The organism is Paenibacillus solisilvae, assembly GCF_042656405.1.
Classification (GTDB): domain Bacteria; phylum Bacillota; class Bacilli; order Paenibacillales; family Paenibacillaceae; genus Paenibacillus_Z; species Paenibacillus_Z solisilvae.
On sequence record NZ_JBHSOW010000007.1, the window covers coordinates 1 to 57,671 of the forward strand.

At 52.2% G+C, this 57,671-nt stretch carries 59 protein-coding genes and 1 riboswitch (1 of these 60 running past the window's edge); of the genes, 5 read left to right on the top strand and 54 right to left on the bottom strand.

Annotated features, from left to right (window positions below; all coding sequences use genetic code 11):
• Positions 1–136: 136 nt before the first annotated feature.
• From ACFPYJ_RS01085 to upp, 37 genes are all read right to left on the bottom strand, one after another.
• Positions 137–862: a peptidoglycan DD-metalloendopeptidase family protein gene (locus ACFPYJ_RS01085; protein WP_379186186.1), complete on the bottom strand. Its 726-nt coding sequence runs from the start codon at positions 860–862 to the stop codon at positions 137–139.
• A 124-nt stretch (positions 863–986) separates the two neighbouring features.
• Positions 987–2,141, bottom strand: coding sequence for a stage II sporulation protein D (gene spoIID / locus ACFPYJ_RS01090; protein ID WP_379186187.1), 1,155 nt, complete (start codon positions 2,139–2,141; stop codon positions 987–989).
• Between the two features lie 244 nt (positions 2,142–2,385).
• Positions 2,386–3,804 (bottom strand): UDP-N-acetylglucosamine 1-carboxyvinyltransferase, encoded by a 1,419-nt coding sequence (gene murA / locus ACFPYJ_RS01095; RefSeq protein WP_379186188.1) that lies wholly within the window; start codon positions 3,802–3,804, stop codon positions 2,386–2,388.
• 213 nt (positions 3,805–4,017) lie between these two features.
• Positions 4,018–4,272, bottom strand: coding sequence for a DUF1146 domain-containing protein (locus tag ACFPYJ_RS01100; protein WP_379186189.1), 255 nt, complete (start codon positions 4,270–4,272; stop codon positions 4,018–4,020).
• Between the two features lie 56 nt (positions 4,273–4,328).
• Positions 4,329–7,421: a S8 family serine peptidase gene (locus ACFPYJ_RS01105; protein ID WP_379186190.1), complete on the bottom strand. Its 3,093-nt coding sequence runs from the start codon at positions 7,419–7,421 to the stop codon at positions 4,329–4,331.
• 264 nt (positions 7,422–7,685) lie between these two features.
• A complete protein-coding gene (locus ACFPYJ_RS01110; protein WP_379186191.1) occupies positions 7,686–9,272 on the bottom strand; it encodes an NADH-quinone oxidoreductase subunit N in 1,587 nt (528 codons plus the stop codon).
• 3 nt (positions 9,273–9,275) lie between these two features.
• A complete protein-coding gene (locus tag ACFPYJ_RS01115; protein WP_379186192.1) occupies positions 9,276–10,913 on the bottom strand; it encodes a complex I subunit 4 family protein in 1,638 nt (545 codons plus the stop codon).
• The gene (gene nuoL / locus ACFPYJ_RS01120) at positions 10,913–12,778 is read right to left on the bottom strand and encodes an NADH-quinone oxidoreductase subunit L (protein ID WP_379186325.1); all 1,866 of its coding nucleotides are present in this window, start codon (positions 12,776–12,778) and stop codon (positions 10,913–10,915) included. The genes ACFPYJ_RS01115 and nuoL overlap by 1 nt, the downstream gene beginning before the upstream one ends.
• Before the next feature lie 12 nt (positions 12,779–12,790).
• Positions 12,791–13,093 (bottom strand): NADH-quinone oxidoreductase subunit NuoK, encoded by a 303-nt coding sequence (gene nuoK, locus ACFPYJ_RS01125; protein ID WP_379186193.1) that lies wholly within the window; start codon positions 13,091–13,093, stop codon positions 12,791–12,793.
• Position 13,094: 1 nt separating this feature from the next.
• Positions 13,095–13,613: an NADH-quinone oxidoreductase subunit J gene (locus tag ACFPYJ_RS01130; protein ID WP_379186194.1), complete on the bottom strand. Its 519-nt coding sequence runs from the start codon at positions 13,611–13,613 to the stop codon at positions 13,095–13,097.
• 3 nt (positions 13,614–13,616) lie between these two features.
• Positions 13,617–14,072: an NADH-quinone oxidoreductase subunit NuoI gene (gene nuoI / locus ACFPYJ_RS01135; protein WP_379186195.1), complete on the bottom strand. Its 456-nt coding sequence runs from the start codon at positions 14,070–14,072 to the stop codon at positions 13,617–13,619.
• Between the two features lie 14 nt (positions 14,073–14,086).
• Complete coding sequence (gene nuoH, locus ACFPYJ_RS01140) at positions 14,087–15,100, bottom strand: NADH-quinone oxidoreductase subunit NuoH (RefSeq protein ID WP_379186196.1); 1,014 nt, start codon at positions 15,098–15,100, stop codon at positions 14,087–14,089.
• Complete coding sequence (locus tag ACFPYJ_RS01145) at positions 15,100–16,200, bottom strand: NADH-quinone oxidoreductase subunit D (RefSeq protein ID WP_379186197.1); 1,101 nt, start codon at positions 16,198–16,200, stop codon at positions 15,100–15,102. The genes nuoH and ACFPYJ_RS01145 overlap by 1 nt, the downstream gene beginning before the upstream one ends.
• 6 nt (positions 16,201–16,206) lie before the next feature.
• Positions 16,207–17,241: an NADH-quinone oxidoreductase subunit C gene (locus ACFPYJ_RS01150; RefSeq protein ID WP_379186198.1), complete on the bottom strand. Its 1,035-nt coding sequence runs from the start codon at positions 17,239–17,241 to the stop codon at positions 16,207–16,209.
• Positions 17,238–17,756 carry a NuoB/complex I 20 kDa subunit family protein gene (locus ACFPYJ_RS01155; RefSeq protein WP_379186199.1) on the bottom strand — a complete coding sequence of 173 codons (519 nt, stop codon included), beginning with the start codon at positions 17,754–17,756 and terminating at the stop codon, positions 17,238–17,240. The genes ACFPYJ_RS01150 and ACFPYJ_RS01155 overlap by 4 nt, the downstream gene beginning before the upstream one ends.
• The gene (locus tag ACFPYJ_RS01160) at positions 17,741–18,112 is read right to left on the bottom strand and encodes an NADH-quinone oxidoreductase subunit A (RefSeq protein WP_379186200.1); all 372 of its coding nucleotides are present in this window, start codon (positions 18,110–18,112) and stop codon (positions 17,741–17,743) included. Before ACFPYJ_RS01160 ends, ACFPYJ_RS01155 begins: the two co-directional genes overlap by 16 nt.
• Before the next feature lie 177 nt (positions 18,113–18,289).
• Positions 18,290–19,099, bottom strand: coding sequence for a GerAB/ArcD/ProY family transporter (locus ACFPYJ_RS01165; protein WP_379186201.1), 810 nt, complete (start codon positions 19,097–19,099; stop codon positions 18,290–18,292).
• Positions 19,047–19,304, bottom strand: a complete 258-nt coding sequence (locus tag ACFPYJ_RS01170) for a hypothetical protein (RefSeq protein ID WP_379186202.1) — start codon at positions 19,302–19,304, stop codon at positions 19,047–19,049. The genes ACFPYJ_RS01165 and ACFPYJ_RS01170 overlap by 53 nt, the downstream gene beginning before the upstream one ends.
• Before the next feature lie 140 nt (positions 19,305–19,444).
• A complete protein-coding gene (locus ACFPYJ_RS01175; protein WP_379186203.1) occupies positions 19,445–20,479 on the bottom strand; it encodes an FTR1 family iron permease in 1,035 nt (344 codons plus the stop codon).
• 120 nt (positions 20,480–20,599) lie between these two features.
• Positions 20,600–22,087 carry a stalk domain-containing protein gene (locus tag ACFPYJ_RS01180; RefSeq protein WP_379186204.1) on the bottom strand — a complete coding sequence of 496 codons (1,488 nt, stop codon included), beginning with the start codon at positions 22,085–22,087 and terminating at the stop codon, positions 20,600–20,602.
• Positions 22,088–22,136: 49 nt separating this feature from the next.
• The gene (locus tag ACFPYJ_RS01185) at positions 22,137–23,276 is read right to left on the bottom strand and encodes a prolipoprotein diacylglyceryl transferase (protein WP_379186205.1); all 1,140 of its coding nucleotides are present in this window, start codon (positions 23,274–23,276) and stop codon (positions 22,137–22,139) included.
• A gap of 144 nt (positions 23,277–23,420) precedes the next feature.
• On the bottom strand, positions 23,421–25,025 hold the full coding sequence (locus tag ACFPYJ_RS01190; protein WP_379186206.1) for an ArnT family glycosyltransferase: 1,605 nt from the start codon (positions 25,023–25,025) through the stop codon (positions 23,421–23,423).
• Positions 25,026–25,147: 122 nt separating this feature from the next.
• Positions 25,148–25,915, bottom strand: a complete 768-nt coding sequence (locus ACFPYJ_RS01195; RefSeq protein ID WP_379186207.1) for a glycosyltransferase family 2 protein — start codon at positions 25,913–25,915, stop codon at positions 25,148–25,150.
• Between the two features lie 50 nt (positions 25,916–25,965).
• Entirely contained in the window at positions 25,966–27,489 is a 1,524-nt protein-coding gene (locus tag ACFPYJ_RS01200; RefSeq protein ID WP_379186208.1) for an alkaline phosphatase family protein, read from the bottom strand.
• The gene (locus ACFPYJ_RS01205; protein WP_379186209.1) at positions 27,486–28,502 is read right to left on the bottom strand and encodes a lysylphosphatidylglycerol synthase transmembrane domain-containing protein; all 1,017 of its coding nucleotides are present in this window, start codon (positions 28,500–28,502) and stop codon (positions 27,486–27,488) included. The genes ACFPYJ_RS01200 and ACFPYJ_RS01205 overlap by 4 nt, the downstream gene beginning before the upstream one ends.
• Positions 28,503–28,873: 371 nt before the next feature.
• Positions 28,874–29,272, bottom strand: coding sequence for a F0F1 ATP synthase subunit epsilon (locus tag ACFPYJ_RS01210; protein WP_379186210.1), 399 nt, complete (start codon positions 29,270–29,272; stop codon positions 28,874–28,876).
• 114 nt (positions 29,273–29,386) lie between these two features.
• The gene (atpD, locus tag ACFPYJ_RS01215; RefSeq protein WP_379186211.1) at positions 29,387–30,805 is read right to left on the bottom strand and encodes a F0F1 ATP synthase subunit beta; all 1,419 of its coding nucleotides are present in this window, start codon (positions 30,803–30,805) and stop codon (positions 29,387–29,389) included.
• Positions 30,806–30,844: 39 nt separating this feature from the next.
• Positions 30,845–31,705: an ATP synthase F1 subunit gamma gene (atpG, locus tag ACFPYJ_RS01220; protein ID WP_379186212.1), complete on the bottom strand. Its 861-nt coding sequence runs from the start codon at positions 31,703–31,705 to the stop codon at positions 30,845–30,847.
• Between the two features lie 121 nt (positions 31,706–31,826).
• On the bottom strand, positions 31,827–33,341 hold the full coding sequence (atpA, locus tag ACFPYJ_RS01225) for a F0F1 ATP synthase subunit alpha (protein ID WP_379186213.1): 1,515 nt from the start codon (positions 33,339–33,341) through the stop codon (positions 31,827–31,829).
• Positions 33,342–33,357: 16 nt separating this feature from the next.
• The gene (locus ACFPYJ_RS01230; protein WP_379186214.1) at positions 33,358–33,906 is read right to left on the bottom strand and encodes a F0F1 ATP synthase subunit delta; all 549 of its coding nucleotides are present in this window, start codon (positions 33,904–33,906) and stop codon (positions 33,358–33,360) included.
• The gene (gene atpF, locus ACFPYJ_RS01235; RefSeq protein ID WP_379186215.1) at positions 33,903–34,385 is read right to left on the bottom strand and encodes a F0F1 ATP synthase subunit B; all 483 of its coding nucleotides are present in this window, start codon (positions 34,383–34,385) and stop codon (positions 33,903–33,905) included. Before atpF ends, ACFPYJ_RS01230 begins: the two co-directional genes overlap by 4 nt.
• Positions 34,386–34,489: 104 nt before the next feature.
• Complete coding sequence (atpE, locus tag ACFPYJ_RS01240) at positions 34,490–34,714, bottom strand: F0F1 ATP synthase subunit C (protein ID WP_379186216.1); 225 nt, start codon at positions 34,712–34,714, stop codon at positions 34,490–34,492.
• 76 nt (positions 34,715–34,790) lie between these two features.
• On the bottom strand, positions 34,791–35,546 hold the full coding sequence (gene atpB / locus ACFPYJ_RS01245; RefSeq protein WP_379186217.1) for a F0F1 ATP synthase subunit A: 756 nt from the start codon (positions 35,544–35,546) through the stop codon (positions 34,791–34,793).
• Positions 35,546–35,956, bottom strand: a complete 411-nt coding sequence (locus tag ACFPYJ_RS01250; protein WP_379186218.1) for an ATP synthase subunit I — start codon at positions 35,954–35,956, stop codon at positions 35,546–35,548. Before ACFPYJ_RS01250 ends, atpB begins: the two co-directional genes overlap by 1 nt.
• On the bottom strand, positions 35,956–36,228 hold the full coding sequence (locus ACFPYJ_RS01255; RefSeq protein WP_379186219.1) for an AtpZ/AtpI family protein: 273 nt from the start codon (positions 36,226–36,228) through the stop codon (positions 35,956–35,958). The genes ACFPYJ_RS01250 and ACFPYJ_RS01255 overlap by 1 nt, the downstream gene beginning before the upstream one ends.
• Positions 36,229–36,418: 190 nt before the next feature.
• Positions 36,419–37,567: a non-hydrolyzing UDP-N-acetylglucosamine 2-epimerase gene (wecB, locus tag ACFPYJ_RS01260; RefSeq protein WP_379186220.1), complete on the bottom strand. Its 1,149-nt coding sequence runs from the start codon at positions 37,565–37,567 to the stop codon at positions 36,419–36,421.
• A 50-nt stretch (positions 37,568–37,617) separates the two neighbouring features.
• Positions 37,618–38,247, bottom strand: a complete 630-nt coding sequence (gene upp / locus ACFPYJ_RS01265; RefSeq protein ID WP_379186221.1) for a uracil phosphoribosyltransferase — start codon at positions 38,245–38,247, stop codon at positions 37,618–37,620.
• Between the two features lie 347 nt (positions 38,248–38,594).
• On the opposite strand from upp, the gene ACFPYJ_RS01270 reads away from it, so the two are divergent.
• Complete coding sequence (locus tag ACFPYJ_RS01270; RefSeq protein WP_379186222.1) at positions 38,595–39,419, top strand: M15 family metallopeptidase; 825 nt, start codon at positions 38,595–38,597, stop codon at positions 39,417–39,419.
• 89 nt (positions 39,420–39,508) lie between these two features.
• Here ACFPYJ_RS01270 and ACFPYJ_RS01275 read toward each other — a convergent pair whose 3' ends face one another.
• The 8 genes from ACFPYJ_RS01275 to ACFPYJ_RS01310 all read right to left on the bottom strand — a co-directional run bounded on the left by ACFPYJ_RS01275 (position 39,509) and on the right by ACFPYJ_RS01310 (position 46,805).
• Entirely contained in the window at positions 39,509–40,153 is a 645-nt protein-coding gene (locus ACFPYJ_RS01275) for a TetR/AcrR family transcriptional regulator (RefSeq protein WP_379186223.1), read from the bottom strand.
• Positions 40,154–40,393: 240 nt separating this feature from the next.
• Entirely contained in the window at positions 40,394–41,473 is a 1,080-nt protein-coding gene (locus ACFPYJ_RS01280) for a glycine-rich domain-containing protein (protein ID WP_379186224.1), read from the bottom strand.
• 166 nt (positions 41,474–41,639) lie between these two features.
• Complete coding sequence (locus ACFPYJ_RS01285; protein WP_379186225.1) at positions 41,640–42,887, bottom strand: serine hydroxymethyltransferase; 1,248 nt, start codon at positions 42,885–42,887, stop codon at positions 41,640–41,642.
• A gap of 50 nt (positions 42,888–42,937) precedes the next feature.
• Positions 42,938–43,525: a TIGR01440 family protein gene (locus ACFPYJ_RS01290; protein ID WP_379186226.1), complete on the bottom strand. Its 588-nt coding sequence runs from the start codon at positions 43,523–43,525 to the stop codon at positions 42,938–42,940.
• Positions 43,526–43,544: 19 nt separating this feature from the next.
• Positions 43,545–44,003: a ribose 5-phosphate isomerase B gene (rpiB, locus tag ACFPYJ_RS01295; RefSeq protein ID WP_379186227.1), complete on the bottom strand. Its 459-nt coding sequence runs from the start codon at positions 44,001–44,003 to the stop codon at positions 43,545–43,547.
• Between the two features lie 111 nt (positions 44,004–44,114).
• Positions 44,115–44,197, bottom strand: a riboswitch (ZMP/ZTP riboswitch).
• A 131-nt stretch (positions 44,198–44,328) separates the two neighbouring features.
• A complete protein-coding gene (locus tag ACFPYJ_RS01300) occupies positions 44,329–44,904 on the bottom strand; it encodes a low molecular weight protein arginine phosphatase (protein WP_379186228.1) in 576 nt (191 codons plus the stop codon).
• Positions 44,905–44,949: 45 nt separating this feature from the next.
• Positions 44,950–45,510 (bottom strand): manganese efflux pump MntP, encoded by a 561-nt coding sequence (locus ACFPYJ_RS01305; protein WP_379186326.1) that lies wholly within the window; start codon positions 45,508–45,510, stop codon positions 44,950–44,952.
• 122 nt (positions 45,511–45,632) lie between these two features.
• Positions 45,633–46,805, bottom strand: coding sequence for an L-threonylcarbamoyladenylate synthase (locus ACFPYJ_RS01310; RefSeq protein ID WP_379186229.1), 1,173 nt, complete (start codon positions 46,803–46,805; stop codon positions 45,633–45,635).
• Positions 46,806–46,967: 162 nt separating this feature from the next.
• On the opposite strand from ACFPYJ_RS01310, the gene ACFPYJ_RS01315 reads away from it, so the two are divergent.
• A complete protein-coding gene (locus ACFPYJ_RS01315; protein WP_379186230.1) occupies positions 46,968–47,297 on the top strand; it encodes an MFS transporter in 330 nt (109 codons plus the stop codon).
• A 204-nt stretch (positions 47,298–47,501) separates the two neighbouring features.
• Here ACFPYJ_RS01315 and spoIIR read toward each other — a convergent pair whose 3' ends face one another.
• Complete coding sequence (gene spoIIR, locus ACFPYJ_RS01320) at positions 47,502–48,242, bottom strand: stage II sporulation protein R (protein ID WP_379186231.1); 741 nt, start codon at positions 48,240–48,242, stop codon at positions 47,502–47,504.
• A 251-nt stretch (positions 48,243–48,493) separates the two neighbouring features.
• Here spoIIR and ACFPYJ_RS01325 point away from each other — a divergent pair, with 251 nt between their 5' ends.
• On the top strand, positions 48,494–48,670 hold the full coding sequence (locus ACFPYJ_RS01325; protein ID WP_379186232.1) for a hypothetical protein: 177 nt from the start codon (positions 48,494–48,496) through the stop codon (positions 48,668–48,670).
• On the opposite strand, the gene ACFPYJ_RS01330 is transcribed toward ACFPYJ_RS01325, so the two are convergent.
• From ACFPYJ_RS01330 to ychF, 4 genes are all read right to left on the bottom strand, one after another.
• A complete protein-coding gene (locus ACFPYJ_RS01330) occupies positions 48,671–49,108 on the bottom strand; it encodes a hypothetical protein (RefSeq protein ID WP_379186233.1) in 438 nt (145 codons plus the stop codon).
• A gap of 128 nt (positions 49,109–49,236) precedes the next feature.
• Positions 49,237–50,307 carry a N5-glutamine methyltransferase family protein gene (locus ACFPYJ_RS01335; RefSeq protein ID WP_379186327.1) on the bottom strand — a complete coding sequence of 357 codons (1,071 nt, stop codon included), beginning with the start codon at positions 50,305–50,307 and terminating at the stop codon, positions 49,237–49,239.
• Positions 50,308–50,512: 205 nt separating this feature from the next.
• Positions 50,513–51,586: a peptide chain release factor 1 gene (gene prfA / locus ACFPYJ_RS01340; RefSeq protein ID WP_379186234.1), complete on the bottom strand. Its 1,074-nt coding sequence runs from the start codon at positions 51,584–51,586 to the stop codon at positions 50,513–50,515.
• Between the two features lie 229 nt (positions 51,587–51,815).
• On the bottom strand, positions 51,816–52,916 hold the full coding sequence (gene ychF / locus ACFPYJ_RS01345) for a redox-regulated ATPase YchF (protein ID WP_379186235.1): 1,101 nt from the start codon (positions 52,914–52,916) through the stop codon (positions 51,816–51,818).
• Between the two features lie 197 nt (positions 52,917–53,113).
• Between ychF and ACFPYJ_RS01350 the strand changes: the two genes are divergently transcribed.
• A complete protein-coding gene (locus tag ACFPYJ_RS01350; protein ID WP_379186236.1) occupies positions 53,114–53,260 on the top strand; it encodes a hypothetical protein in 147 nt (48 codons plus the stop codon).
• Between the two features lie 97 nt (positions 53,261–53,357).
• On the opposite strand, the gene ACFPYJ_RS01355 is transcribed toward ACFPYJ_RS01350, so the two are convergent.
• The 4 genes from ACFPYJ_RS01355 to ACFPYJ_RS01370 form a co-directional block, all read right to left on the bottom strand.
• Complete coding sequence (locus ACFPYJ_RS01355; RefSeq protein WP_379186237.1) at positions 53,358–54,059, bottom strand: copper homeostasis protein CutC; 702 nt, start codon at positions 54,057–54,059, stop codon at positions 53,358–53,360.
• A gap of 105 nt (positions 54,060–54,164) precedes the next feature.
• Positions 54,165–55,394, bottom strand: coding sequence for a molybdopterin-dependent oxidoreductase (locus ACFPYJ_RS01360; protein ID WP_379186238.1), 1,230 nt, complete (start codon positions 55,392–55,394; stop codon positions 54,165–54,167).
• A 79-nt stretch (positions 55,395–55,473) separates the two neighbouring features.
• On the bottom strand, positions 55,474–56,571 hold the full coding sequence (locus ACFPYJ_RS01365) for a sensor histidine kinase (protein WP_379186239.1): 1,098 nt from the start codon (positions 56,569–56,571) through the stop codon (positions 55,474–55,476).
• Entirely contained in the window at positions 56,568–57,335 is a 768-nt protein-coding gene (locus ACFPYJ_RS01370) for a response regulator transcription factor (protein WP_379186240.1), read from the bottom strand. The genes ACFPYJ_RS01365 and ACFPYJ_RS01370 overlap by 4 nt, the downstream gene beginning before the upstream one ends.
• 332 nt (positions 57,336–57,667) lie before the next feature.
• On the opposite strand from ACFPYJ_RS01370, the gene fsa reads away from it, so the two are divergent.
• Positions 57,668–57,671 carry the 5' end (the start) of a fructose-6-phosphate aldolase gene (gene fsa, locus ACFPYJ_RS01375; RefSeq protein WP_379186241.1) on the top strand. 665 nt of this gene lie beyond the right edge of the window, so the window shows 4 of its 669 coding nt (coding positions 1–4); it begins with the start codon at positions 57,668–57,670; the stop codon falls past the right edge of the window.

Below are 57,671 nucleotides of genomic sequence, written 5' to 3' on the forward strand. Positions count from 1 at the left end.
ATTAACGCGGTGTCGTATTAAATTATTTGAACATAAACAAGGCTGTCGAGACTTTCTCGACAGCCTGAAGGCAAAAGGCAGGGTTTCCCCTGCCTTTTGCCTTATTTGCATCCGATAGCTCAAACTGATCAAAATGTTATTGCTCGATCAAAGTACTTGGATTCATTGGTTTGCCGTCTTTACGGACTTCAAAGTGAAGATGAACTCCCAGATCTTTGCCAAGCTCGCTTCTTCCAGCTTGAGCAATGATTGTTCCTTGCTTGACTTCGTCACCGACTTTAACTTTAACGCCGCTCAAGCTTTGGTAGACGGTAACGATTCCGTCCGAATGCTTAATCTCAATATAGCTGCCGTTCAGAGGATGGGTGCCTGCTAACGATACGATACCGCTTAGAGCAGCCGTAACGTCAAAAGGTTTATCATCCGCTTTGGCAAGATCGATGCCTTGATTAGCATAAAATTTGTTGCCGTCCTGAATCAATCCTGCTTGACGTTCTTCATTGGTGCCATTAGCATCGTAATACGAAGAAACAACTTCGAGCTGAGTGCGGTCGGCCGGCCATTGGATCGTCTCGTTGGACGAGATCACTGCAACAGCTTCATCGTCTGGCGGTGTTGCTTCAGCCGTTGCATCCGTCGTACCTTGGCTAACCTCGGATTCGGTGTTTGCTGGTTTCGTAGATGTCTCATCCGCTCCCTGGTAGAGCCACATTAAGGTTACGATGATTGCTGCCGCGGCCATGAATGCTGCTGGTGCTGCCCACTTCTTCGACAACAGCTTTCTCCAAGCAGAAGGTTTTACGGCAGTTCCTCCCATTGTATTTTTGGGAGTGTCTAACTTTGGTTTGTTTTGATCATTCATATTCGATCACCTCACTAGCCATTGTTGCCACAACCTAGCAGTTTATACGTGAGGGATTAACATTTTTTGAGATTATAAGATAACTAGGCTGCGAGGAAGGCAGTAGAGGGTCAAAGAAGAGAAGCTAGTCTAGCAATCCGGCAGCCTGCTGCACCTTTGTTCCCGTATAGTAATGGGTGACGATTTGTTCCGCGCTTTGTCCCTCCTGAGCCATACCGTTCGCTCCCCACTGACTCATTCCGACTCCGTGTCCATAACCATAAGTGGTAATTGTGATCTCATCCCCTTTAATGCTCCATGTGAACTGAGAGGATGCAAGACCCAGCTTTTCTCTAATCTCTCTTCCGCTGAACATGTCTTTTCCGATAGCCACGGTCTTAATTCGTCTTCCTTCTGTCGTATCTATTATACGCATCTGCCGAGCCGCATTCTCCTTAACACCCAGCTTACTGCTAAATGTGCTTAGCTTCATCGCAGTCGTTTCCTGGTAACGGGGAGAAATCTCTTTGTCCCATGGGCTCGTCACACTGCGCAGATAGGGAAGATCAACCTCCCAATAATCGGATGCATTCTCCGTATAACCATTGCTGGTGGAGAAAAATGCAGCCTCTATCGGCTCGCCCTCGTAAGTAATGATTTGACCCTTTGTCTGCTCTACCGCTTCATTGAGCTTCTTCAGATTCTCTTCTTTGGCCTGACCGCTCCAACGGTCCAGAAGGGCGCCTAATGGTATGTATACCTGATTCTGCACCGTGTTCACGACTTCCGCTCCCTGAGCTTCGCTTGGCATGTCACTGCGGTCTGCCGACTGCAACCGCCTGTAGATATACGTACGGGCAGCTATCGCCTGCGCCTTCAGCGCCTCGAGCTCAAAATCGATTGGCATTTCCCCTGCAATAACACCCCGAACATACAGCTCAATCGGCATTTTCTCGACACGCTTCTCCTCTGCAAGATATACACGTACCCACAGCCGGTCATACTCGCTTAACCTTTCCTCGTGTGTCTCCTTAGAAGCTTCTTGAGAAGCTTTCTTATCATTTCGATCAACCGATTGCCGCTCCGTCTTCTCAGGGATCTTCTGCACCGGCGACGATTCTACCAAATCAAAGCCGGTCTGGCCGTTCTCCTCTTTCACTTCCGGATTTCGGTCCAGCATATGCATGGTGCCGCGTACAAGAATGACCATGAGCAGGCCGCTAATAAAGCCGATGAGCCATAACCTTGTCCAAACTCTACTTCCGCGAGGGCGCCTAGTCCTCCATTTTACCCGCTTCATCCCATACTCCTTCCAGTTCTCCTATTCTTATTTCTCTCAGTTCCTATTTTGTTACATTCTATGAACCGGAATAGTAGGATAGTACCCTCACGAAGAAGAAGGATGGAATGGATGAATGAAAAGGGAAAAGGGACATCAAATCATTCCCGGCCCTTGCAAGAACAGACGCGGATCCCCGCCAAAAAAGAAATGAACGATCAAAAAACCCTACTGCATCAGCAGTAGGGTTATCTTATTCAGCCTGTTACGCCCAAGTTGGTTGAGCCTTAATACGGCTAACCTCTTTTTCGCGTTTGAACTCATTTGACTTCTCCGCAGCCGGTTCTGCTGCAACTGCGTCCAGCACGGATGCGAACACAGGTTCAAAAACTTCTGCCTTAACAACGACTGGCGCCGGTTGTTCCGCCAGATCCACTCTAATGATGGTGGCACCGAGTGCGGCTAATTTACCTGTAATATCGACGTATCCGCGATCGACATGATGAATACCGGTAATTTCGGTTTCGCCGTCTGCACAAAGTGCTGCACATACAAGCGCTGCTCCTGCCCGAAGGTCAGTCGCCATAACTTTGGCCCCGGTTAAAGGAACGCCGCCGCTGATGACAGCCGAACGTCCATCGACTTTGATTTGAGCGCTCATTTTTTGGAATTCTTCTACATGCATGAAACGGTTCTCAAATACGGTCTCCGTCACGATGCTTGTGCCTTCCGAAACCATAAGCAAAGCCATCATTTGGGATTGCATATCTGTCGGAAATCCAGGGTACGGTAAAGTTTTGACATCCACCGCCTTGAGCTTCCTTGGAGCACGGACATGAAGTCCGTTATCGGTTTCTGTAATCTCTACACCCATCTCCTGCATTTTCGAGATAACAGGAGCCAAGTGATCTGCAATAGCGCCTTCGATATGAACATCACCGCCGGTCATTGCCGCGGCGATCATATAAGTACCCGCTTCAACGCGGTCAGGTATTACGGTATGTGCAACACCATTCAAATGCTCTACGCCCTCGATACGAATAAGCCCTGTACCGGCTCCGCGCACTTTTCCGCCCATTGCGTTCAAGAGGTTGGCAAGATCGACGATTTCCGGCTCCTTCGCCGCATTCTCAATCGTTGTTGTACCTTGAGCAAGGGATGCTGCCATCATAATATTCTCTGTTGCGCCGACGCTAGCCACATCCAGATAAATTTTGGCGCCCTTCAAGCGGCCTGCTGTACGGGCTTCAATAAAGCCTTGGCCCAGTACAATCTCAGCACCCATAGCTTCAAAGCCTTTGAGATGCTGGTCAATCGGACGTGTTCCGATTGCGCAGCCGCCTGGCAGTGATATTCTTGCTCTGCCCAATCGGGCAAGCAGCGGTCCCATGACGAGGAACGAAGCACGCATTTTGCGGACTAATTCATAAGGAGCTTCAAATGACGTAAGCTGCTGCGCGGAGATGCGCATCGTCTCATTCTCATATGTTAACTTGCCGCCAAGGGCAGCAAGCACTTTTTGAATCGTTATGACATCGTCTAGAAAGGGAACATCTTGGATTACACATTCACCTTTATTTGCAAGTAACGTGGCCGCGAGAATTGGTAATACGGCATTCTTAGCACCGCTTACTCGAACGTTCCCTGATAGTCGCTGGCCGCCGCGGACGATTATTTTGCTCATCTTTAGGTTTCCCTCCGCGCGCAGTAGATTCTTTTACCTATTTCTGAAATTTCTGGTTCCATGCTTTTACCCAACCTACATCTTACCATCCGCTTACACAAATCGACAAGCGTTATTTTCTCCCTGTCGAATACAGGCATTTCATACTATTCGCAGCCGTTTTCGTTTTTCGTACCGTCATGTATTACCCATTGTTGACATGTTTCGATTTAGTTATTCGACAAGTCCTCTAAGCAGGTTTGACCATTCCCAATAGTCAACGACAAACCCGGCAAACAGATGTCCGAGCACGACTGCCAGCATCACCTGCAGGAGCCTTGCCTGCAAGCTTCTGGACCTTCGCATAAAGAGATCCAGCTTCAGTTCCTGCAGGACGTACCAGGCAAGCGTGATGCTTAGCAGCTCAATAACGATGGAAACGAGAGCGTGCTGTCCGGCAGTCGTCGCGACGATATGATCCATATTCATTGTTCATGTTCTCCTTCGAACGGCTTTTTCGGGCAAATAATAAAGCGTACAGCCTATCATGTCTTATTCAATACCCGCAGCAGTACGGATGCAAACTCTGCCCGGCTGGCTCTCTGCTCCGGCTTGAACAGCGCACCGGTGTAGCCGCTGATCAGTTTTTCTTGTTTCATCCGGTCAATCGCGGCAGCCGACCAGCGAATGCTGTCCACATCGCGAAACGGGGGTGAGGACGGCCATACGGCAGGCAGTTTCAATACTCGCGCTAAAATGACGGACATTTCTTCACGGGTAATATACCGTCCCGGTCCAAAGCTCCCATCTGAATAACCGGCAATCCATCCCATGCTCACTGCTTTGACAATGGACCCGCGCGCCCAATGGTTCTGCGGAACGTCTTTGAACGGCACGGCAGCGGACAGTTCTTGCGGATTAAGAGCTCTTGCCAGCATGGAGACGGCCTCCGCACGGGTGATGCTCCGCTCCGGATTAAAGCGGAAGCTTCCGCTGCCGGCAATAATATGACGTTTGTTCAGCTCGACAATTGAAGCCTCCGCCCAGCTTCCGTCAATATCGCGAAAACCTGCCACCACGGCATCCGTACTCACACGAAGCCCGTAGTACTGCTTATCAAAGCTGCTGCTTGCACTTACTTTGATATAATAAACGCCAGCATCCAGCTGCTTTTCCTGTGTCATTACGGATTGATTGGCAGTCGTTTGCATGTTGAAGAGCAGCTTCTGTTTTTTATCGGTAATTTCTGCCTTCATCGTAATGCCTGCAGGTATTCCTTTAATTGTTATCCGTACAAAGCTGGTGGTTGTCAACCGTAATTGGTACCAGTCCAAATCTCCCGGCGTCCCAATAACCCCATTGTAATCGGAGCCTTGACGAATTCCCGTCGCTTCATAGGACTTGTTATTCGGTTCGTTGGGGTCCGTATATTTGGTTTTGAATTCAAGCTTCAACGTATACTGCGCTGCTGCAGCGCTTGCTTGCGCTGACATCGCATTGTGTACGCGGAAATAATAAGTGCCCGGTGAAACATTGATAATTTGGGAGGCTTCACTCTCTCCTTCCCCGTTATCATCGATTTCCTGAAGCGCTTCCTCGGCCCGCTGTATGCCAAGCGCGAGATCCACCCGCACGGAATCTGCAGAAACGGATAACTTAAGCGTACCGCCCGTTTCAAAATGTACGGCATACCAATCCCGGTCCCCTGTCTGATGGAAGTTGCCTACAACAGACTGCGAACGCGGTGCAAGAGTGAAGGCTTGATAAGATTTGTCGTTTTTCTCATAAGCATCAGGGGCAATTTCGAAGGTGGAGGTAAGCAAGTATGGGAGCGTTTGTTTAAGCTGTTGGTTAAAGAACTGCAGCTCAAAATAATTCCTACCCTTCTTGACGTTCCATTCCACCGTTTGGTTGCCGAGTTTGGCATCTTTTGTGCTTTGCAGCGCTTCACCCGAATAATGCGTCATTTGAACGGCTGGCAGCGGCTCTCCGGCAGCAATAATGCCCTGGAATTGAATCGAAATGACACCGTCATAGGGAGCATCAATGATAAACCAGTCTTTATCCTTACCCCCCGTGAGCTCCGCTGAAATCTTCGTGTGCAGAGGAAACTTCTTAGCGTTGTCGCGGCTGTTGTCAGGCTCATAATTGTCCGTCTTCAGCGCTGCTGTAACCGCCTTGTCGATCTGCAGAAGGCCATAGCCGCTGGCATTATCGACGCCCGCATTACCGATATCCTTTGCCGTCTGACGAAGCATAGCACGGATTTGGTACGGCTTAAATTCCGGATGCACCGCCCAGACAAGCGCCGCTGCGGCTGCCGCTTGAGGCGCTGCCATTGACGTTCCTTCCTCATGCTTGTATCCGCCCCCGACTGCCGTCGTATATACATTCCACGGTGCAGCAACATCAATTTCAGAACCGGGATTGGAGCGGGGCTCCGGGTTGCCTTTCGTATTGGCCCCGGCCACAGCCAAGACTGTCGGGTAGGCAGCAGGGTATTTGACTTCCGCCTTGGTTCCTAGAGCAGCGCCGTCATTGCCGCTTGCAGCGACCAGCAGCACCCCTTTACTTTCGGCATACTGCGCAATGTCGCTTAGATAAGGGGAGTACCGGTACAAACCAACAGAGAGGACAACGATTCGGGCACCGCTCTTAACCGCGTACAAAATCGCTTCCCCAAGGCGTTCTTCGTCTCCGTAGCCGTCTTTGTCCAGTGCTTTAATCGGCATGATCTTGGCATGCCACAGAATTCCGGAGACACCCTCTTTGTTATTCCCTTCGCCTGCCAGTACCCCGGCCACCGCCGTGCCGTGGCCGTTATCGTCCTCAGGCGGTTTGCCCGGATTAACGAGATTTGTGCCTCCCACCAAATTATTCTTCAGATCGGGGTGATCCATATCCACCCCAGTATCTACGAGCGCAATCGTCAGGTTCGTCTGGTCGTGGACGGTTGCCCACGCTTCCTTGGCCCGGATGAGATTCAGATGCAGCTGCTTCGGGAGCTCCGGATCATCCGTCTTCACTGCGGCACCGAGCAGCGTGATCGTGCTGCTCGGCTGCACGTATTCGACGCCCGGCGTCTGGCGCAGCCGCCGGAGCCATTCGCCCTGGTCCGCCCCGGGATCTTCGGGGCGGACCACGTCAAGCGCGGCCGCCGGCATCGCTTGACGGCGAAGCACGCGCGTTCCGGGCAGAGGCTTCGCCTGCCCGGGGTCGCGCCACTTGAGGAGCCAGGTATGCGGCTCCTCAAGTGCGCCTCCAGCGGCGCCGGCCGGCTGCGCCGCTGGAGCGCCGCTCGCCGCCGGAGCGCCGCTCAGCGAGGGCGCACTGCTCGCCGCAGGCGCTGGCGGCGCGGCCGCATGAGCAGTCCCTGCGGCGGCGGATCCCGCCAGTGCAGGGCCGCACCAGAGCAGAAGCGCTGCAAGTGTCCCGTGCAGCGCGAGGTGCAAAGCACGCATTGGCGTTCGGATCAACCGGGCCAGCGGGGTACCCCCTGCCTCAGTGGACGTCATGAAGCAGGCTAGACCTTTTTCACAGCCTAACGATTGTTCATTGCTCTGCCTGCTCAACGACTCCGTTGTATCCGTTCGTTTACAGTTGTTCGAGTTGAATTCCAAGTAGGATGGGTTCATCATATTCTGCCTTTAACCTGCAAATTGTTAGTATGAAACGATTCGCTCTCATTATATCTTATTCCTTTTCCAAATTTGTTCAATTTATGATAAAAGTTCGTATGTACTGCACTCTCCGCTGATCCTCACACGATATGTATGCCGCTGGTGCCGAATATAGATTTAAAGTTTCAATGAACCATAACATACCTGACAATCCAGCACAAACAGGGCCGCATCCACCTGCTGTGGCGCGGCCCTAATCTTCTCTAAATTCAACTTGCACCCTCAACCGCCGGGCTGGCTGCCAATGAACAAATCATTAATAATTGTGAAATGGTCATTCACCCAGCTCATCATCGGCCCTGGCAGGATACCGATCGCTACCGTTGCGATGGCGCAGATCCAGATAACAAGACCGGTAGGGACTGGCACATGGACAGTCTCCTCTGACGTTGAGCGCATAAACATCTGCCGGATAAAGCCAAAATAGAAGTAATAAGAGACTACGCTGCTCGCAACCATCACCGCAATAATCCAGTAGGTCTGCGTCTGCGCAGCTCCGAGCAGGATGAACAGCTTCCCGAAGAATCCGCCCGTCACCGGTAATCCGGCAAGTGATAATACGAAGACAATCATGGCTGCTGCCGTCCACGGCGCCCGATAATATAATCCGGCAAAGCCGCTGATCTCATCGTGACCGGCGGCCGCGCTGATGACCGTAACGACCGCTAGGGCACCGATTGTCATAAGCAGATATACCGCCAGGTAAAAAATAAATTCCCCGAAGTTGGACACATGCATCCCGTTCAGAGATAAGCTCACAGGAACGAGTAAGTAGCCTGCATTGGCAACACCGGAGAGCGCCAAGAGCCGCTTCACATTCTTCTGCCGCAGGGCAGCCGCCGATCCGATAACCATTGCAGCAGCCGCCATAATGAGCATCGCTAGAAAGACGTCATCTGCCAGCGGCGCTTCCGGCGTAGTAGCATGGAAGACGACGTTGTAGATCAGACGGAATACGATCGCAAATGCAGCGCCTTTGGATACAACCGCAAGAAAGGCGGTAATCGGCGTCGGTGCGCCTTGATAGACATCAGGTGCCCATACGTGAAACGGCGCGGCGGCGATTTTGATGCCAAGGCCCGCAAGCAGGAAGAAGAAAGCCACATAGAGCAGCTCTTTATAATCACCGGCATGCTGCTGGATGCTTTGAGCCATAGCTCCTAAGTTCGTTGCTCCTGTTATTCCATACAGATAAGACATCCCGAACAAGATCAGCGCCGAGGAGATTCCGCCTGTCACTACATACTTGAAGGCGGCCTCAGCCGACTGCACGGCATGCTTGCGTATGCCGACAAGCACATAGGTCGTAATGCTGAGCAGCTCCAGACCGATATAGAGCGTCAGCATATCGCCTGAGGAAGCCATGATCATGGCGCCGACAACTGCGGGCAAGAGCAGATAATAGTACTCGCCTTTGTCTGCAATATCCTCTCTCTTCACCGACCCAAGACTCATGAGAACAATAAGAGCGGTCGCTGTGAGGAACACGATTTTGAATAAGCTTGCATAGTTATCAATCCGGTAACTGTCCGCTAATAGTCGGATGACGCCGCTGACAACTTGCCCGTTCGCATTCGTTGTCGCTGATGCGGCGCTGTTAATATCGAGCAGCCGCCATACGACACACCCGAGCGAGGTAAGCAGTCCGCCTAACGTCAGCCACCCGATAAAGGAACGGGTTACGCGCCTTGGAAGCAGCAGATCAATGACCGCTAGCCCAACCATAAACACAATTAAAATCCATTCCGGGGCGAGATAGGCCGCGTCGCTCCAAGAAAGCGACTGAAGCGGTTGTTGTACAACGTCCATGCGCTACCTCCCCACCTTCTCGTTAATTTGCTCCAGCAGTGCATCGAAGCCATGCTTCATCGGCTCCGTCAATACCGATGGGTATATGCCGATCAGCAGGATGAATGCAAGCAGGGTAATCATTGGAACCGCCTCTATTAACCTTGCATCGCGAAGCGCGGCATACCGTTCGGACATCGGACCAAAGGTAATCCCAAGTATGCTCCGCAGCACATAGACGGCCGTGAGAATGACGCCCAGCACCGCAACTGCGGTAATGATCCGCATCGAGTCGAACAGCCCGAGCAGCGATAAGAATTCACCGACGAATCCGGATAAACCGGGCAGTCCAAGCGAAGCCATCCCCGCCGTCAGCAGAATGCCGCTGATGAATGGCAGGCTCCTCGCCAATCCTCCAAGATCGCTAAGCTGCGTCGAGCCCGTACGCTCATATATGCTCCCTACGATGAGGAACAGCAGCGCGGAGATAAGCCCATGCGACACGAGCTGGATCATCGCTCCCTGCAGTCCGATTTCATTGAACGAGGCAATGCCAAGCAGCACAATGCCCATATGGCTAATCGACGAATAAGCTAATACGAGCTTGAATTCCTTCTGAACGAGCGCCAGAACAGCGCCGTAAAGAATATTCACCACGCCGAGAATGGCGAGTACGGCCGCCCAGTCCTTGGCCTCGCCCGGGAACATGAACACGCCGAAGCGCAATAAGCCGTAAGCGCCCATCTTAAGCAGGACACCCGAGTGAATCATAACCACCGAAGGCGGTGCTTCCGCATGCACCTTAAGCATCCACGTATGGAAGGGGAAAACCGGTAGCTTGATGCCAAAAGCAAGGAGCAGCAGCAGAAAGATCGACCAGCGCATCGTCTTGGACAAATAGAACGGATTGCCTTCCCCTTCCTGCGAATTTGCAGGCGGCGCTGCATTCACGTAGGATGCCGGATCCGTCAGATTCTGCTGAATGACCTCGTAGCTTCCGCTGTAGGATAAATGAGTTTCCTGTTTATCCGGCACTTGATCCGCGCGAAAGCCGGCAGTGGACACCAGCATGACGAAAGCAATCAGCATGATCGCCGAGCCTATTCCGTTATAGAGCAGGAACTTATTCGCCGCTCTCTCCCGGTTCATAAAGCCCCATATTCCAATCAGGAAGAACATCGGGATAAGCGTAAGCTCGAAGAATACGAAGAACAGGAATACATCTCTAGCCAGAAACACGCCGAGCATACCTACTTCCAGCAGTAAGAACCAGATATAGAAGGACTTCCAGCGTTTCTTCACGTTGACTGAAGCGAGCGCCGCCATTACACCGACAATCGTCGTCAGCAGCAGCAAGGGCAGCGATAAGCCGTCTATGCCCAAGTGATACTGAAACTTGAAAGAGTAAGAAGATACGGCGCCGACAACTTCCTTATTCAGAGAAGCATCGACCCATGTCGACAGCTCTTCATAAGTTTTGCCGCCCTTGGTACTGTCATAATCCGCATAGAGCCATAGAGACAGCAGCAGCGGAATCAAGGTTGCTATAATAGCCGTCGTTTTCAGCCATCTGCTGCGCTGCTTCGGCAGAAACAGCAGAACAAGCAGGCCAAGCAGCGGCGAGAAGATAATGCAGGATAGAATCGGGAGATCGGATAACATTACCAGAACCTCCTTAGGGCAACGATCGCGATAAGAATGAGGAGCCCGAACAAAGTAATTAAGCCATAGGTTTGAACTTGGCCGTTTTGCAGGCGGGTGCCGCCCTTGCCAAGCAGCACAACGGAGCCTGATACCAGACGTACGGCACCGTCCACGACATAGCGGTCAAATGCGTGCAGGGCCAGGCCGAAACCTCGCAGCGGCTTCACAATCACATACTCATAACACTCGTCGATATAATATTTACGCTCCAGCAGCCTGACAAGCCATGGCATACGCGCGGAGACCGCATCCCGGGCAATCGTCCCTTTTACGAATACGAGCCAGCCCAAGTAGATTCCGAGAATACCGACAGCCGCTGAAATGACCATCACGAGGCCGCCCCCGCCATTCTCCACCTCAGCGCCGTCTGTCAGCCAGAAGCCCAGCGTATCGTTCCACGGGGTTTGAATAAAGCCCGCACCTATTGCCAGAACAGCAAGCACGATAAGCGGAATCGTCATCGACGATGGCGACTCATGCGCAGGCTCTCCTGCCTTCGGCTTGCCTGTGAATACGAGGAAGAACAAGCGGGACATATAGAAGGCTGTGAAGAAAGCAGCGACAATGCCCGCAACGAACAGCGCCGGCTTCTCATGCATAGCTGTGTTCAAGATCGCATCCTTGGACCAAAATCCGGAGAACGGCGGAATTCCGGACAGCGCCAATGCGCCAATGCCGAAGGTCCACGCGGTTATTTTCATCTTTGATCCAAGGCCGCCCATTTCATTAATGTTCTGAGTATGTACCGCATGAATGACACTGCCCGCGCCAAGGAACAGAAGCGCCTTGAAGAAAGCATGCGTCAGCAGATGGAAGATGCCTCCTGTCAGGGAGCCAAGTCCCAGGGCCATCATCATGTAGCCCAGCTGACTGACGGTCGAGTATGCGAGTATACGCTTAATATCATTTTGCGCCACTCCGATGGTTGCTGCGAATATCGCGGTAAAAGCTCCGACATAGGCGACCGTATCCAGCGCTGCCTGCGAAGCTTGAAAGATATCGAAGGTGCGTGCAACAAGATAGATTCCGGCAGCAACCATCGTTGCCGCATGAATCAGCGCACTGATTGGCGTCGGCCCTTCCATTGCATCGGGCAGCCAGACATGCAGCGGAAACTGACCGGATTTGCCTACCGCTCCAACGAAAATCAACAGCGCAATCAATGTCGTAACACCTGCTGTAATCGCTCCGCTTTGGCCGTCGAACACATTCTGGATATGCACAAAATCGAGCGCATGATCGGGCATATACCAATAAAGCAGCAGGATGCCGAGCAGCAGCCCTGCGTCCCCGATCCGCGTAACGATGAAGGCTTTCTTAGCAGCAGCCTTAGCCTCCGGCTTCGCATACCAGAACCCGACAAGCAGGAACGAGCATACACCGACAAGCTCCCAGAAGATATAGAGCGTCAGCATATTATCTGCGAGAACAAGTCCGAGCATAGAGAATGTAAAGAGGGCAACATAACTGTAGAAGACGGTTATTCGCTCATCCTCTTTCATATAACCGGCAGAGTAGACATTCACAAGGAAGGCGACAATCGTAACAATCACCAGCATCAAGGCCGTTAAATTGGTAACCTCAAAGCCTGCGTTAATGTGAAAACTGCCGATCTCGAGCCACTTGAAGCTGTATTGATAATAGCTGGCCCCGTCCCGCATATGTTCAATCAGGACGAGAATGGAAAGCACGAGCGCGCCCAGCGATCCAATTATGCCGAGCAGCGCGCCCAGCGCGCGCTGCGACCGGCCGAAGGCAAGCAGAAGCAGGAACGCAGCCAGCGGGAACATCGGAATTAGCCAGGCCTTTTGCGAGAACATCATATCCACTTGGCGTTACCTCCTCATCTCGTCGAATTCATCGACGTTGACGGTTCCACGCGCCCGGAACAAGGCGATTAACACAGCAATTCCCACTGCCGCTTCCGCCGCTGCAACCGCTATGCTGAAGAGCGTAAACATTTGTCCGCTCAGCGACGGAACAACGCCGTATTTGGAGAAAGCAACAAGGTTGAGGTTAACCGCATTGAGCATCAGCTCAATCGACAGCAGCACGATGACTGCATTTTTTTTCACCAGTGCTCCATAAAGCCCGATGCAAAATAATATCGCCGCCATCGTTAAATAGGATGATAACATGCTAATCTGCCTCCTTTTTCGCAAGCACAATAGCACCGATAAAAGCAACAGTCAGCAGAACAGAAACGAGCTCGAACGGCACCACGTAGCCGGTAAAAAGGAGCTTCCCGATTTCCATCGTATTATCTGCACCAGCATCAAACGGCTGCTGCGGCTGCGGAAAATCCGTTTGACGGATCGCATAGAACAGAATGCCAAACAGCGCCAAAGCACCGATCGCGGTCAGAGTTTCCTGCAGCGGTCTGGCGCTCTCTTCCCCATTGCTTTGGTGTTTGGTCATCATAATGCCGAAGATCATCAGAATCGATATCGCTCCCGCGTAGATCAGCACCTGCACGAATGCCAGAAACTCCGCATCCAGCAGGACGAACATGCCGGCAACGCCGATAAAGACGGCGGCTAAGGAAACAACCATATGCACGACCTTCGTAAAGCTGACCATAAGCACCGCACCGCTGATGATGAGTACGGCGAAGACGAAAAACGCGACAAACTCGCCGGTAACGTTCACATTAAACATAGGTTATTTGGCTCCTCCCTTTGCCGCAGCAGGAGCTCCAATATTGTTATTGTCCTGACGTACATTTTTATTGTTGTTATCCAGCCATTCCCGATCTTTAAACAGTTCATCGCGGCTGTAGGCCGCCAGCTCGAAGTTGTTCGTCATGACAATCGCCTCCGTCGGACAAACCTCCGTGCACAGGTCGCACAGAATGCAAATTTCGAAGTTGATATCGTACGTGTCGATGACTTTACCCTTCTTATTTGGATCGGGATTCGCTTTCCCCGTCAAGGTAATACACTCCGTTGGGCAAACCCGGACACACTGGTTGCAAACGATACATTTGTCCGGCTCGAAATGCTGGATGCCGCGAAACCGGTCGGGCATCACGAACGGCACATCGGGATAGGAAGTGGTAACTTTTTTTGCGGTCATCGCTTTGAACGTGACACCTAATCCTTTGAAGAGACCTTTCATTCGTTCTCCCTCCGTTACCCTTTAATAAACAGCTCCATATAAACAGCCGTCAAAAACACATTCAAGATCGCGAGCGGCAGCAGCACCTTCCAGCCGAGCCCCATCAATTGATCAATCCGGATCCGCGGCAGCGTCGCCCGAATCCAGAACAGGAAGAACACAATGAACGAGAACTTCAGCAGGAACCAGATAATGCCCGGGACAAAATCAAGGAAAGGCGCCGGCGCATGCCATCCGCCTAGGAACAGCACCGTAGTCAGCGCAGCGATTGCATAGACATAGACGTATTCCGTCAGCATGAAGAAGGCGAAGCGGAAGCCGCTGTACTCCACATGATAGCCCGCAACGAGCTCGGACTCCGCTTCCGGCAGGTCGAAAGGCGTCCGGTTAAGCTCAGATACCGCCGCAATGACGAAGATCACAAAGCCGATGATTTGCGGCAGGAAGTTCCACTGCCAGAACCAGTCGCCCTGCGCCTGTGCGATCGTACGCAGATTCAAGCTTCCTGTCAGCATAACGACGCCGACGACCGAGATGACGAGCGGCACTTCATAGCTGATCATCTGAGCCGCTGAACGCATACCGCCCAGCAGCGCGTACTTATTATTCGAAGCCCAGCCGCCCAGAACAATCGCAATCGTCGAAATGCCGGACAGGGCCACATAGTAGAGCAATCCAACATTGATATCCGCAAAATAAAGGTTCTGTGTATAAGGAATGACTGCCAATACCGCAAAGGCAGGCACATAAGCAAGCGCCGGCGCCAGAATGAACAGCGCCCGGTCCGCTTTGCGCGGGATGGTATCCTCCTTCATCAGCAGCTTCATAATATCCGCTACCGTCTGCAGCAGTCCCATCGGGCCTACCCGGTTCGGGCCGATCCGGAACTGCATCCAGCCAATGACCTTGCGCTCGAAGAAAATCGCATAGCTCACAAAGCCGAGCACAAGGGCCAGCAGGATGACGCCCCAAAGGAAAAAGATCAGGGCATTCCCCCATGTCAGCGTTTCATCAAGCCATGAACCCATTAACAGTCTACCTCCCCGACGACAATATCAATGCCGCCCAGAATTGTAATGAGGTTGGTCATCGTCTCGCCGACTAACAGCTTGGGCAGAATTTGCAGATTCACAAAGGACGGACGACGGAATTTCAGACGGTAGGGCTCTGCCTTCCCTTTGGAGACGATATGGCAGCCGATTTCGCCGCGGGGCGATTCAATGCGGACATACACTTCACCGGCCGGCGGTCTAATGACACGCGGCACTTTGCCCATGACATCGCCGGGCGGCGGGAACTGTTCCACCGCTTGCTTCAGGATGCGCAGGCTTTGACGCACCTCTTCCAGCCGGATCAGGTAACGGTCATAGCAGTCGCCGTTCTTACCGAGCGGAACGTCAAACTCAAACTGGCTGTATAAGCTGTAAGGCTCTGCTTTGCGCAAGTCCCAATCTACGCCTGTGCAGCGAAGATTCGCGCCGGAGAGGCCGTATTCGATTGCGGTTTGCGCATCGTATTTGCCAACACCCCGGATCCGGGCGAGGAAAATTTCGTTCCCGCTCACGAGATCGTTATATTCATCCAGCTTCTTCTCCATATAAGGGATGAAGTCGCGTACTTTATCGATCCAGCCGTCCGGGGCATCCCATTTCACGCCGCCTACACGCATGTAGTTGTAAGTGAGTCTGGCCCCGCAGAGCTCATTAAACAGGTCAATGATGATTTCCCGGTCGCGAAATGCAAACAGGAATGGGCTCATCGCACCGATATCCAGCAGGTAGGTTCCCCACCAGACCAGATGGCTCGCTACACGCTGCAGCTCCATCACGATCAGCCGCATAAACTCGGCGCGAATCGGTATTTCGAGCCCCATCATCGTCTCAACGGCATGACAGAGCACATAGTTGGTCGTCATCGCCGATACGTAATCCATTCGATCCGTGTAAGGAATGATCTGCGTGTAATTCAAATCTTCAGCCAGCTTCTCGGTACCTCTGTGAAGGTAACCCATAACCGGCGTCGCCTCCGTAATCACTTCGCCGTCCAGCTTGACGACAATACGGAAGACGCCATGCGTACTGGGATGCTGCGGTCCTACATTAAGCAAAAGTTCTTCGGTACGAATCACGGCTGGTCACACCTCCGGATCTAGCGGTTCATAGTCTTTACGCAGCGGATGGCCTACCCAATCGTCAGGCATCATGATACGGCGCAGGTCAGGATGACCGGTAAAATCAATGCCGAGCAGATCATAGATTTCGCGCTCATTCCAATTGGCCGTCGCCCAAACCGGGGCGGCAGATGCTACCTGGGGATTCTCGCGGTCTGCTTTGATCTTAACGGCATATTCCTTCTTGGTGGAGATGGATATAAGATGGTACACCACTTCCAGATACGTCTCGTAATCGACCCCGGATACATTGCGCAGAAAATCGCTGTCCAGCACGGGATGCGAGCGGAACAGCTTCGCTACCTCTGTCCAATGCTCATTCTTGATTATAAAAGTCGGCATATGGCCGTTCATTTCGTTTATGTAGGATTCTTCCACTGCAGCTTCGGATACGAGCGTCTGAATAAGCTGAAGGGCTTCATCCAGCTGCGGCTGTTTCGGTGACGGCGGTTTAGGCTCTTCCGGAGCCGCCGCACCTTCTGCAGCCTTGGCGGCAGCGCGTGCCGCGCGCGCTTCCTCGGCTGCCTTCAGCTTCGCTTCGCGTTCGGGATTAACCGCGCCTCCCGCATCCGGAGCAGGTTCGCCGGCGCCTGATGAAGGGTCGCTGGCAACGGCGCTAATCTTGGCAGCCGCTCTTGCCGCCCGGGCTTCAGCGGCCGCCTTCAGCTTCGCTTCCCGCTCTGGGTCGGCAGCCCGTGAGGGTGCTGGCGTTTCACCGCCAAGCGCCTCTGCAGCCGGCACGGGCTTGCTTCCCGCTTCCGGCGGAGAAGATTCGCCTGCAGCCTCAGCTGGAGCCTGCACCGGGTTTGCTGCCTTGGAAGCGGGCTCATTTGCGGCCTGGGCCGGTGCTGCAGCAGCAGGCGGGCCTGCTGCTTCTGATACCGGTTCCCCTGCTGCTGCTTCGTCCGGAGCTGCTGCAGATGTTTCCTGCCCTTGAGGGTCAGGCTTCAGCTGCTCCTCCGGCTGCCTGCTGTCCTTTTTGTCCTGCTCGTCGCTCATCGGCTGGTCACCCGCTTCCCGGTCTTCGCCTCGTAACGGATCTTCTCCTGCAGCTTGTTAATCCCGTAGATAAGCGCCGCCGGATTCGGAGGACAGCCAGGAATATAAACATCGACCGGAACGATCTGATCCACGCCCTTCATCACGGCATAGGACTTAATGTAAGGTCCGCCTGCAGTGGCGCAGGAGCCCATCGCAATAACCCACTTTGGCTCCGGCATCTGATCGTAGAGTCGTCGAAGCAGCGGACCCATCTTCTTCGTTACGGTGCCGGCCACGATCATGACATCCGACTGGCGCGGCGATGTACGGAATATAACGCCGAACCGGTCGAGGTCATAATGCGACGCGCCTGTCCCCATCATCTCGATAGCGCAGCAGGCGAGCCCGAAGGTCAGCGGCCACAGGGAGTTGCTGCGCGCCCAAGCCTTTAATTGATCGAGCGTGCCCATAAATACATTGCGTTCTAATTCTTGCCGCTCTTCAGGAGTGATTGATTCTAAATTGAATTCCATTTCAGCACCTTCTTCTTCCAAGCGTAGAGTAGCCCAATGAGTAAAAGTCCAGTGAAGATCGCCATTTCAACCAGCACAAATAGGCCGAATTGCTTGTATGCGACGGCCCATGGATATAGGAAAACGGTTTCTACATCGAAAATGACGAACATGAGCGCAAACAGATAGTAGCGCACATTAAAACGGACCTGTCCCTCCCCTACCGGTTCATTTCCGCTTTCGTAAGTCGTTTTCTTCTCTTCGGTTGGCTTGCTGGGTCGTAATAATCGGCCGACGGATAGAGCGACCACTGGGAGCAGGATGCCGAGAATAATGAAGATCGCCACAATTACGTAATTGTTGATATACCTCTCCACACAATCGCCTCCGTGCGAATGAATCTAACAACGGGCGGAAATAGGGGTCACCCGCTTGGTCAAATTTTCCTCACAATTATAACAAACCCTACCTCATGCGTCTATGTCTGACTTGAAGACGCTTCCTCCGGCGGCTGCCCGGCCTGCTCCTTATCCGCTTGCTCAGCCTGCATCTCGTTAACGGGAGCCGCCCTTGGGAACGCTATTGTCCGATATACCCCGAACCGCAGCCACCAGCAATAGGATCAGCGGCAGCACCAGGCCTTGAAAGACGCTGAAAACCGGCCATACCTTCGATGCAAAGTTGGTCAGTTGTGCCGAGTTCCGAAATACGATAAACGACATCGGAATGACGATGCTTGCCATCGGGAGCACCATGGGACGATAGGTGGAGAACCTGAGCAGCTGGGCTGAAGCGACGTTAACCACATAGAAGCACAGAATCATTTTGGAGAAAATCGTGCTGATCCAAATCACCGCTACGGAAATCTCCACCCGCTCCAGCACGTCGCCTACCGAGATCTGCTTCTCCATATCATAGACGGCAAAAGGGCTGTGCATGGTGAGCTCCGCTCCCAGCACCGTGAGCAGCATAACCGCGATAAATAACCCCATAAGCCCGATGGCTGCAGAAGAAATCCACATGGCGCGTTTCAGCTTCTTGCGGTCTTCCGGCCGCACCAGCGGAAATAACATCATCAAATACGAATACTCTGCCAGCGGAAACCCTGAGATCGGAAACAGTCCTTTAACCGGCTGCCACCAGCCGTCTGCCAAGATGGGCTTCATGTTCGAAAAATCCATTTTATTGATCAGCAGGATAAAGATCAGCCCAATGACAAGCGATATCCGTACAAACAGCAGCTCGCCGGTCCAGCCAATGACTTCGATGCCAAGCATCACCCCATATACAATGACCAGCATGAAAGTGACGTTAATGAACCAGCGCGGCGTCTCGGGAAGGACCAAAGGGAACCTCCCCGCCAATCGCCATCCTCCTGATCATCAAATCTGCGCTTTCTCCATTTCTTCTTGGATGAAAGCCATTTTGTTCCAAGCTATCCGATATCGGCATCAGCTCATAGGGCTTCATATGGGCTTTAGCTGCTCGGTCAAGAATGGTCTGCCTTTTCTTAACCTTCTTACTGATTCCGCCCCCTGCAGCCTGGCCTTTCAAATAATCGCCGAACATCAGGATCCACCTTTCCGCCGGTGGTTCTTTTTTCTGGTTAGAATGTCTCATTACTGGTAAAAGTATGCACAGCAGGAAAATTAAAAAGGCTTCCTGCCGTTAAACGGCAGAAAGCCTTCGCTATTGATTTCATCCTGCATCTATGACATGCGGGCCGATACCGGCTGCTCATCATCTGATCGCGCAGAGCTGATATTGATCATCTTATCATTATCTGCTGCACCGGGAGCCCCATCGCCTGTACCGCCTGCACCCGGACCTCGTACATCATTGGCCCTTGACCGGAGAGCGGCAAGTTTCTTCTGCCTGGCCAGCAGGACAAATACAAACGCGTAATACATCCAATACCCGACAAACTCTTCAAGGGAAGGATCTTGGGTGTAGCCAAGAAACGCCTTGAAGAAAATACCGACTTGCCCGTTTATTACAGGGTGATTCCCGGTATCGCGAATATAGTTGGTCTCATCGATCGGATGCTCGGGCATAAGCCATGTCAAGTCATACATCGATCCGATTTCACCGCCAGCTGTCTTGTAAACACTGCCGATTACCTTCAAATCCTGCATAACTCCGACCGCCTGAACGAACAGTCCGGCTGCAATCATAATCAAGAAGATGCTCGTTACCTTAAAGAAAGTACCGATCTGCACCTTCTTACTCCCTTTGAACACAACAATCCCGAGCACGGCAGCAGCCGCAATGCCCAGAAGAGCTCCCCAGCTCTGCAGCGCCTGCGAGATATCCCCCTGCGAGATCGCCGCGAAGAAGAACATGGTTTCCACGCCTTCGCGCAGCGTAACGAGAAACGAGTGAACAATCATATTGATCGCCCCGCCCGCTGTAAGAATGAGCGCCACTTTGCTCTGCAGCTTGTCTCTCATCTCCCGATTCTGCTTACTCATGAATAAAATCATATGGGTAAGCAGTCCGGCTGAAACGAGTAAAATCCCGATGCGCAAATAATCCTTGCTGCCCATCGTCGCATAGCCGTCGAGCACAACCTGGAACAATAAGGCTACTCCGAGGCTCGCCGCAATGGCAAGTGCAACCCCGACCCACACAAATTTATTCCATTTGGATTGTCCGATCCGGTTCAAATACGAAATAATAATCCCGACGATTAAAATCGCTTCGAACGCTTCGCGAAACATGATGAGGAAAGCTTGCAAATTCATTGTGTACGCTCACTCCTTCAGCTTGATAAAAACGCGCCAGCCCGCCCTGAAACAGGGCGGACTTGAGCGGGGATCTAGATGAATGCTGTTCGCCCGGCCTGGGCGATCAAAGCAATCATCTTATTTAATAACAATAACTTGACCATTGTAGTAGTAAGCGTGGTTGCCGGAGAGCTCGGCAATTGCGCGAAGCGGCAGGAACGTCGCTTTGTCTTTTACGACTACCGGTTGATCAAGCTTGAAGTCTTTGATCACTTCGCCGTTCTTCACGACTGTATTTGCTCCGATCGCAAGCTCAAGCGTAATTCCGTCTTTGGATACAACTGCCGTTTTTGTTGCTGCCACATAGTTCACTGTATATCCGAGAAGCTCCAAGTAACGTGTAGGTACAAGGGTCCGGAATGTGGATTTTTGAACAAACGCTGCAGCTGCAACGGTTTGATTCGCTCCGTTTACTGTCACTGCTTTCGTACCTGGCTTGAACGTAATTCCGTCCAGTTGGACAAGGTATTCTGCCATCTTATTCGTAAGCAGCTTGATTGCAGCTGTATCACCAGCAGCAGATGCTGTAAGAATTTGCGGGTTCAATGCTTGCGCTTCTTTATAGTTTTCACCAAGGAAAGGCTCATTGGCTGCGAAGAAGCCTACGAGCTCTCCTCCTGTAGCTGCCGCGCCGGCAAGATCTTTTTTCCCGATCTTCTCCGTTACTTCAATGCTGTATGCACTTACTTTAGCGACGAAGCAGCGCGTAATCGCACGCTTGATTGCAGCGGCATTAATCTTCTTCACATCGCCCGAAGCGAATGCTTTGTTCACAATATCGGCATCAACCGCATCGCCGCCGCGCAGGTAGCCATACACGGATTGGTAAGTGAAGTAACCTGCGATAACCGCAGCAGGCTGCTCAGCCGCCGGCAAAGCGGAGATTTTCTGTGCGTAGCTTAGAGCAGCCAATGCGAACACTTTAATTAACGTTTTGTCAATCAATTGACGGTGAACGTTGAACTGAACAAGATCCTTCTTGGCGATGTCATCTTTGAACAGTGGAAGTACTTGGTCAAACACTGCTTTTTGCGAGATTGTAAAATGATCGTCGGTTGCTTGAACAGTCGCCTCAAGAGCAGAGGTATACACGAGTGCTGCTTTATCGACAAACGCTTGTGCAGTGGCCTGATCACCCGCAGTCAGCGCTGTTTTGGCACCTGTGTTAAGAAGGTTTTTGATAATGAAGAAGAAGTAGAACTGCAGGCCTTTGTCTACCGCCTGCTCTGCCTGCTGGTAGGAAAGCGTGCCAGCGACAGCTTGATCAAGGACGAACCGGATATTCTCATTCACGAGCGGGTCGCCGGCTTTAATGCTGCTGTCGATTGCCAGCACGTTTTTCTCGAAGCTTGCGATATATGCCGCTTTGATGTCGGCAATGGGTTTCTTATCGGCAAATTGCTGCTTAAGGTCCGCGAAAGCCTTAAGCTGCGGGGCAACATCCTGATTGACTGTCGGCTTAGAAGGCAGATCATCGGCAAATGCCGTTACTGCAAAAGTGAAGAATGCGGCAGCAAGCATGGAAATCGTTAGAAGAACGGAAACGGATTTGTTCAAACGGTTCATTAATTATCGCTCCTAGTTTTGAATGAAATGAATAATGACATATTTTTCTTTAGAAGAAACCTTTGCGCCTCGCCCACCACACAGCGCCTCCGCCTATAACCACAATCCCGCCAATAACACCGATAGTTACGGCTGGATTCGTGCGGTCTTCATGCTGCATCGGAGCATGAACTTTAGTTCCGTCAATGGTCTCCGCCACTGCTTGATCGGCTGTGCTGTCCGCCGCTTGACCGGCGTCAGCCGACTGATTGTTCGCAGCCGCTGGTTCATCAGAGGAAACGGGAGTATCGGGACTTCCTGCAGCTGGCTGCTGATCTTCATCGACCGGCTTAACAGCTGTGTCGTCTGCGGGCTTGCCGGAATCATCGCCGGCAGGCTTGACGTCATTGTCACCCGGCTTAGCTGGTTCATTAACGGGCGATTCTGCAGCGGGCTCTTTGACAGCGTCGTCTTTAGCCGCATTCGTATCTTGACCTGTTGTCACTTTGCCAGGCTCAGCGGGTGCAGCAGGCTTCGTAGTCGTACCTGTACCCGGCTTTGGCTTTGTAACGGTTCCAGTGCCCGCCGGCTCTTTCACAGGTTCTTTGTAAGCTGTGTAAGGGAAGAATGGTTTAATCGTGCTGTAGATAGAATTGACGGCTGCTTCCAAGGCTTTCTTATCCGCATCCTTCTGTCCCACTCCGAACAATCCCGGATTGCCGATCGCATCGAGGGCTTTATCAAAATCCCCCTTGATGCCGTCCATCTTCGAAGCAGAAAGCTTGGCTTCCGCATATGGGGCCAGGGTATCGAAAGTCGCCTTTGCTTTTGCAAGCAGCAGCTTTGCTTTGGCATAATCGTCAATGGACTGTACAGCATTTTCAAAGCGGCGGTCGATATTCATCACAAGGATGGATTTGTAGTTCGAGATGGTCTGTGCCGCTTTGCGTGAAGCGAAGTTCTTATCTAAGGTTACGGCTACCGATTCTCCGAAGTGGGAAGCAATCTCCGAGCGACGGGCTTTGTGGGCCGCCAGTGCGCCATCCCAATCTGCAGGTGATTGTCCAAGCGAGGATACAACCAGCTTGAAAGTCTCTGCCACATCTTCTGAATCGGCACTTCCGTAAGAGTACGCCCATACGCCCGTCGGCGAAAGAGCGAGAAAGATCGCAACGACCAGCATTGCGGTTTTCACTGTCATCATGCGCATGATTTCACCTTCTGTAACTTAATAGTATGTACATATGAGATGATTTCCATCAGCTCCGAGGATAATGATAATCATTTTCAATTGGAGTGTCAATACGTTATGAACAACTATTTACTAAAAATTGTAGAACTCATACTGAAGCCTCTATCTGATCCACTCATAGACGGTTATATCGTGATAAACGGGGTCAAACAGCGATTGGCTGCGATAATGCGCAACCTCCCTGACTTTAGCCTGCAGGGGGCCCACTTGTGCCTCGAAGCCCTTCAGCACATGATCGGTGAGCAGTATAGTTGCATCCGGGTTCGCCTGTATATCCGCAATGAAATAGTTGTACGTCTCGATTCTTCTACTCGGGATCGGCGTATGCAAATATTCCAGCACGCGTGTCTCTTCCCAGGTGTAGAGCACCGTGCTTCCCGGGGCCGGAGCGGATTGAAGGGCGCCAGCCAGCTGATAGACCGCTGGCCGCTGGCTTGCTTGCTGCGCGGCCAGAAGGCCGCCTTGCGCCGCCTGGAGCGTGATAATGCCGGCGGCGAGAATAGCGCCGGCGGTTTGCAGTGCGCGCCGGCTTCGCAAGGCGCGCGGGTTTGGCGCGGCAAGCGGCGGTTGCGGCGGTGCCGCGCGGAACAGCGCGAGCAGCAGCAGCCACATCACGCCAATCAGCGGCGTGATGTGGCGCGGCTTGTCGATGTTCTGCGCCAGCAGCGCCCAGGCGCCATAGGCGCCCGCGAGCATGGCGAGCGCCCCCGGCAGCGGCGGGCGGCTGAGCCATGCCGCCGCCCGGGCCGCCAGGCGCGGCCCGCGGCTCGCGGCCAAGCGCGGGGCGCGGCTCGCGCCCGCGCTGAGCACGGCCGCCAGCAGCAGCGCGGCGGCCGCCCCAAGCAGTGCTGCGGACCGGGCGAACATCCCGGTCCACAGCACGTTATCGCCTGCGAAGCGCAGCGCCCGCTCCGCAAACGACACATCCGGCGCGGAAGCAACGCCGCCGCCCCACTTGTCAAAGTGCCCCTCCGTGAACGCTGCAGCCAGCTCCACGAATCCGATAAACCCACCCTCGCTGAGCGCGAGCCCTGCGACCCATAAGAGCTGGAAGAAGCCTGCAAGCGCGATGAAAACGACCGCTCTTGGAACCGGCCGTTTACCTTGTGACCTCCACTGCTTCATGAGTATCGCCGCCAGCCATACAAGCGACAAACCGAAGGGAACAAAAGACAGCCGCACGCCCATCAGCAGGCCAAACAAAAATAAAACGATCCAAGCTGATGCCCAGGTCCGGTGCTCCATCGCTCTCCACCAGCTCCATAAAAACCACCATAGTACAGCAATTCCGGCCGCTTCTGACATTGGGCGCAGTGCCTGCAGCCATAGATAAGGAGAGGTTAGGATCAGCAGCACAGCCAGCAGCGACCATATCGGACTAAGAATCCTTCTGGACAACAGCCAAATAGGCATAACTGCCGAAGCCGTAAGCAGAATATTCAAAACCGCATAGGCATGAACCGGGTCAATTCCGAATTGCCGTACAGCCATAGCCCCCAGCACAAAATAAGGATAACCGGGAAAATGAGGCTGCATCGCAAGCAGATCAAACCGGTCTAACGCCAGTACAAAATCAACTTCATCCCAGGAAGCGGCAAATGGGCTCATGTGCATGAAGCTGTAGACCATCCACCCCAGGACGAACAGAATGCCAAGAACGGGCACCAGCGCCGCCCTCAGCCTAAGCTTTTTATTCAGATGGCGCACCCGTTCACACTCCTAAATCCCGCTCTGACTTTTGAACTTCCGTCTATGTCACTGCAATCGCCGTAATACCCTTCACACTTCACACTTCTCATGCGATCGTGACCGCTAGCAAAATAATGATGTTACTCTTCCACCTTCGGTCCATGCTGCAGATGCATACGTGGCTTGAGAGACTGGAACTGCTGCCGCCTTTCTACCGGACGGCGCATTTCCTTCCATATAGCCGGGAGTACATTGCCCATATACTTCCGGAATTTAATAAAGGACTGCCCCTGCGTTCTAACCTGATACGAGATGGGCACTTCCTCCATACGAAAACCCTGCCGGAGCAGATTCAGCGTAAGCACCTGAGCATAGTTATAATCATGGATGATATCCGCTCGTTCCATAGCTTCCCGCGAGAATCCCCGCATTCCGGACTGTCCGTCCCAAATCATCCGGCGAAGCAGCACGCACTGCAGGAAGGTGAAGCACACATTTCCGATTCGCCTGTGAAGCTTCATCCCGCGTATCACGCCTTTGAAGCGCGAGCCCATCGTATAATCCGCCCGCCCTTCTAAGATCGGCGCCACCACATCGGGAATTTCTTCAGCCGGATATTCATTGTCCGCATCAATCATCAACCCGATATCCGCTCCCAGCCTGAGGCTCGCCGCAAGCCCTTCCCGCACAGCAGCTCCAAGACCCTGGTTCCGTGCAAACTGAACGATATGATCCGCTCCGGCTGCCCGTGCAGCCTCGGCTGTCCGATCCGTAGAACCATCATCTATCACGAGCACCTCGACCTCCCAGCCCGGACGCACTTGTCGCGGAATACGGGAGATCACCGCCCCAATATTCAATTCCTCATTATGTGCCGGCAGAAATACAACCAGCTTGCGATTAACCATGCTGTCCAACTTCCTTCTTCATGTACTTCCTTCTAAGGCAAGTCACATTATTATGCTTTACGCTGCAGCTTTAACGCATGATCCTCCGCCTTCATTCCTGTAGCCGCATTCCTATCTACCGCATCAAGCAAAACCGGTCCGCGGCTGTGGCTTGGGAAAGGGGCTCCGAGCAGATAGGCCAGCGTCGGAGCCATCGATACGAGGGAATGTTTCTCCTCCACTTTCACACCGGGCTTAACGCCTGCTCCATACATGAAGAAAGGCACATACCTTTCCCCTTCATCCAAATGCCCATGGCCGCCAATCCCGTCGGCTTGCCCATGATCCGCGCACACAATATACGTCGCTTGATCTGCATATCCGCCTGCTTCAAGCCAGCCGACAAATTCAGCAATCAATTGGTCTGCCTCTTCAATCTTCTCCCGGTACTCATCGAATAAAGCACCCCGGCTGTGACCCGTCTGATCGGTAGCGATGAATTGAACGACAAGCAGATCGGGCGTCTGCTCTTTAACGATCAGCTTCGCACGCTCCATAATATTGCGGTCGGCCTTATCATTATGCATGACAGCCGTCACACTCTCCACGTCATCCCCCATGGAATCAATCAAGTGCGCTATGCCCAGTAATCTGCCCACTTTACCGACTTTACGCAGGCTGTCGAAGATCGACTCCACCTTAATGCCGAGCTTCCACACCATATTGGACGTAATTCCATGCTCCCGCGGGTAAGTGCCTGTGAACATCGAAGAGAAGCAGACTACCGTTCTTGCCGGATAGACCGTCTCCATCTGCGTATACTCGGTCCCTTGGGCGCGCATTTGCTTCATAAACGGCGCATTCGCCTCCTCGAAGCGGTCCTTGCGCATCCCGTCAACGACAAGCACGTAGACCTTCCCGCTGACAGCCTTCTCCGGCACAGCTGCATTTGAGGTATAGCCCGGAATTTCTTTGGGCTTCCAATCGAACAAATTGCGATGCAGCACCAGTGTATAGATCACAAGCCCAATGACAAAACATGCATAGCTAATCCCTGTAAAATCACCTGCAGCAGTCTCGCCGGCTCCACTCCAGCGGCTGCCCGCCATATCCACGATAAAGAGCAGGAGCAGAAACTTCGGCATCTGCTCTTGAGCATTTCCGCTTGTTGAATCACTATTCTTCAGGACAAGCTTCCAGAACCTTCTGAAATTCCACCACGAAGTTCCGATGCGAAGATGATAATAGAATGTGCCCCAAAAATAAATCGTAAAAAAGAAGAACAAGAAAAGTGCAGTCCCGTATAAACCCAGATCCAGCGAGGCATCACGCCATATGATCAGCGCTGCAACAACAGGCAGCCACAAGTAATTCCGCAGAAACAGCGGAAAGTCATATACAAAATACAGCGCAAATACCGGCAGAGCCGCGAGCAGCCCGATCCCAAAAACAGCCCAGAAATCCGGATTCCCCCAATCCCCAAGGTGATACAGCAGGTAAGTCCCCATTACAAAAATCGGCGTAAATGGACGTCCCTCATTCAGCATATTCCAGCAGCGCGCGGCCACAATTTCAAATCCAGAAGCTTTCTTCATGATTGATTTCTCTCCTTTTTCTCACGCAGCCTGAGCCACTCATTCAGATCAGACCAAGAAACGGCAGCAAGCAGCAGCGCTGCAAGCCCCGCCGCATATGCAAATACGAATTTATAACCATGAGAGAGCAAGGCTACCGTGTACGCCTGTTCCCCCCGCATGCCAAGAATGCTTAATGAAGCGGTTAACGTCGTTTCATAAGTTCCGATACCGCCTGGGGTTACATGAAACAGCTGCCCTGCTATCGTCATTCCATTCGCCCAAACCGCCTGCAGGATCCCAATCTTCATATTCAGGGCTGACAGAACGCCGTATACAACAGCACCCTCCAGCAGCCAGCTTATGAAGATCAGCAGCGATAGTACAATGCCCCGAGGCGAGCGGGTGACGAGCCATAACCGATCCAAATGCCGCTTAGCTAAGCCGAATACAGAATGAATAAATCTGCTTTGAATTCGGATGGTCAGACTCTTATTCCCTGTCTTAGTGACTCGATTAATAAACAGCCCCGCAGTTAATGTGATGAGGATAATTATGATGCCTGCAGGAATCAGCCGATTTGCAGTGCCCGTCGCCTCCAAACCCAAGATCAGCGCCCCGATTGATCCAATGAGAAGCAGGGAAGCCATATCAAGCAGTCTCATAACTGCCACCGAATGAAGTGCATCATCCCAGCGCATTCGTGTCCGTCTAACCAGCATACCTGTCCGGGCCAGATCGCCAAGCTTTATCGGCAGCACGTGATTCACCAGCAAACTGACAAGCAGCGGATAAACATATCCGCGCAGATGATCTTCTCTTTCTCTGCCTACGTATAATCGCCATGCAGCAGCCTTTAATATGAAGGAGCATCCGTAACCGGCAGTCATCAGCAGCAGAATGCCGGGTGATCGGATCAACTGAAGTGCCGACTCCCCGAGTTCCCTGCCTTGGAACCAATGCAGCGAACTCCTAATAAATAAGGCAGCCATTACAAGGCCGCCAGCCATTGTCATTATTCTTTTCAATCTCACAATCGCACCTTCTTGAGCCTATTCCGTACGCCCTTAGACGTTATTATCCACTTCAGTGAGAAATATTCTCATTTAGTATAGACGGCAGGGATGGACACGTCAATTGATTTTGTGAAAGAGCTATAATTTTGCGTAAAAAAGCAGCTTCCCCCTGCTCAAAATCAAAGGAGAAGCTGCTTATGATTACCTTACATTACCTGGTCATACGTTTCTGACTGGCAGACTCAGCCATATGAAATATGGCGCTCCGATCAAGGCAGCGATTAACCTTGACGAGATATCTTTGCACAGTTTCAAGCCCTGCCGACGAAGCTCTGTTCAAACAAAAAAACACCCCGTCGTGAACCGACAAGGTGTTCCTATCAAGACAATTAGCGCTGTTTAACAGCAATCCGGTTCATTGCACGCTGCAGAGAAAGCTCAGCACGACGGAAGTCGGACTCATCGCGTTTACCGCCTAGACGCTGCTCAGCACGCTGCTTAGCTGATTCAGCGCGGTCCAGATCAATATCACCTGGCAGTTCCGCACTTTCGGCCAAAATAACAACTTTGTCTTTACGCACTTCTAGAAATCCGCCATTCACGGCAATCACTTCTTCAGCACGGTCCTTCTTGATTATTACTGGAGCAATCTTCAAAGGTGTAACCAGTGGAATATGATTAGGAAGAATCCCCATCTCACCCTCTGAACCTTTAACGATAATCATATTAACATCCTCAGCATAAACCTTACGCTCAGGCGTTACGATTTCTAGTAAAAAGGAGCTCATTCATTACCCTCCCAAACGTTTTACGGAGTAAAACGTACTTCGTAAGCATCAAACTTCAAAAGCATAGGCTTAGCATTTTACAGAGTAAAACACTAAGCCGTCCGCATTGGTAAATTAAACCTCTTGAGCGAGTTTCTTCGCTTTTTCGACTGCCTCTTCGATTGAACCAACGTTATGGAAAGCCGGTTCTGGAAGATCGTCATGTTTACCTTCAAGGATCTCTTTGAAGCTGCGTACAGTATCTTTAACCGATACGAATACACCTGGGATACCGTTGAAAGCCTCTGCAACGTGCAGCGGCTGCGACAGGAACAATTGGATCCGGCGCGCACGAAGTACGATGAGTTTGTCATCCTCGGACAATTCGTCCATACCGAGGATAGCGATGATATCTTGAAGCTCTTTATAGCGTTGAAGAAGCTTCTTAACGCCTTGAGCAACTTGGTAATGTTCGTCGCCCAGAATTTCCGGGGTCAGGATACGGGAAGATGAAGCGAGCGGATCAACAGCCGGGAAGATACCCATTGCTGCAATGTTACGCTCAAGGTTAGTTGTTGCGTCCAAGTGGGCAAACGCCGTTGCAGGAGCCGGATCCGTATAGTCATCGGCAGGAACGTAGATCGCTTGGATGGAAGTAACGGAACCTTTTTTCGTCGAAGTGATACGCTCTTGCAGCTGACCCATTTCAGTTGCCAACGTTGGCTGGTAACCTACCGCGGACGGCATACGGCCGAGCAATGCGGATACTTCAGAACCAGCTTGCGTGAAACGGAAGATGTTATCGACGAACAAGAGAACGTCTCTGCCTTCTTCGTCACGGAAGTACTCAGCCATTGTAAGACCCGTCAAAGCTACGCGAAGACGCGCGCCAGGCGGCTCATTCATTTGACCGAATACCATCGCTGTTTTGGAGATAACGCCTGAATCGCTCATCTCGTGGTAAAGGTCATTACCTTCACGAGTACGCTCACCAACACCGGCGAATACAGAGATACCGCCGTGCTCTTGAGCGATGTTATGAATAAGCTCTTGCATCGTTACTGTTTTACCAACGCCGGCACCACCGAAGAGGCCGATCTTACCGCCCTTTGCGTATGGAGCCATCAAGTCGATAACTTTAATACCTGTTTCCAGGATTTCTTGCTGTGTGGAAAGCTCTTCGAAAGGAGGAGCTTGACGGTGAATCGGGCTTGCGATTGTACGGTCAACGTCTCCATTATTATCGATTGGATCACCAAGTACGTTGAAAACACGGCCAAGAGTAGCCGGCCCAACAGGTACAGTGATCGGGTTGCCAAGGTCAACAGCTTCCGTTCCTCTGACCAGGCCGTCTGTGGAAGACATCGCTACGCAGCGCACTAAGTTATCGCCGAGGTGAGTTGCTACTTCGACAGTAAGGTTAATGTCGCGCTCGCCGCTGTTTTGAGCTTTCTTTTCAATCTTGATTGCATTCAGAATCTCAGGCAAATGACCGTTTTCGAAAGCAATATCGACAACTGGTCCTGTTACCTGGACTACACGTCCCTTGCTCATTCCTGTACCTCCTTATATTACATGATTTCTGTATATTTCTTATTGCTGAGCATTCGCTCCGCCGACGATTTCCGCGATTTCCTGTGTGATTGCCGCTTGACGCGCACGGTTGTACGTAAGGGTCAGGCCTGCGATCATCTTCGTCGCATTCTTCGTCGCATTACCCATTGCTGTCATCCGGGCTCCGAACTCACTCGCTTTACCTTCCAAAACTGCGCTGTAGATAACCGTTTCCGCATATTTGGGCAGTAGTACGTCGAGAACCTTCTCTGGTGACGGCTCATATTCATAGTCCGACTTCGCTCCTGACAATTGCGACTGATCTAGCGGAAGCAATTGTTTGATAACCGGAACTTGAGTCATCGCATTATAGAACTGGTTATAGACAAGATGCAGTTCATCGTAAGTGCCGTTCTCGAAGCCTTGTACTGCTGAAGCAGCAATTGCTTTGATATCGGAGAACTTCGGTGAATCCGGTATTCCTGTCGCTTCTTCTTTGATCGCAATGTTGCGGCGTTTGAAGTAATCGCGGCCTTTACGTCCGATAACGAAGATGTCGTACTCGGATGCAGACTTATGATTCTCCTGCAGCGCCGTCCAAACTTTACGAAGCACGTTAACATTGTAACCACCTGCTAGTCCACGATCAGAAGTTACGACCAGATAGGCCGTACGCTTAATTTCGCGGCTTTGCAGCATGGGATGCTTCACTGTGCCTGCGCCCGATGCAATGCTGGCTACGACTTCCTTGATCTTGTCGGTGTATGGTCTTGCGGCGATTGCTGCCTCTTGAGCTCTTCTGAGCTTAGCTGCTGCAACCATCTCCATCGCCTTCGTGATCTGTTTCGTATTCTGCTTGCTCTTGATCGAACGCTTAATTTCGCGCATTCCTTTAGCCACTCGTTGTCACCACCTTATTGCCGGACTTGGGGCTCCCGAAGGACAAGCCCGGCTATTCCGCGTTTCTTTTTTCCAATCACACGCAGCTCTCAGCGCGCGGTTCGAAAGTAGAAGAAATGATTTAAACCGACACTGCAAAGCTTTTCTTGAAAGTCTTGATAGCTTCAACAAGCACTTTCTCGTTGTCGGAAGTCAGATCTTTCGTGTCGCGGATGGAAGCGAAAATTTCTGGTTTGTTAGCATCCACGTAGGAAAGGAGCGCTTCTTCAAAACGACGAACGTCCTGTACCGGAATATCATCAACATGTCCTCTGGTTACGGTGTAGAGGGAAACAACTTGACGTTCTACTGGAAGCGGTTGGTTAACACCCTGCTTCAGAATTTCAAGTGTGCGCTCACCGCGGTTCAGACGGGATTGCGTTACTTTATCAAGATCAGATCCGAACTGGGCAAATGCAGCCAATTCACGGTATTGGGCAAGGTCAAGCTTAAGCGTACCCGCAACCTTTTTCATTGCTTTAATTTGAGCGGAGCTACCTACCCGGGATACGGAGTTACCTACGTTAACCGCAGGACGTTGACCGGAGTAGAAGAGATCGGACTCAAGGAATATTTGACCGTCCGTAATCGAGATTACGTTCGTTGGGATGTAAGCAGAGATATCGCCGGCTTGTGTTTCGATGAATGGCAATGCAGTCAGGGAACCGCCGCCAAGCTCATCGTTCAGCTTAGCTGCGCGCTCAAGCAAACGGGAGTGAAGGTAGAATACGTCACCCGGATAAGCTTCCCGACCCGGAGGACGGCGGAGCAGCAAGGAAAGCTCACGGTATGCTGCCGCTTGTTTGGAAAGATCATCATAGATAACAAGAACGTGTTTGCCGTTGTACATGAAGTACTCACCCATCGAGCAGCCTGTGTAAGGCGCAAGGTACAAGAGTGGTGAAGGCTCGGAAGCACTCGCTGTTACAACGATTGTGTAATCCAATGCGCCTTGTTTACGCAGGGATTCAACAACGGTACGAACAGTGGATTGCTTTTGTCCGATTGCAACATAGATACAGATTACGCCGTTGCCTTTTTGGTTTACGATCGTATCGATCGCGATTTGTGTTTTACCTGTTTGACGGTCACCGATGATAAGTTCCCGTTGTCCGCGGCCGATCGGGATCATCGCATCGATCGCTTTGATTCCTGTTTGCATCGGTTCGAATACGGATTTACGAGCCATTACGCCCGGAGCCGGAGATTCGATTGGACGTGCTTGGGTTGTATTGATAGGACCATTACCATCAACCGGTTGACCCAGTGCGTTAACAACGCGGCCAAGCAATGCTTCGCCTACCGGAACTTCCATGATACGGCCTGTTCTTTTTACTTGATCGCCTTCACGAATACCTGTGTAAGGTCCCATGATAACGACACCGACATTGCTTTCTTCCAAGTTAAGCGCCATACCGACTACGCCATTGGAGAATTCGAGAAGCTCGCCCGCCATAGCATTTTCTAGCCCATGAACACGAGCGATACCGTCACCGACTTGGATGACCGTACCGACATCTACGACTTGAATCTCGGATTTAAATTGTTCGATCTGTTGTTTAATCAGCGTGCTGATTTCATCAGGTCTGATACTCAATTCCGTTCACCCCTATCTACAATACTTGAGTTTTCAACGATTGTTCTAAACGTGCAAGCTTGCCGGACAAGCTTCCGTCAAACAGACGGTCGCCGATACGCACTTGTACGCCGCCGAGCAGAGCCGGTTCTACGACTTGTGTCGCAATAATGCGCTTGCCTACGATTGTGCCGAACTGTGCTGCCACTTTCGACAATTCCTCGTTTGATAAAGATTTCGCGGAGTAAACTGTTGCGTGCGCTTCACCAAGCGCATCTCCCGCTACTTTCAAGTAAGCTTCGTAAACTTGGCCGATGGAGTTTTGACGTCCGCGGATGATTAGAAGCTCAAGTGTATTCAGAACGATAACAGACACCTTGTCAGATAAAGCGCCTTTAATGATTGCAATCTTTTTGGATACTTCTACGTTAGGCAGACCGAGAAATTTGCGGATATCCGCATCTCCCGCGAATGCTTCAACGACGATTTTCAGCTGTTTCTCAACATCTGCAATCGCATTGTTTTGCTGAGCAAGCTCGAACAACGCTTTAGCGTAGCGTTTAGCTACGACGCCCTCGCGGCTCATTTGCTTCCAACCTCTTTCAAGTATTGGTCAACAAGCTGCTCTTGCGATTTATCATCGATTTGTTTCTCGATGATTTTGGATGCGATCATAACGGACATGCCGCTAACTTGACTGCGAAGTGCAGCAATCGCTTTGTTTTTCTCGCTTTCAATATCTTTAACCGCATCATCCTTCAGGCGGCCAGCCTCGGATTTCGCTGCGTGTACGATTTCTTCCGCTTGTTTCGAGCTTGTCGATTTGGCTTGCTCGATAATATCATAAGCATCCTTGCGCGCTTGTTGAAGCGCTTGTTTTTGCTCTTCGTAATGCTGTTCCGCTTGCTTGCGGCTAGCTTCCGCTCCGTCAAGCTGATCTTTCACAAGCTGTTTGCGCTGCTCCATGATAGAGAGGAGCGGACCGAACGCATAACGGCTAAGCAGCCAGTATAGAATCAAAAAAGCAACCAGTTGGATGAAAAAATTGGACCATACGATATCCAACGAACTTCACTCCTTTCCGTAAATTAGCTAACCATCTTAGGACAGCTAGCAAAAGGAAGGCGCGGAGGCATAGGCACTCCCCGCCATAATTGCGATTGTAAAACTTAAGATTTGCCCAAGAAGATGAACGCGAGTACCAGAGAGATGATCGGCAATGCCTCTACAAGCGCTACCCCGATGAACATCGTTGTTTGAAGCGTACCGCGAAGTTCTGGTTGACGGGAAATACCTTCAACCGTGCGACCTACGATCAAACCGTTACCAATACCTGCTCCAAGTGCTCCAAGACCAAATACAATTGCTGCTGCAACTAATGCCAATGCTCCCATTAGAGAAATCCTCCTTAAATGTTTGAAAAATATAGTAGTTTATTTTTTCCCGTGTTTAACCGGGTTTGTTGCTGTGTTAATGATCTTCATGGACGACCGCTTGCGACATGTAAACCATGGTCAGCATAACGAATACGAATGCTTGAATGGCTCCGATGAACATACTGAAGCCCTGCCACACGATAAGCGCCGGAATACCGACCCAACCGAGACCCATGATAACAGAGATCATGACCTCACCGGCAAAGATATTCCCGTAAAGACGAAGCGACAAGGAAAGAGGTTTGGAAACTTCTTTAATGACGTTCAGCGGGAAGAACGGAATATACGGCTCGAAATAGTGTTTCAGGTAATGCTTGCGGTTACGGCGCATACCTTCAAAGTGAGTCAGGAAGATAACCACCGCCATAAGTGCACCTGCTACAGCCACATCGGCTGTTGGAGATTTCCACCATGAGATATGAGCCTCTTCTTCGCCTTCGGGAAATACTAAATCCATTCCAAGGAAAGTGGCTCCATGATGCGCTTCAGTAATGATACCGAGCGGAAGACCTAACATATTCGCTACGAAAATGTACATGATAAGCGCAATTCCGAGCGTTAAATATGGACGGCCTTTCTTAATATCCATCGACGTACCGATAAGGTTAATAACGAATTCGATTACCCACTCCAGAAAGTTCTGCATCTTCGTCGGATTAGTAACCGAAGCGTTGCGAACAGCCAGTCGAGCGAGTACGAATACGATAATACTGGTGACAACAATCGTGATAATTGCAGCTAGGTCAAAGCGAATTCCACCTAGAAGCACCTGAGGAAAAACGTGATCCATTAGTTGTTTTCACCCCTTTCATCGGAAGAATGCAAAGCTGCCGATCCACCCTTGGAACGAAATCCCAGTATGAGTGTTGCCAATTGAGCAACAAATAATCCGGCGACTGTTCCATAGAGACTAAAAGAAAGATACTCCGTGGCCACTACCACTGCCAGCAGGCCTATACAAGCACGAGTCAGAAACCCAAGATTCGTGCGTTTCGTGTCCTGCCCGGCCGCTTTTGCGCCGATCCGCTGTACTTTCCAAGAAAGATGGGATGCGTTTACAAGACTCGCCACTGCGCCAATTCCGAGACCTCCGAAGAGCGGTTTGTACGCCGGCCACAGCGCCCAGCAAATGCAGCATAGAGATAAAAATAAAAACGTCATGCGAGTGACAGTTCGCAGGTGGGCCGACAAGTCGTCCATCAGTTAGCTTTGCCCCCCGTAAACGTCCGAATGAGAAGTATGGCGACAACAATTGCGACAACAACGCCTATCGCCATTCCTGTTATCGACCAATATCCAGTATCCTGCGCAGCATCAAGCTTCAGACCCAGCCAATAGCCAAGTCCGAGACAAGCCGCGAAGGTACCGCCAACCGATCCAATGAGACCCATAGCCCGCCAAGGATTATCTCCAAAGCTGCCGTTTCCCTTGTCTCGATCTTCGCCGGACGGTTTTCTTTCGGATGGATTCATAGAGGAATCACTCCAAAACTCTTATTTATTTTATCCAAGCTACGTCGTGTTTGTCAATTGATATAAATTCAAACATTTAGTGAACAAGAAGCCGAAAACCCTTGATTTGTCTAGGGTTTTCGATCTTGCAAACCGTACAGTAGCACTGTATGCTGTGATGTTGCTGAGCATGCAGCTATATCAAACTTAACTATGAACGTTGTGTGAACGAATCAGGTCGATGAGTCGTTTTTCCAAAATGATGCAGGATCGCCTGAACAATACGTACGGAAGCCTGTCCATCCCCGTAAGGATTGGCCGCTTTACTCATTTTCTCATACAGTTGATTGTCTGTCAGAAGAGCGCGCGCACGGCTGTACACAGCCTCTTCATCCGTCCCGACAAGCTCGAGCGTACCGGCCTCAATACCTTCAGGCCGCTCCGTTGTGTCACGGAGAACAAGAGTCGGCACGCCAAACGAAGGCGCTTCTTCCTGAAGCCCGCCAGAATCCGTCAAAATCATGTAGGTGTGAGGATAGAAGTTATGGAACTCGAATACATCCAGCGGATCAATCAGCTTAATGCGCGGATGATCGCCCAGGATTTCATTGGCGGGCTCACGTACTGCCGGGTTAGGATGAACCGCATAGACAATCGCCACATCTTCGAACTCATCGGCAATTCGCTTCACCGCACGGAAAATATTGCGGTGCGGCTCACCTAGCGCTTCACGGCGATGTGCAGTCATCAGAATCATTCGTTTGCCTTTTGCCCAATCGATTACAGGGTGGGTAAAGGATTTATCAACTGTATATTGAAAGACATCCGTAGCGGTATTACCCGTTACATAGATGGTGCTATCGGATTTATTTTCTTTGCGCAGGTTGTCGGCAGCCTTATCGGTTGGTGCAAAATGAACATCCGAGAGCACACCGGCAAGCTGACGGTTCATTTCCTCCGGATACGGCGACATCTTATTCCATGTGCGCAGCCCGGCTTCGACATGCCCCACTTGTATTTGCTGCACGAACGAGGCGTAGCTCGCAAGGAATGTGGTTTGCGTATCGCCATGAACGAGTACGATATCAGGCTTTGCTTCACGAAGTACAGGCTCAAGCCCTTCAAGCACGCGTACCGTTGTTTCTGTAAGCGTCTGACGGTCTTTCATAACGTTGAGGTCGTAGTTCGGTGCAATCTCGAAGAAATCGAGCACTTGATCAAGCATCTGACGATGCTGCGCCGTAACGCATACAATAGATTCGATTTCATCCGGATGCTTCTGCAGTTCAAGAACGAGAGGCGCCATCTTAACTGCTTCCGGACGCGTGCCAAAAATAGTCATTACCTTTAGTTTAGCCACAAATTGTCACTCCTATTATAAGTTAAAGCGATTGGTGAAACGGTCAGTCCTTATTTGGTGCCGAACATGCGGTCCCCGGCATCGCCAAGACCTGGAACAATATATCCGTGATCATTGAGCTTCTCGTCTAAAGCAGCGAGATAAATATCCACATCCGGGTGCGCCTTCTGCACCACTTCTACGCCCTCCGGCGCTGCGATCAAACACATCAGCTTGATTTGTTGACAGCCGCGTGATTTCAAGGCTTCTATGGCTGCGCACGCTGAACCGCCGGTAGCCAGCATTGGATCGATCACGATAAGCAGCCGCTGCGTTGCATCAGAAGGGAGATTAACGTAATATTCCACGGGCTCAAGCGTATCCGGGTTGCGGAATAGGCCGATGTGACCTACTTTCGCAGAAGGAATGAGCTTCAGCATCCCATCCACCATGCCAAGCCCCGCACGCAGAATCGGAACAAGGCCCAGCATGCGTCCTGAAACTACCTTACTCTGGGCTGAGGTAACTGGAGTATGTACGGTTACAGTTTCTAGCGGGAGATCTCTTGTAATTTCATAAGCCATCAATGTAGCCACTTCATCAACAAGCTCGCGAAAGTCCTTTGTATTCGTATCTTTGTCGCGAATATAGGTTAGTTTGTGCTGGATCAGTGGATGGTCGCAAATCGTCAGATTGCCCATTGGGTTATTATCCTCCTGTGAGCTTCGCAGCTATCAATATGTGGTGCCTTTTTTACATTGTCGACACAATCCTGTTTATTATAGCATCGGATAGTTATTTCTGCACAACCGTTATGGACAATCGGTTTAAAGATGTGATATGCCACCTATTATGCCGCTTCCGATTATATAGGATACTTTTGATCGTTTATTATCGAATTCCGCAAAATTTTACAACTTGGACACAAGTCCGTCGAAATTTGGATACATGTGTGCCATCCATGGATACAACCATATATTATCCTTGTCTTATACCGGTTACGGATAACAGTGCGCCGCAGCCGTTCATGAGAAAAGGAGATCTTAGGATGAAAACCTCTTTGTCAGCCGCCATCATGATTACCGTTATGATCAGTTTATCAGCCTGCAGCCTGCCGAAGAATGAGCTTGCCGTGAAGGCTGACCCTGCCCCGGTGATCGGAACCAGCCCAGCCAAGGCCGATCCACCCAAGGCCATCCCGCCAAAGGTCAGCCCTCCTCCCAAGGTGAATAAACCACCCCAGCCGGCAGCGGGTGGAACCGATGACATTCAAGCTGTTGCTGATCCAGAATCGGACACAGTATTAATAAACAAGCAGCACATGCTCCCGGAAGGATATTTGCCGGCTGAGCTCGTCTATCCGAACGTCAAATTCACATTCAATGAGAAAATAGAGAAACGGATGCTGCGCAAAGAAGCAGCGGATGCCCTCGAGGATTTATTCAGTGCGGCGAGCAAAGACGGCCTTCCTCTGGCAGGTGTGTCTGCGTACCGCTCGCATGAACGCCAGAAAACATTATTCGAAGCCTATGTCCGCAAGGACGGAGAGAAAAAAGCGCGTACCTACAGCGCCTATCCTGGTACTAGCGAGCATGAAACAGGTCTTGCGATTGACGTGACCGGAGCAGATGGAAAATGCAGCGCCACCGATTGCTTCGCAGGGACTCCCGAAGCGAAATGGCTGGCCAAGCACGCGCATGAATACGGGTTCATCATCCGGTATCCGGAAGGAAAAGACAGCATTACCGGCTATAAATACGAGCCTTGGCATCTTCGTTATGTTGGGCTGAAGCCTGCAGCGGATATCTATGACCAGGACATAACGCTCGAGGAGTATGTTTCAGCGATAGAGGTATCCGGAAAAGTACATTGAATATGCTGCCAGTCCATAACCTCTAACAAAAAGAGCCTCAGAAATGCATCTGAAGGCCCTTTTTGCTGTTCTCATATCCAAGCCCGCCATCATGCGATACCTGAAAGAATCAGGTTCCATACCGTCTCAAACTCAACATCCACAGCCTCCGCCATCCATTCTTTCGCATGTGCGGGATGATGGAATCTCGAGGTTGCTATGAAAATGGCTTTTGCAATAACCTCAGATGGCCCAGACTTAAATTCGCCCGACTGGATCCCTTGATCGATAATCCGAGCAATCTGCCGGATCAGCCGATTAACATGTGTCGTAATCATTTCTATCGCATCCAAGGTAACTGCAGCGTACATCATAAACATCTCCGGATCCTCGATCGAATACGTCCGCTTGGCGTTGATGAGCGTCTCCAGCCATAAACGCAAACGTTCGGATGCACTTCCGCCTGCTTCGCCCACAACAGCCTCCAATGGTTCAGCGATGCATTGGTGAAGCCATCTCTCAGTGACCGCTTCACGCAAAGAAGATTTACTTGCAAAGTGCCGATATAAGGTGCCGTGGCTGACTTGAAGCACCTTTGCGATATCCACAACGGAGGTTTTATCCGGTCCAAACCGCCGGAGCACCTGTTCCGCGGCGTCTAAAATCATTTCTTTCGTTAATGGCAGATCATTTGTCACGATAGGTGAAGAGCAATCATCTTCTCTATTCATTGGTTGTTCATCCTGACTGCTCATCTTCCCTCCTCTTTGTACCTGCCATTATAACATAAATTATTAATGAAAATAAGAAAACGATATCAGATATTTGTCATTTGATACTCATGTTCTGCAAGTAACCCGGAACCGTGCCGTTCAGTTCAGCGCACCCAACAAAAAAGGCAGTTCCCATCGTGCATGGAAACTGCCGGTTTCAAAGAAGTTCAATCTCGCAGAACCAACCTTGGCCATGCCAAGTCCAGCTTAACCGCAACCTCCTCAGCTTCCTCCACCGCCGCAGGAACTGCCGCCGCAGGAGGAACCGCCTCCCCCATCTCCGCTGCCCGAGCTGCAGGAGGAACCGCCGCCGTGATGTCCATGACCATGCCCATGATCATGTCCGTGATGACCGCCGCTTTCGCCGCTGCATACATAAGTTGAACCGCCGCCGCTGTATTGCTCACGCTGCTCTTTTGTCTGCGCGTTGTCCATGTGCCGGTTGAAGTCTCCCTCATCATGCAGGGAGGAAAAGAATAACGCGCCGGATAATAATCCGGTCATCATCACAGGGTCATCCCACTGGGATTGATTGTACTTATCTTTGGAAGCCGGGCGGCGTTCGCCGCGCCTTGCCCGCGAGGCCAATGCTTTGCCCCTCTCAATTAAATACAGGACCGTATTATTAATATCCGGGAATAAGTCTGCCGCGGCTTTATTAAAGAATTTATGCTTGAGCGCATCTGCATCCAGGCCTTCCAGCTCACGAATGCGATCCGGGGACAGCGGAACCTTGTAGAACGATCCCCATAATTGGCCGCTGGCCGGCGCCGCCTCGAATAATTCTCCATATATCCAGTCAAACCACGCACGCTCACCGGGCTCTGGCCGCGCATCAGAAGTGTGGGGAGCATGGTGGATAAGTCTGCCGCAGAGTTCTTGACAGAACTGCTCATATTCTCTGGTGAACATCAGCATCTCATGCCACACGTCATCAACCCTGCTGCCGTACATCGGAACACCGCGCAATATCGCACACATGAGAAAATATCGTTTGAGCTCGAACCACAGCCACTGCCATTCTCCTTCACGCATCCGGGGTGTCACCTTCAGGACACGATCCTTAACCCGCTCCTCAAAATCTGCGGTCAGTACGGTTTCCAGCCGCACTGCGACAGATCGGGCGGGATGCTTCTCGGGTACCCCAAGGAACAGTGGAGGTTTACGTGCCGGAAAGCCGGATCTGCGGCCACCGCCACTTTGCGGGATATAATGTGACTTTGACCGGTTCGATAGTGTAGTGAGCAGCAGTACGATCCCTATAACCGCAATTGCTAAGATAAAACCAAAAATAGCGTTCATTCTCCCACCCGCTTTCGTTGGTATATCCCTATTCTACCATGCGCTGTAGTAGGTTTTCGTCTATTTATGTAAATTTTATACAGGCTTAACCATTAAAAAGCTGCTTCGCCATCCGATTGCCGGATAAAACGAAGCAGCCTGTAGTTACTATAGAGTCTTGATCAGATTAGTAAGTGATGCCCGGGTAAAGCGGGTACTGGGAAGTCAGGTCGCTGACCATGCCGCGTGCTTTTTCCAGAACAGCTTCGTCTTTCGGGTTCTTCAGCGTCATCGCGATCACTTCAGCAATCGTTGCCATGGCTTCTACGCCCATGCCGCGTGATGTTGCTGCCGGCGTACCAATCCGGATACCGCTTGTAATGAACGGGCTTGTCGGATCGAACGGAATCGCGTTCTTGTTGACTGTAATTTGAACGGAATCAAGAACATGCTCCGCGTCCTTACCTGTGATGTTCAGGTTGCGAAGGTCGATCAGCATCAAGTGATTGTCTGTTCCGCCGGAAACGATGTTGATGCCTTTGGCAATGAGAGCATCAGCCAATGCTTTGGCATTGTCTACGACATTTTTACCGTAGGTTTTGAAGGAAGGCTGAAGCGCTTCGCCAAAAGCAACCGCTTTTGCAGCGATAATATGCATGAGCGGGCCGCCTTGGGAACCCGGGAATACCGCTTTATCAATCGCCTGCGCCCATGGCTTACGGCAGAGGATCATACCGCCGCGTGGTCCGCGAAGCGTTTTGTGCGTTGTCGTTGTAACGAAATGTGCATGCGGCACCGGGCTTGGGTGAAGACCAGCAGCTACAAGACCTGCGATATGCGCCATATCGACGAAGAACAGCGCGCCTACGTCGTTTGCGATTTTGCCAAGAGCTTCAAAATCAATGATGCGCGGGTATGCCGATGCGCCCGCAACGATCATGCGGGGACGGTGTTTGAACGCCAATTTGCGGACCTCTTCATAATCAATGGTGAATGTTTCTTGGTTAACGCCGTAAGGAACGAAATTATACAGGATACCGGAAGCATTAACCGGGCTGCCGTGCGTCAAGTGGCCGCCATGAGCAAGGTTCATGCCAAGTACTGTGTCGCCCGGGTTAAGCGCTGCTAGGTAAACCGCCATGTTTGCTTGTGCGCCGGAGTGAGGCTGTACGTTCGCATGCTCGGCACCGAACAATTCTTTGGCGCGGTCACGGGCGATATCTTCGGCAATATCCACGTGCTCACAGCCGCCATAGTAACGTTTGCCCGGGTAGCCTTCTGCGTATTTGTTCGTAAGAACCGTTCCCATTGCTTCCAGAACCGCTTCGGATACGATGTTCTCGGACGCGATCAATTCGATGTTGTCGCGTTGGCGCTGCAGCTCAAGGCCAAGTGCTTTCAGGATTTCTGGATCTTGCTTACGTAGGTTTTCCATGGTTGGTTTCCTCCTAAATTTAAATTGCATGTTTGGTTATCTGAAATGAACTAATCGCAAGTACCGCCATCGGCTTCTGATTCCAGCGTGTAAACCGCCCTGGCGCCGCCAATGAGCTTGGGCCGCGTATAAGCCATTGTCAAATGTGCAGCTCCGATCGAGCGGATCGATGGACGGATCGGCACAGCTACGCGGCGTAAATGCATGCCGATGAAGGTATCGCCGATATCGATGCCGGCATGCGCTTGAACCGTTTCCGTTAAGCAGGCATGAGGCAGGTGTCTAAAGGCGTAAGCCGCCATGGAGCCGCCGGCTTTGGGCACGGGAACGGCATTAACCGGCTCTAATCCGTACCGCTGCGCCGCTTCCTGCTCCATGACAAGCGCCCGGTTCAAATGCTCGCAGCACTGAAATACCGGATAAAAACCAATATCCCGACGCACCGCTTCCACGCCTGCATATATGGCTTGTGCCGCTTCAAGCGTACCGGATGTGCCGATCCGCTGGCCGAGCACTTCACTTGTTGAAACCCCAATCACTAACAGCTGTCCGGCGCGAAGCCCGCCTGCATCCGCAAGCTCGCGAATGACCGTCTCCACGTCAGCTGCTGCCGTCGCAAGGCTGCGTCCATCACTCAAAAGTTTCACGCTCCATTACTCAAGGATGCGATGCATATTTGGATTCCAGCTGCATAACTTTGCCCACTCGTCCGACATGGCGCTCGCCGTTTGAGAATGGCGTTTCCAGCCAGATGCGAATGATTTCCTGGGCAATACCAGGGCCGATTACACGTTCACCCATTGCAAGCACGTTCGTATCGTTGTGCTCTCGTGTCGCTTTGGCCGAGAACATATCATGAACCAGCGCGCAGCGGATACCAGGAACTTTATTCGCAGCGATGGACATCCCGATACCTGTCCCGCAAATCAAAATACCGCGATCAGCTTGACCTTCCGAAACCTTGTCGCAAACCGGAAGGGCATAATCTGGATAATCAACAGATTGGTCACAGTTACAGCCAAAATCTTCAATTTCGTGGCCCAGCGATTGGATAAACGGCACCAGTTCTTCTTTCAGGCGGTAGCCGGCATGATCCGCGCCGATAGCGATTTTCATATGAATAATCCTCCCTTGTGGCCGCCTCCCGGCGGATTTTGTCGATTTGCTTAGTATACCTGATTTCGTCCAAAAAGACGAAAAAAGAGCAAGACGTGCTGTATGCACGCTGCTCTTTGCCCAGGCGACCGGCCGTATGATCCGATGCTCCACCGTGGTTTGATCCACTTTCGTCGCCAGTTACATCGGAAACCATCTTTATTGCTTTAATTATACGGGAAAGCCGGCTTGAAATCAACCGTTTCCCATGGCTGTCGGAAACGTTATGACCTTGTGTCTTAAGCGTAGGATGGCCGGCTATTGCAGCCTGCTGTTAGTCCAGATGCTATCGCTTCAGCTTGTTAAGCAGCTTCATGAGCGCTTGCTCGATTTCGGCTGCACTTTGCTCGTAGACATGCAGCGGACCGCCAAAGGGATCAGCGATGTCGAAGCTCGGAATGCGCTGTTCGAGCTGGAGCAAGCGGACGCGTTCCTCTTCACTCAGCTGCTGGCCGAGAATCTGCTTCATCTGCCAATCCGAGTAAAGAGCCTCCAGCTCTGCGATATCCGCGAGTACCTGTTCATCGCTGTTAACGAACTCTTGAAGCGTAAACGTCTTGTCTACCGCTTGCGGAAACCGCTGCAGCAGCTGACGTTTATGGCTGGTCGTCATCGTTAATACCAAATCCGCCCATACGATGCTGCCTCCATCAATTGCACTGGAGTTGCCCAAATGCGGGACATTGCGCCCTTTGAGAACCGTTTGCGCATTAGCAGAGATAGGCAGGCCGTCGACGGTAGACACGCCTGCCGAACGAACATCAAGCTGCCTGCCTTGGCGTGCAGCCAGCTCGCGGAGCATTGCTTCCGCCATGGGTGAACGGCAGGTGTTGCCGGTGCAAACAAACAATATCCGTTTCAAGCGTCTCGCACTCCTTTATGAGCATCATCATAAGCTCTTCGTTTATTAAAAGAGAAACAGCAGGCCAAATGTGAACAAGATGACACCGCCGCATGCCTCTCCGTATTCGCCCAGGCTTGAGCTGGCGCGTCTGCCGAGCATTAACCCGAGTATGGACATCAGTCCGCCAAAAAAACCGAATAAGAGTACGGTCAGCAGTACATCTGCCGCAAACATCCCAAGTGAAATGCCAACCGAAAAAGAGTCGATGCTGACGCTAAGCGCAAATACCAGCATTCCCCATACCGTGCGGTGATCAAAAGATTGTACCGCTTCCCCGCGCAGCGAGCTGTATATCATATGTCCGCCGAGCAGCAAAAGAAGAATGCCCGCAACGTGTGTCGCAACACCGCCGAGGAGGGTACTGACATATTGGCCTGTAACCATACCCATCAAGGGCATCAATATATGAAACAGCGCAATAATCGCGCTTAGTTTAATAATATCACGGAGCCGAATTCCTTTCAGCCCGATTCCGATGCCCAGGGAAAAGGCATCCATCCCTAAAGCCAGCGCGATGATCAGAAGCGTGAGCAGTTGCCCGGTATGCATGCCTGTCTCCATCATTGCCATTCCCGATAGACCCCCTTGTCCGCATTCTTTCTCAAGCATATGCGGACAAGATGGGAAACATGACCGGGATGCCGCTGGGCGAGCCGCAACGGGCGGATCAGAAGGAGTTGATTGCGCTAGATGCTGACGATCTGATGGCCGGCCGCCTTCACCAGCCGGTTCATCAGCGCATGCCCGATTCCTTCCTCGGGGCAGGCTTCAGCCCATATGCGCTGCACGCCGCGTTCATCGAACGCTCGAAGTGCGGCATATAGGCCGTGCGCAGCCGTTTCCAGCTGCGCGAGACTGCCAACGACAAGGACATGGTCCGCGTCGTAGGCGGCGGCATGTTCCGCGAAGGCGAGCACGCCTGTCCGCTCGCCCTGCGACTGAGCCGTGCGGACGGCCGCTTGGATATAAGCGGCGACTGCGGAGGCCTCGCCTTTGACCAGCTGCATAAGCCCCTGCGGGGCGTAATGCGCATATTTCATGCCGGGCGAGCGAGGCGCGGCGGCTGTCGCTGCGTGAGCTTCCCCGCCGCCTGCGGGCTCAATTGTGCCAGGTGGGCGGCCGCTCCCCGCAGGCTGCGGAAGGGCGGCCGCCGCGCTGGGCGCCAGGGGAGCCGCGCCCCCTCTGCTGCCGGGAGCGGCGGCGGCATCGTACGCTACATGCGCTCCGATCTCGCGCAGCGCTTCGGCGGTGACACCGCCCGGGCGCAAAATGCGGACCGTATCTCCGTCGATCTCCACGACGGTCGACTCGAGACCGACGCCCGCTGCTCCGCCATCGACAATTCCGTCAATGCGGCCGCCAAGATCAGCCAGCACATGGCTGGCTAGTGTCGGGCTCGGGCGGCCCGAACGGTTGGCGCTCGGCGCTGCGACCGGGCAACCCGCAGCCGCGATCAGCGCAAGCGCAACGGGATGAGCCGGCATCCTCACCGCGACTGTAGCCAGCCCGGCCGTTACACGAGGTGATACCGCGCCCGGAATAACCGGGAGCACAAGAGTCAGGGGGCCTGGCCAGAAGCGTTCCATCAGCCTCTTCGCCAGCGGCCCGGGCGGAGGAACAAGCTCATCCAGCTGGCTCAATTCTGCGATATGCACGATAAGCGGATTATCCGCCGGTCTCCCTTTTGCTGCAAAAATCCGTTCAACCGCAGCCGTGCTCCGTGCATCGGCACCCAGCCCATAAACCGTCTCAGTCGGAAAGGCAACCGTGCCTCCCGTCCGAAGCAGGGCTGCTGCTTCCTCTAATCCGGATTCCCTGCTGTCATAGTCATCAACTTGCCATAATGTGGTTGTACTCATGTGAAGATTCAATTCCTATCCGCAGCATTTTTGCCGTATTTGCCCTCATTATACCATACCCCGCAAACAGGAAAACATCTAAGGGCGCTTGGGTCCCCCGGATCAGAAGGAAACTGCTCTAATACAGCGGGATCCGGAGGAAACTTAGGGATCGCCTTCTCCATGATGCCGGCCAGCAGTGCCGGAATGGAGCAAATTCCGAAGCAGTTAAGCGGGCATGCATCTTCCATCAGCAACTGGACACGGAACGTATTCGGTTCTTTCGCCATCGCCATCTTCAGCTCGCTGCTTACCACGGAGACGCTCAAGCATGCAAAGCATCTGGCGGTCGGCGGCGCGACAGATGAGTCGTATATCCAAATGATGTCCTTCACGATGAGCGTCAACGATGTTTATTTTATCGCCACGCTGATTGTCATCGTCGCCCTGCCGATCTGCCTGTTCATTCCAAAAATCCGCCGGAACGAGGAAGCGCAGAAGAATGCGGCATAAGCGTGAAGCTTAACCGCACTTGAGCCGGAAGTCACCCGGAACACAAGAAGGCTGCTCAGTAAGGGGAATCCCCCTGCCGGGCAGCCTTTGCTCGTTAGATCGGATCGATTCTGAAAATAATGCCCGGCAGCGGAACAATAATTTCCTGTGAGCTGCAGGCAGAGCTTCCATATCGCGTTCATGAGTGAGAAGATGCTATTGCATTTAACTAAACAGATTCTTGATAAAGTTAATAATGGCTTTAATCATTTCCCAAAGAAAGAATTTCACTTCCGGTTCCTGCTGTTCAGCGGAAGCGTTGTTTGCCTGCTGAGCTCCTGCATCAACGGCAGCAGCCTGTGTTTGTTTACCAGTGTCCTGCTTCGATACCGAAACGTTTTGTGCTTTACCGTCCTTATTGACGGGTTGGTCGTTATCCGCTGCGGAAGCCTCGCCGCTGACTGCATCAACGAAGCAGAGCGGCGGGAATAAGACGCACCACCAGTTTTGCCCTGCACCACTGCCAAGAGTTATGCGCAGCGCTTCGTAATTCCCTGCCGGATATACTTTATTGCCATATATTTTAGTCGGAAAAGGCACCACGCTCAGCTCAGCTTTGAAGCCGTAAGTGAAACCGCGCGAGGCCAGCTTTGTTCCGATCACTTGTTCAATATCATGAATATGAGCACGAATCGTCTGGCGGGCCTGGTCAATTGTTTGCGGACCCGATACCCAGGTGTTAATCTCTGCAACAACCGCATCGCGGACATAACGTTTGACAGCTTGATCCGCCGCACTGTCGGAGTTGGCAAGAATGCGAAGACGGATAGAATCCTTCGGAATATCACCGCCGGCGATTGCTGCATCAGCACGCTGGCCTTCCCAGCACATAAGAAGCATGACGATCGCAAAGAAAAGATAAGTATAAGACGTGCGATAAGGAAAACGGGAATAAGTGCGAATCATAACGACAAGCTCCTTTGTGGCACCCGTCGGTGCATCAGCTTGCGTTCCGGAACGATCATATCCCCATTATGTCCGGCTATCGGATTCTCTAAACCTAGTAATCTATAAAATAGATTACTAACTTGGAATCAGCGAGGGTAAAGTTTTTCCCCGCTCGATCCATTACATATGTGATGCAGACTACTGATAAGAAATACACATGGAATCTGATTGAGGGTCCGGCTTATTTTGCTGCTTGGGAGTATGAGGCATTGGATAAAGGGGCAGAACTGCTGTCTATTAAGCATCGGGATGCAACGGGGGGCGCCGCCTTGAGCGGATCGGGTCTCGGATCGGGTCGGATCGGGTATGAACCCGTAAAGCAGATTGGGGTGTTGGAACCAAGAATGATGCGAATTCCAGGACATATCGGAGTTTTATCGGACTAATCAGCGGATCAGCTCATCGTTCATGACATTAGACATTGCACGCTGCGACAAGGAGGTAGCGGTGTAAATCCCGACTATAAACCAGTTCACATAGACAAGGCAGCTCATCACGAGACTAGCGTTAATCAAGCCGTCCATGCATACCAGCACGATCTGAACCAAGGTAAGAATTAATGCCAGGAAACTGAGAAAGGCAACCCTCCGGCTTTTGGTATACTGCAGTTTACGGCCCATATCCAGATTGACGACTAACGTTCCTAAGCCCACCAGGAAGCCAAAGAGCGAGGCAGGAATGATGGGGTGCAGCAGAATGAGAAAGATGTTCTTGAATGTGAAAATCAGGCTGCTGAACTTAATCATGAGCATGGCCATGAAAAAGAAAGAAACGGCATATAAAGCCAGTGCAGCGACCCTAATCAAACTGGCTCTCATTCTCATCCCCACTGTACCTCCAATCGAAAGATCTTGGGCTTGGCAAAATCCGGCGGATCAGCTGTGCCGGATGCATGGCTGATCCGCTTATTTGAGAGCTGGGCTGCTGTTATGGCATGTCTGACAAAGCCTGACTAGCTAAGAACAGCCAATACATGCCGGTCAATGCCGGCGTAGTCCGTAATAATCCTGACCTCGCTCCATGCACCGTACTCACGGAGCATGGCAGCGACAGCATCGGCTTGACCTTGGCCAAGCTCGAATGCCACAATACGCGGCAGCACGGCCAGCAGCGGAAGCTGTTCCATCATGCGCCGATAAGGCGTGAGGCCGTCATCGCCGCCGTCGAGCGCCAGACGCGGCTCATAATCGCGGACCTCCGGCTGCAGGCCTGGAATATCACTCGCCGGAATATATGGCGGGTTAGAGACAAGCACATCGATGCGCAGGCCGGCCAGATTCCCGGCCGCTGCATCTTCTTCGGGCCGCGGCACTGCAAACGGCCCGAGCAGGTCGCCCTGCACGAACGCCATGCGCTCCGCCGCATCATGGCGGGCGGCGTTCGAGCGGGCGACCGCCAGCGCGTCCGGCGATAAATCGGACGCGCATACGCGCCACCGCGGACGCAGCGCAGCCAGCGTCACGCCAATGGCTCCGCTGCCTGTGCCGACATCGACCACGGTCGGCCCGTCACTGACCAACACCGCTTCGCGATCCACCGTATCTCCGCTCGCCGCATCTCCGCCCGCCGCTTCGCCACTCACCGCTTCGCCGCTCACCGCTTCGCCACTCACCGCTTCGCCGCTCACCGCTTCGCCACTCACCGCTTCGCCACTTACCGCTTCGCCGCCCGCCGCCTCCGGCCACAAACGGTCGGCCGCTTCCAGCACGGCTTCGACCAGCAGCTCCGTCTCCGGCCTTGGAACAAGCACGGCCGGCGTTACTGCGAATGATAACCCGTAAAACCACTGCTCGCCGATAATATACTGCACCGGCTCACCTGCAGCTTTACGCTCCATGAGCGCTGCCCATGCTTCCATCTGCCCTTGCGGGAATGGGTCGCGCAGATCGCGCAGCAGCTCCGCCCGGCTAAGCCCGAGTTGGTGCATGAGCAGCAGCTCGGCGTTCGCCCGAGGCTCGCCCACGCCTTGAGCCTCCAAAAACAAAGAAGCCTGCAAGCAGGCTTCCCCAATTGATATCGGCATGCGGGAGGCCAGTTCGCTGCTGAACCCCCCGCTGCCATTCATGCTGCGCTCCGTCACTTCATAAGCGCCCCTCTCTCTGTATCGTTCCTTTTGCGTATCAGACAAAAGCCCGGAAGGAACTTACGCTCCAACCCGCGGCTTTTGGATTTTCGATTACGTGCTCCTGCGACTTCATAGACCTCTATGCTGCGCTGCTGGTTCACGCTTATGCTAAATTCTCCTGCTCCATCAATTCCGCCTGCGCTGTCAATGTCAGCGCATTAATGATCTCTTCCATGTCACCGTTCATGACGGAATCCAGCTTATGAAGCGTCAAGCCGATGCGGTGATCGGTTACGCGGCTTTGCGGATAATTATATGTCCGGATCCGCTCGCTCCGGTCGCCTGTACCGACTTTGCTCTTGCGCTCGCCGGCATACTTGGCTTCTTCCTCCTGGCGGATAACGTCCGAGATTCGTGCACGAAGAACCTGCAGGGCCTTCGCTTTATTTTCATTTTGGGATTTGCCGTCTTGGCACTGCGCCATGATGCCGGTCGGCACATGCAGTACGCGTACCGCCGATTTGGTCGTATTAACGGACTGACCGCCCGCACCGCTTGAACAGTAGGTATCGACACGGATGTCTTTATCCGAAATCTCGATATCAACTTCCTCAACCTCAGGCATAACCGCTACGGTCGATGTTGAAGTATGAATCCGCCCGCCTGATTCCGTTACCGGAATACGCTGTACGCGGTGTGCGCCGCTCTCGAACTTCAGCTTGCTGTAGGCACCTTTGCCGGTAACCATGAAGATAACCTCTTTGAAGCCGCCAAGGTCGCTCTCATTGGCTTCCATCAGCTCCACACGCCAGCCCTGGGAGTCTGCGAATTTCATATACATGCGGTATAGATCAGATGCGAACAGCGCCGCTTCATCGCCGCCTGCCGCTCCGCGGATCTCCACGATAACGTTCTTATCGTCGTTCGGATCCTTCGGCAGGAGAAGGAAATGAATCTGCTCTTCAAGCTCCGCAACGCGCGCGGACAGCTCCTCGATCTCCATCTTTACCATTTCGCGCATTTCGTCATCGAGCTTCTCGCCCTGCATGACCTTAGCGTCTTCCAATTGCTCCGATACTTGCTTGTATTCCGTATATGCTGCGTAAACGCCCTGCAAATCCGATTGCTCCTTCGAGTATTCGCGCAGACGTTTCGGATCGCTACCGACATCCGGATCGCACAACAGCTCGCTTAATTTATCATACCGGTCAGCAAGCGCCTGTAAACGGTCCAACATTGCATTCACCCCTATTGGTTCATTATGATTAGTATCCAACGTATAGTCTTCTTATTATAGCATAACGCGGGTCAGTCCATAAACGTGACAATTCTGGAGATTTTACATACGCAGGCAGACAGACCCTTTACACAGCAAAAGGACCCGCGCTAGCCGGGTCCTCCATAAGCAGTCGGCGACCTAGAAGGAACACGCACTCCAGGACATGCCGCTGCCGGTTCAAGCAAAGCTACACGTTGAAACGGAAATGCATGACGTCACCGTCGTTGACCACATACTCTTTACCTTCCAGACGAAGCTGTCCCTTTTCCTTGGCTGCATTCATCGATCCTGCAGCGATAAGATCATCGTAGGAAACCACTTCGGCACGGATGAAGCCGCGTTCGAAATCCGTATGAATCACGCCAGCCGCCTGCGGCGCCTTCATTCCTTTGCGAATCGTCCAAGCGCGCACTTCCTGCACGCCTGCCGTAAAGTACGTGTATAAACCGAGCAGCTTGTAAGCTGCATGGATGAGGCGATTAAGACCGGATTGCTCCAAGCCAAGCTCCTCCAGGAACATCTCCTTGTCTTCACCCTCAAGCTCAGCAATCTCCGCTTCCACTCTTGCACTGATCGGAACCACCTCGGCACCTTCAGGTGCGGCAAACTCACGAACCAGCTTCACGAAAGGATTGCCATCGGAATTTGCCGCTTCGCCTTCGCTTACGTTAGCCGCATACAGAACAGGCTTCATCGTAAGAAGGTGCAGATCACGAACGACCAGCTTCTCGTCTTCTGTAAGCTCCAGACTGCGGGCAGGCTGATCGTTATAGAGAGCTTCTTTAATCCGCTCCAGCACTTCAACCTCTTGAACGTATTTCTTGTCGCCGCCCTTTAAATTCTTCTTGCTGCGCTCAATGCGGCGGTCAACGGAATCGATATCCGCAAGAATAAGCTCCAGATTAATCGTCTGGATATCCCCGATCGGATCCACTTTGCCGGAGACATGCGTAATATTCTCATCCTGGAAGCAGCGTACGACGTGAACGATCGCATCCACCTCGCGGATATGCGCTAGAAATTTATTGCCAAGGCCTTCGCCTTTGCTCGCGCCTTTAACAATACCGGCGATATCAATAAATTCGAAGGCTGTCGGTACGGTCTTGTTCGGAGTGACTAGCTCCGTTAATTTATCCAAACGCTCATCCGGTACTTCTACGACGCCGACGTTCGGGTCGATTGTACAAAACGGATAGTTAGCAGACTCCGCGCCCGCTTGCGTAATTGCGTTAAACAATGTTGATTTCCCGACGTTCGGCAAACCTACAATACCAGCTTTCAAAGCCATTACAAGACACCCCTGTTCCCAATTAAACAATCTAAGGGACATTATACCCGATGCGGGCGAATATTACGAACGAAAAAAAGCATGGCCGCCAAAATCAATGACGCTGGAATCGTCTTCCCCGCCTTTTGCAGCGCGGCTTTTTCCTTTGCATGCACCCTCATGAACACGTGCATACTACTTGTGCGGAGGTGATTCAATTGGAGAACAAATCACATGAAGGAAACTACAAAGGCACCACGCATATGAAAGCGAAAAATCAGGACATGGCCTTTGTAAACGATCATATCGAGGACGCAAAGTCCGTCAGCAATTTTCAAACGAAACAGAAGAAAACCGACAGATAGACGTAACCGGCACAAGAATCAATGGAATACCCCGCTTCGGGATATCCCGTTGTTTCTTGTGCATTTTGATTCATAAAGCCCCGCTGCCTATCTTCTGTTATTTCTTCACTGGGCTCAAGTTTAGGTTCGTTCTGATCATGGCAATCCGCTTAGGATCAATCGGCTTCAATGCATGCCCATCCTCCCGGACCGCCGAGCCGAAGTGAACCTCCTGCACACCGGTTTCCCTGACAAAAGCACCTATCCCGTCAACAGTCAAACCATGACCTGCCAGAATGTTAAGATGCGTCTTGGAGGCAAGGCGGTTCAATTCCTGAATCCGGTTCACTGCCTGCGGCGCCGGAGCTGTCCCTCCTGAGGTGAGAACCCGGCTGATTTGCGGGAATTCCGACAGCGTTTCGAGCGCTTCCGCCAAATCCGCCGCTTCATCGAATGCACGATGGAATGTAACATCGAGCTCGCCCGCTTCGGCAAGCAGACCTTGAAGCAAACCAACATCTACCCGGCCCTCTTGGGTCAGAGCGCCAATGACGATCCCTCTTGCTCCAGTTTTGCGTATATGGCGAATATCAGTAAGCATCGTTTGAACATCGTGCTTATCGTAATGAAAAGACAAGCTGTGCGGCCGCACCATGACGTTAACCGGAATTGATACCGAGCCCGCCGCCCGTTCGATAAGTCCTAAACTGGGGGTTAATCCCCCTTCCAGCATACCCGTTACGAGCTCAATACGGTCCGCACCGCCTTGATCCGCAGCGATGGCATCCGCCAAGTTCGTCGCAATTACTTCCAGCAGCATATTGCCCCTCCTATTGTTCCATTTTATCCTGACTGGGCTTTTCACTGTTCATTATAACGGACAAAGGCTGCTCCTTTAAAGGAACAGCCTTGCCCGGCATCCAATCTATACCCATGCATCCGTCGAATAACCGCGTTCTTCCCAATATCCCGTATGATCCCCTTCAATTAATTCAATCCGGTTCAGCCATTTAACCGATTTGTAGGTGTACATCTTCGGAACAACGAGACGGACCGGACCGCCAAGGTCGCTCGGAATCGGTTTGCCGTCATGCAGGAGCGCAACCATAACATCGTCCATATTCGCTTGATCCAGCGTCAAGGAGTCCGTGTACACACCGTCGCCGGAGTAGAGCTTAACCGTCTTTGCACTTGGTTTAACCCCGGCCAGCTTCAGCAGATCCTTAAGAAGAATGCCTTCCCATGTGTTCTGATACACCGACCAGCCCGTGACACAGTGAAAATCACTAACCTGCACCGTGCGCTTCAGCTTTACGAACTGCTCCCAATTCCACTGCAGCTTGTTATTGACCAGTCCATCCACCGTGAACGAGAAACTATTGTTGTCAAAGGTTGGAATCGGAGTCACCGTGTAGATACGGAAGGAACCTTTGCTCCCCCCGCCGATTGGAGGCAGGGATGCCGGCAGCGGCGCTGGAGCAGGAATGAGCTTATTCGCATCAGACTGGACAAGCTGCTCGATGTCCGCTCCCGAATTCAACTGGCTGCCCATCCATTTTAAGAAGGATGGCCCGACGGCAATGACGATCCCAGCGCCAATGGCCGTCCGGATAAAAGCACGCCGCGACAAAACCGCTTCCGGTCTTGCTGCAGGATGCACGCCTTCGCCGGGATTGCCGGTCTTAATCGTAAGCCGATGCGGCTGCTTCAGCCATTTGAGACGCGTTAAGGAATGATAAATAATATAAGGCAGTCCGACCCAGGTCAGCAGATCATGAATGGTTAGCGCGGTATTCGACCATGCCGGACCAACTGCTTTGAACTGCCAGAGAAGCACGCCGGAGAGCAGCCAGCCCACTAATAAACCCAGCACAATGACAACGTTCGCCCGCTGCATGCCCTTGCCCTTCAGCTGCTTCCAGTGCTTGGAGGCAAGCACCAGGTAGAATACGACAGGAATTAGGGAAGCCAGGCCCACTATAATGTGCAGCCAGCGGATAATGACGCGTCCTTCCCCGAGTATGCCGCGCCATGCTCCTTGGAACAGCACAATTCCGGTCAATGCCAGAATGACGACAATCCAGCCGTTCCAGGAATGAAGCGATACGAGCTTCTTGCCGTACCCTCTGCGCATAAATGCAAGCCATTGTTTCAACCGAATCTCCTCCTTCTACTTTTGTCATCAGGTGAAATCTATATCGGTAAACCTGCCATCAGGAGCTGTTCATTCCTTCTTAAACATGGACTAACCGCCGCTGGAGCCGCTCCGATTCCGCTGCCGGAACCGTGAACCAGAAGGTGCTGCCTCTTTCTTCGCCGCATACGACTCCAATTTCCCCGCCCGCCTGCTCGACGAGCCACTTCGCAATGGACAGCCCAAGTCCTGCGCCTCCGCTCCCGCGCCCGCGCGACCGGTCTACGCGGTAAAACCGGTCAAAAATCCGCTCACGCTCCTGCTGAGCGACGCCTTCGCCGCTATCTGATACGGCAATTTGAATGCGGCCGTCATCATTGATTTGACCTTCAATGAAGATCATGCCGTTGTCAGGCGAGTAGCGAATCGCATTCTCAAGCAGATTCTGCAGAATCCGCTGCAGCGATTGCGAAGATAGCAGGCATGCAAACGGCTGCTCCGGAACCTTCACCTCAAGGGTAATCGACTTTGCTTCCAGCGGCGGCCCAAACCGCGGAAGGAGCTCCACCAGCACATCCTCGAGCAGGCAATTGTCGTTTGATCCAAGCCCGTCACCGCCTGCTTGACCATTTAAAGGATGGACTGCATCCAGCGTCGAGAGCTCGAACAGCTGCTGCATCAGCCGTCCAAGCCTTATCGACTCCGTCCGAATCGTAGCCATATAGCGCCGGACGGTCGCTTCATCCTGTACGACTCCGTCCTCGAGCGCTTCGGCGTAAGCCTGCAGGGAAGCAAGCGGTGTACGCAAATCATGCGCCATGTTGGCGACGAGCTCCCGCCTCGCGGTCTCAGCCGCCTGAAGCTGCTCGAAGCTTGCGGCAAGCTTGCTGCCCATATCATTGAACTGCCCTGCAAGCTGCTTCAGCTCCACCGGTCCAACCTGCGCCACGCGGGCGCCGAAGTCTCCCTCCGCAATGCGTGCCGAGCCTTCACGAATTCTCAGTACCGCCTGCTCCACCGGCCGGACCAGAATAAAATGCAGCGTACCCGACAGCAATCCCGCTCCGAGCGATACGCTGGAGAGCCAGATGAACTGCTTCTGTGAAAGCAGCATGTACTGGTAGAAGAAGACGAGCAGTACGACAATAGCCAATATACTAGCCGCGTTCGCCATCAATAGATAGACGCGCAGCTTCATGACTGCCCCTTCGCATCGAACTTATAGCCGATGCCCCATACGGTTTTGATCCAGCGCGGCTCTGAAGGAGCCTGCTCCAGCTTCTCGCGGAGCCTTCGTATATGAACGGTCACCGTTGTCGTGTCCCCGTCAAAATCCATATCCCATATTCGGCCGAGCAGCTGGCTGCGCGAGAATACCCGTCCCGGATATTCGGCTAACGTCAGCAGAAGGTCGAATTCCTTCACAGTCAGCTCCGTTTCCTTCTCCTCCGCCACGACTCTTCTTTCCTCAGGAAAAATAGATAAGCCTTCAAAATGAATCGCCATGCTTGGAACAATCGCATCCGCGCCGTTCCCGCGGCCCGCATTCGGCGTCAAGGCTGTGCCGGCTGCCAAGGCTGCCGCAGACGCTGCCGCAATTTTCGTGCGGCGCAATATATTCTTCACGCGGAGCACAAGCTCACGCGGGCTGAATGGCTTCGTCATATAATCATCAGCGCCCATTGTTAGACCCAGCAGCCGATCCCGCTCCTCGCCCCGGGCAGTCAGCATAATAACCGGAACATCGCTGGCCTGCCTGATGGTCTCACATACCTCCCAGCCATCCCTGCGCGGCATCATCAGATCGAGCACCAGCAAATCCGGCGCATGCTCCTCCCATAGACGAAGGGCATCTATTCCATCATGGGCGATCCATACCGTGTAGCCTTCCCGCTCCAAATAGCGGCGGCAAACATCGGTTATATTATGTTCATCATCAGCAATTACGATTGTGGCTGCCATGCTGACTCCACCTCTCCCTGCACCCTGTACATTTCCTCTAGTATACCTTGCTTTAGCCGCAGGCGAATATCCCCTATTCCTTATGCCTCCCAAGCATACGCAATAACCGTAACCGAACAAGAACGAAATCATTAACAAGCTCTCACAAAAAGATTACGAAAGTATGAACTCGTCCATTTTTCATTCCGGTGCAGGATCTTAGGGCGCAGCGAAGCAGGCTTTTTCATACGTGCATGCCAGGTGGAAATAAAAAGTTTTATAAACAAAGGGAAAAGAGCGCAAGTAGGAGAAGAATAAACAAGCAGACTAATTCAGATGGAGGTATTTTCACGATGA

What these genes read in the sequence shown, in the direction of transcription:
- nuoK (WP_379186193.1), bottom strand. Translation starts at nt 13,093, where the DNA reads ATGTTATCATCCTATTTAACGATGGCGGCGATATTATTTTGCATCGGG.
- ACFPYJ_RS01200 (WP_379186208.1), bottom strand. Translation starts at nt 27,489, where the DNA reads ATGAAGAAAGCTTCTGGATTTGAAATTGTGGCCGCGCGCTGCTGGAAT.
- ACFPYJ_RS01130 (WP_379186194.1), bottom strand. Translation starts at nt 13,613, where the DNA reads ATGTTTAATGTGAACGTTACCGGCGAGTTTGTCGCGTTTTTCGTCTTC.
- rpiB (WP_379186227.1), bottom strand. Translation starts at nt 44,003, where the DNA reads ATGAAAATCGCTATCGGCGCGGATCATGCCGGCTACCGCCTGAAAGAA.
- atpE (WP_379186216.1), bottom strand. Translation starts at nt 34,714, where the DNA reads ATGGGAGCATTGGCATTAGTTGCAGCAGCAATTGTATTTGGTCTTGGA.
- upp (WP_379186221.1), bottom strand. Translation starts at nt 38,247, where the DNA reads ATGGGCAATCTGACGATTTGCGACCATCCACTGATCCAGCACAAACTA.
- ACFPYJ_RS01115 (WP_379186192.1), bottom strand. Translation starts at nt 10,913, where the DNA reads ATGTTATCCGATCTCCCGATTCTATCCTGCATTATCTTCTCGCCGCTG.
- ACFPYJ_RS01150 (WP_379186198.1), bottom strand. Translation starts at nt 17,241, where the DNA reads ATGAGCGACGAGCAGGACAAAAAGGACAGCAGGCAGCCGGAGGAGCAG.
- prfA (WP_379186234.1), bottom strand. Translation starts at nt 51,586, where the DNA reads ATGTTGGACCGTTTACAGGCGCTTGCTGACCGGTATGATAAATTAAGC.
- atpB (WP_379186217.1), bottom strand. Translation starts at nt 35,546, where the DNA reads ATGGATCACGTTTTTCCTCAGGTGCTTCTAGGTGGAATTCGCTTTGAC.
- nuoH (WP_379186196.1), bottom strand. Translation starts at nt 15,100, where the DNA reads ATGGGTTCATGGCTTGATGAAACGCTGACATGGGGGAATGCCCTGATC.
- ACFPYJ_RS01185 (WP_379186205.1), bottom strand. Translation starts at nt 23,276, where the DNA reads ATGCGCATGATGACAGTGAAAACCGCAATGCTGGTCGTTGCGATCTTT.
- ACFPYJ_RS01285 (WP_379186225.1), bottom strand. Translation starts at nt 42,887, where the DNA reads ATGGAAAACCTACGTAAGCAAGATCCAGAAATCCTGAAAGCACTTGGC.
- spoIID (WP_379186187.1), bottom strand. Translation starts at nt 2,141, where the DNA reads ATGAAGCGGGTAAAATGGAGGACTAGGCGCCCTCGCGGAAGTAGAGTT.
- ACFPYJ_RS01335 (WP_379186327.1), bottom strand. Translation starts at nt 50,307, where the DNA reads ATGCCGATATCAATTGGGGAAGCCTGCTTGCAGGCTTCTTTGTTTTTG.
- ACFPYJ_RS01210 (WP_379186210.1), bottom strand. Translation starts at nt 29,272, where the DNA reads ATGAGCTCCTTTTTACTAGAAATCGTAACGCCTGAGCGTAAGGTTTAT.
- ACFPYJ_RS01180 (WP_379186204.1), bottom strand. Translation starts at nt 22,087, where the DNA reads ATGAACCGTTTGAACAAATCCGTTTCCGTTCTTCTAACGATTTCCATG.
- nuoL (WP_379186325.1), bottom strand. Translation starts at nt 12,778, where the DNA reads ATGATGTTCTCGCAAAAGGCCTGGCTAATTCCGATGTTCCCGCTGGCT.
- spoIIR (WP_379186231.1), bottom strand. Translation starts at nt 48,242, where the DNA reads ATGATTCGCACTTATTCCCGTTTTCCTTATCGCACGTCTTATACTTAT.
- murA (WP_379186188.1), bottom strand. Translation starts at nt 3,804, where the DNA reads ATGAGCAAAATAATCGTCCGCGGCGGCCAGCGACTATCAGGGAACGTT.
- ACFPYJ_RS01365 (WP_379186239.1), bottom strand. Translation starts at nt 56,571, where the DNA reads ATGAAGCTGCGCGTCTATCTATTGATGGCGAACGCGGCTAGTATATTG.
- ACFPYJ_RS01305 (WP_379186326.1), bottom strand. Translation starts at nt 45,510, where the DNA reads ATGATGGAGACAGGCATGCATACCGGGCAACTGCTCACGCTTCTGATC.
- ACFPYJ_RS01270 (WP_379186222.1), top strand. Translation starts at nt 38,595, where the DNA reads ATGAAAACCTCTTTGTCAGCCGCCATCATGATTACCGTTATGATCAGT.
- ACFPYJ_RS01155 (WP_379186199.1), bottom strand. Translation starts at nt 17,756, where the DNA reads ATGGAATTCAATTTAGAATCAATCACTCCTGAAGAGCGGCAAGAATTA.
- ACFPYJ_RS01275 (WP_379186223.1), bottom strand. Translation starts at nt 40,153, where the DNA reads ATGAGCAGTCAGGATGAACAACCAATGAATAGAGAAGATGATTGCTCT.
- ACFPYJ_RS01355 (WP_379186237.1), bottom strand. Translation starts at nt 54,059, where the DNA reads ATGCTGCTGGAAGTAATTGCGACGAACTTGGCGGATGCCATCGCTGCG.
- ACFPYJ_RS01370 (WP_379186240.1), bottom strand. Translation starts at nt 57,335, where the DNA reads ATGGCAGCCACAATCGTAATTGCTGATGATGAACATAATATAACCGAT.
- ACFPYJ_RS01175 (WP_379186203.1), bottom strand. Translation starts at nt 20,479, where the DNA reads ATGAATTTGCAAGCTTTCCTCATCATGTTTCGCGAAGCGTTCGAAGCG.
- ychF (WP_379186235.1), bottom strand. Translation starts at nt 52,916, where the DNA reads ATGGCTTTGAAAGCTGGTATTGTAGGTTTGCCGAACGTCGGGAAATCA.
- ACFPYJ_RS01195 (WP_379186207.1), bottom strand. Translation starts at nt 25,915, where the DNA reads ATGGTTAATCGCAAGCTGGTTGTATTTCTGCCGGCACATAATGAGGAA.
- ACFPYJ_RS01250 (WP_379186218.1), bottom strand. Translation starts at nt 35,956, where the DNA reads ATGGACGACTTGTCGGCCCACCTGCGAACTGTCACTCGCATGACGTTT.
- ACFPYJ_RS01330 (WP_379186233.1), bottom strand. Translation starts at nt 49,108, where the DNA reads ATGAGAATGAGAGCCAGTTTGATTAGGGTCGCTGCACTGGCTTTATAT.
- ACFPYJ_RS01100 (WP_379186189.1), bottom strand. Translation starts at nt 4,272, where the DNA reads ATGAATATGGATCATATCGTCGCGACGACTGCCGGACAGCACGCTCTC.
- ACFPYJ_RS01310 (WP_379186229.1), bottom strand. Translation starts at nt 46,805, where the DNA reads ATGAGTACAACCACATTATGGCAAGTTGATGACTATGACAGCAGGGAA.
- ACFPYJ_RS01105 (WP_379186190.1), bottom strand. Translation starts at nt 7,421, where the DNA reads ATGATGAACCCATCCTACTTGGAATTCAACTCGAACAACTGTAAACGA.
- ACFPYJ_RS01315 (WP_379186230.1), top strand. Translation starts at nt 46,968, where the DNA reads ATGATGCCGGCCAGCAGTGCCGGAATGGAGCAAATTCCGAAGCAGTTA.
- ACFPYJ_RS01230 (WP_379186214.1), bottom strand. Translation starts at nt 33,906, where the DNA reads ATGAGCCGCGAGGGCGTCGTAGCTAAACGCTACGCTAAAGCGTTGTTC.
- ACFPYJ_RS01280 (WP_379186224.1), bottom strand. Translation starts at nt 41,473, where the DNA reads ATGAACGCTATTTTTGGTTTTATCTTAGCAATTGCGGTTATAGGGATC.
- nuoI (WP_379186195.1), bottom strand. Translation starts at nt 14,072, where the DNA reads ATGAAAGGTCTCTTCAAAGGATTAGGTGTCACGTTCAAAGCGATGACC.
- ACFPYJ_RS01085 (WP_379186186.1), bottom strand. Translation starts at nt 862, where the DNA reads ATGAATGATCAAAACAAACCAAAGTTAGACACTCCCAAAAATACAATG.
- ACFPYJ_RS01170 (WP_379186202.1), bottom strand. Translation starts at nt 19,304, where the DNA reads ATGTTCGGCGATTATTTGAAAGGCCAGGCTGCAGGGGGCGGAATCAGT.
- ACFPYJ_RS01255 (WP_379186219.1), bottom strand. Translation starts at nt 36,228, where the DNA reads ATGAATCCATCCGAAAGAAAACCGTCCGGCGAAGATCGAGACAAGGGA.
- atpD (WP_379186211.1), bottom strand. Translation starts at nt 30,805, where the DNA reads ATGAGCAAGGGACGTGTAGTCCAGGTAACAGGACCAGTTGTCGATATT.
- ACFPYJ_RS01110 (WP_379186191.1), bottom strand. Translation starts at nt 9,272, where the DNA reads ATGGACGTTGTACAACAACCGCTTCAGTCGCTTTCTTGGAGCGACGCG.